Here is a 45,474-nt window from a genome sequence, read left to right as displayed (position 1 = left end):
CCACCACTGCTGCCGCCGCTGCTGGACGACTGTGATGCGGTGTAGGCGCCGATCGACGACGACAACGCCGACTCGAAGCTGTCGAAGCTCGCGCCGCCGGAGCCACCGACGAAGCCCACCCCGCTGGTCGACGACGAGTTGTACCAATCCGGTTGCGGTGCAGGTGTACCCGTGGCCGCCTCGTACTTCTTGGCCCACAGCGCCGCGGCGCCCGCGGCGACCGCGAACGGGACGTAGGCCGAGTACAGATCCTTGCGCGCCCCGAAATCGAACCGCGCCTCAGCCGAGTCCGTGGTCAGCAACCGGTGGAAACCACCTGCGCGCGACCATAGTTCGCGGCCCTTCTCGGTTCGGCGGGTCCCCACGCCCGCAGTCCACGAGCCGAGCGACATCAGGAAGAACGCTGCGAACGGCAGCGCCCACATCGTCGTCGGGAACACCCACCGGAACACCCCGAACAGCATGAACAGGAACGCAATCGCGTTCGCGGTCCGCACCCAGAGCTCCTTCTTGCGCTTGACGAGCAGCTTGTTGTCGAAGGCCCACTTCTCGACGGCTTTGGCCATGTCGGTCTTGGCCTTGGTGAGTTTCTGCCCCGATTTGACCGTCTTCTTGGCTTCGAACTCGGTGCCCGGGCCCATCACTTTCAACGCCGACCCGACGGCCACGCTGACCGGGTCGACGTCAAGCCACGCGCTGCGCTCGGCGATACCCCGGACACGCCAATGCTGGTCGCTCATCTGACGCAGCTCGATCAGCCCGCGCTCGGCGAGGTGGAACAGCGTGGCGGTGAGGCCGTTCTTGGGAACGGCCTCGGTGCGGATGTATTCGTTCTGGACCGGGCCGAGACCGGGCGGCGGCGCGTACTGCAGCGGAAATCCCGGCGACGGTTCCACCGTGGTGCGATACCACAGCAGGCCAGCCACACCGGCTGCCACGGTCAGCGCCGCGACCCGCAGCACTCCGGTCAGCGACTGACCGAGCACCCGGTCCCACTTGTAGGTCCACGGCAGTTCGGCGCGCGACGGGGTGGGTACGTCGACACCCGCGCGCACCGTCACGGGCGTTCGCGGCGCGAGGTACTGGGCGGAGACCTCGACTTTGTTTCCCGTGACCGTCAGGTCCCGGCATGGCGCGCCGACGCCGTAGCCGACCGAGCACTGGGCTTGGGCGACGTTGCCGGGCAGCCGGATCGAGATGTCGGCCCGCTGGATGCGGTTGTTCCAGGCCGGCGCGATCACGTTCCAGAAGAACACCGAATCCGAGGCTGCGGGTTCGCCGGTCGACGAGGCGAATCTTCGGTCCGCGCCGGCGTTTCCGGGATCGAGAACGCCGTCGATGGAGTAGCGGATCTCGAACACGTGCTCGCCGTAACTGAGGTACTCGTCGGGATCGCCGATCTTGGCCACGCGGAACCGCTCCCCGTCCTCCCACAGCATCTGATACGACACCCACTCACCGTCGAGCAGAATCGATTTGATCTCCGGCGTCTGCCGGACGTGAGGGCTGTTGGGATTGGTCACATCCCAGTACCGGAAGATCCCGTGCCTGCCGCCGGGGAAGTCCGCCGTGATGGTTTCCACCGCGTCGAGTCGTCCGTTGCCGTCGACGACGACGTCGACGTTGTAGTCGGTGATGACGACCGGGTCGTCGACGGGGGCCGCGTCCGAGCCGCCGCCGGTGAAGATGACCGGCCACAGCAGCCCGAAGGCGAGCAGCAGCACCGTGATCGACCACGCGAACAAGCGGCGCATGCGGACCTCCTGTCCTGCCCGTTGTCGGGTGTCCGACTCACCCTATGTGCAGCGGGTCGATCTGGATGCGAACCGGCTGTTGATCGTGACGCGCGCTGAGCACCGCAGCCGCCCGTCGCAGGGCAGAAGACAGCGCCAATCCGGTGTCACGGGGCACCCGGACGAGCATCCGGATCACCGTGCCGTCGGCAGGGATGCCGGGCGGCCGGCGCGCACCGACCGGGAGGTCGCCCGGCCCCAGCCGCTCGGCGCCGTCGGGCAGTGGTGCGGTGTCGAGCAGCGCGTGCACTGCCTCGGGCACACCGTCGATCGCGGCCATGTGCACGGCCGGGGGCAGTCCGACGTCGGTGCGGGAGTTCAGCTCAATGTCCGCGTGGCCGACCGGATCCCAGCGGATCAGCGCCTGCACCGTGGGTATGGCGGACTCGGCGACCACCGCGACCACCCCGCCGTCCGCCCGATTGCGCACCCGAGCGCCTGCTGCCATCCAGCGGCGCAGGGCGTCCTCCGCGGCACGCAAGTCCTGGCGACCGAGAAGCGCCCAGCTGTCCAGCAGCAGCGCGGCGCCGTAGCCGCCCGAAACTGCGGGCTCCGCACCGGGTGTGGCGACCACCACCGCCGGATGCGGCGGCACCTCGGCCACCATCGCGTCCCCGCCGGAGGTGATGACCGTCGTCCCGGGGAAGGCCCGGCCGAGCTCCTCGGCGGTGCGACGCGCCCCAACGACGACCGCGCGCACCGCATCCGAGCCGCATCGGACGCAGCGCAACGCGGCATGGGTTCGACCACACCACCGGCACACCGCGCCTGCGGCATCCCGGTCGGGCAGCGACAGCGGGCCGGTGCAGTGCCTGCACCGGGCGATGGTCCGACACCGCGCACATGCCAGCGCCGGCACATATCCGCGGCGTGGCACCTGAACCAGCACCGGCGCGCCGGACTCCAACGCCTTGCGCGCCGCCTGCAGTGCCATCGACGGTAGCCGGGCGGACCGGGCGGCCGGATCGCGTTCCTGTTCGAAACCACTGTCGTCGAGGGCGATCACGCGCGGGGAGGCCGCCCGCACCACCGGCCGGAGCGCGACCAGATCGTGCGCCCAGCCGCTGCGCACGAGCGCCTGCGCCTCCGCGGTCCTGGCGTAGCCGCCGATCAGCGCGGCGCACCGGAGTTGGTGGGCGCGCAGCATCGCGACCTCCCGCGCATGCGGATACGGCGCCCGCGGCTCGGCGAGCGTGTCGTCGCCGTCGTCCCACACCATCACCAGGCCGAGGTCGATGACGGGCGCGAAAACCGCGCTGCGGGTGCCGATGACGAGCCGGGCGTCGCCGCGCAACACCGACAACCAGCGTCGGTAACGTTGCGCGGGGCCGAGTCCCGCCGACAGCGCCACCACGCGCGCCTCGTCGACGAGGCGGACGGCTGCGGCGTGCAGCGCGTCGATGTCACGCTGATCGGGGACGATCACCAACACACCACGACCGGAGTTCACCGTGACCGCCGCCGCTTCGGCCAGCCGGTCCGGCCACGCTTCCCCGGGCAGCGCCTGCCAGACCGCGCGCGCCGCACGACCGTCGGCCAGCGCAGCCAGGAACTGTTCACCGCGGCCATAGGCGGACCACGCGGCGGTGTTGACGGGGCCGGCGGTGACCGTCACCGACTCCGGCGGGTTCTGCTTCTCGACCCGGGCGTGGCGCGGTGGGATCGCCAGCCGCAGCACGTCCGCGCGGGTGCCCGCATAGCGGGCCGCGACGGCGTCGGCCAGCCTGCGGATCTCCGGCGTCAGCACCGGCTCCGCCGACACCACCCGGTCCAACCAGCCCAGCTTGCCGACATGATCTGTGTCGGAACGTCTTTCGAGGATGAAAGCGTCGACCAGCCGGCCGTGGAACCGTACCCGCACCCGGACGCCGGGCTGCGCGTCGTCGGACTGCTCGGCCGACACCAGATAGTCGAATTCGCGGTCGAGATGAGGCACGGTCAGCATGGGCAGCACGCGCGCGATCGGCTCGTGCTCAGCCTGCTGGCGGGGGCTTTTCACCTACGAAGTGGTAGCAGACCGCGCGGACACCACTGTCCGGCCGAAGAAGAACCCCGCCGTGATCAGCAGCAGTGACGTCGCATACACCGACCAGATCGGAATCGCCAGCGCCTCTGCGTCCGTTGGCGCCAGGACGAACTCGCTGATGCCGATCATCGCGTCGGACACCGCGAAGCACACCGCGCCGATGGCGGTCCACGGTGTCGGCAGGCGCGCCAGCAGTGCGGCGCACACCATCGCGCCGAGCACCGCGATGTACAACGTGACCGGTACCGCCATCCCCTGCTCGATCAGCCGCGGCCAGAACCACACCAGCAAGGCCACGCACGCCGCGACGATGATCGCCGCAGCGGCCAGCCGCGGCGCCGACCGGGCGGCCAGCGGCCACAGCGCCGCCAGAAAGCACAGGTGCGCGACGAGAAAGGCGCCCAGCCCCAGCACGAATGACGGCTCCCACCACGGCAGCGCCAACAGGAAGTCGCCCGCCGCCGAGAAGAGCAGGGCGGCCACCAGCCAGCGTCGTTCGCGGCGGACCGGGTGGGTCAGCGCGGCGGCCGCGAGAAGCACCGCCGCGGCCGCCTTGACCGAGGGCTGCAGCGCGAACTGACCGGTGAGTGCAGCGCCCTCGGGGAGCCGCTGCGCGGTCACGCTCAGAAATACGGTGTAGCAGGCGCCGACTACCGCCGCCGCCACCCACAGAAGCCTGGTCCGCGGGTGAACGTACGGTGTCCCCATGTCAGTCTCTGAAGAGAAGCCGGCTGTCGACGCCATCCTGCTGAAGGTACTAGAGAAGGTCCCGTTCCAATTGACAACCGACGGTGGGGCGCAGGCGGCGCGGCAGCGGTTCAACGCGCTGCCTCGCGTCGAAACGAATCCCGAGATTCGGGCCGAGAACCTCGAGGTCGACGGACCCGGCGGTCCGATCCCGGTGCGGGTGTACCGCCCGGCGACCCGAAGCGACACCACGCCGCCCGTCGTGCTGTTCTTCCACGGCGGCGGCTGGTCGGTCGGCGACCTCGACAGCTACGACAGCATCGCCCGTCGGCATGCGGCCTCCGCGGACGCGGTGGTGGTCTCCGTCGACTACCGGCTCGCGCCTGAGCACCCCTACCCCGCCGCCGTCGACGACGTGTGGGCGGTGACGCAGTGGTTGGGCGCACACGCCGACGAGTTGCAGGTCGAGGCGGATCGGCTCGCGGTGGCCGGTGATTCGGCGGGCGGCAATCTCGCCGCGGTGGTTTCTCAGCTGGCGCGCGACGCGGGCGGACCGCCGATCCGCTTTCAGCTGCTGTGGTATCCGGCGACCACATGGGACGTGTCGCTGCCGTCGTTCAAGGAGAACGCCGACGCGCCGATCCTCAACTTCGCTGCGGTGACCGGCTTTTCGCGGTGGTACGTGGCGGACATGGATCTCTCGGACATGCCCGCGACGCTGGCGCCCGCCCGCGCGACGGACCTCACCGGTCTGCCGTCCACCTACATCGCCGTCGCGGGTCACGATCCGCTGCGCGACGACGGTGCCCGCTACGCCGAGCTGCTGGCCGCCGCGGGCGTTCACGTCGAATTGCACAACGCCGAAACGCTGGTCCACGGTTATCTCGGTTATGCGGGTGTGGTGCCCGCCGCGACCGAGGCCACCGAGCGGGGACTGTCGGCGTTGCGTCGCGCGTTGCACGGGTGATGCTGCCGAGTATGGCCTGATGGCTTCATGACGCAGCGCTGGGCCGGTACCGTGGGCGCAACGTCTTCGCGTCGACGGGAGGCCCTATGACAGCGCCAGATCACGACACCGTCATCGTCGGCGCCGGTTTCTCCGGCATCGGTACTGCGATCAAACTCGACAAGGCGGGGATGGGTGACTACCTGGTCGTCGAGGCCGGAGAGGGACCGGGCGGCACGTGGTACTGGAACACCTATCCCGGTATCGCCGTTGATATTCCGTCGTTCTCCTATCAGTTCTCGTTCGAGAAGAGCACGAACTGGACGCGGAGTTACGCGCCCGGCAAGGAGCTGAAGGCCTACGCCGAGCACTGTGTCGACAAGTACGGTCTGCGGCCGAAGATCCGATTCAACACCAAGGTGACCGGCGCGACGTTCGACGACGAGGACAACCTGTGGCGCGTCGAACTCGACACCGGCCAACAGGTCACGTCCCGGTTCCTGGTCAATGCCAGCGGGGTGCTGATCACTCCCAACCTGCCCGATATCGACGGCGTCGATTCGTTCGCCGGCGTCACCATGCACACCGCGCGCTGGGACCACGGGCAAGACCTGACGGGGAAGCGGGTCGCGATCATCGGGACGGGCGCCTCAGCAGTCCAGGTCATCCCGGAGATCGCGCCAATCGTCAAGCAGCTCACCGTTTTCCAGCGCACTCCCATCTGGTGCTTCCCGAAGCCCGACGTACCGCTCTCGCCGATGATGCGGCGGATGATGCGGCTCCCGGGCGGGCACACGGTGCAGCGGCTGCTCAGCCAGGCATACGTCGAGCTGACGTTCACGCTGCCCGCGCAGTACTTCACCCTCAACCCGATGGCCAAGAACATGTCCAAGGTCGGTGAGGCGTATCTGCGCAAGCAGGTCCAGGACCCGCAGGTGCGCGACAAGCTCACGCCGCGCTACGCCGTCGGCTGCAAGCGACCCGGCTTCCACAACACGTATCTGTCGACGTACAACCGCGACAACGTCGAGTTGGTCACCGAACCGATCGACAAGGTCACCGGATCCGGGGTCGCGACCGTCGACGGCGTGACGCGCGACGTGGACGTGCTGATCCTGGCGACCGGGTTCAAGGTGATGGACGTCGACGAGATGCCGACCTATCCACTGACCGGGTCGGGCGGGCTGACGTGGAGCCGGCTCTGGAACGAGCAACGCCTGCAGGCCTATGAGGGCGTCAGCGTGCCGGGGTTTCCGAACTTTTTCTCGGTGTTCGGTCCATACGGCTACGTCGGGAATTCCTACTTCACGCTCATCGAGACGCAGACGCACCACATCGTGCGTTGCCTGACGGCGGCGCGTCGCAAGCACGCGAAGCGCGTCGAGGTGAAGCAGGAGGCCAACGACCGCTATTTCGCCGAGATGATGCGCAAGCGGCATCGGCAGATCTTCTGGCAGGACAGCTGCCAACTCGCCCGCAGCTACTACTTCGACAAGAACGGCGACGTTCCGTTGCGGCCTGCCAGCACGCTGGAGACGTACTGGCGCAGCCGCCGCTTCCCGCTTTCGGACTACGCGTTCACTTCCTGAGCGATTTGTGGAGTGTTAGCGGCGCTCACCGCCGCTGCGGCTCCACAAATCGCCAGAGGAACTCAGACGGCGGCCTTCAGCTCGTCGACCTTGTTGAGCTTCTCCCACGGCAGCTCGACGTCGGTGCGGCCGAAGTGGCCGTACGCGGCGGTCTGCGCGTAGATCGGGCGCAGCAGGTCCAGATCGCGGACGATCGCGCCGGGCCGCAGGTCGAACACCGACGTGATGGCCTTCTCGATGCGGGCCGGGTCGACGGTCTCGCTGCCGAAGGTCTCCACAAACAGTCCGACCGGGGCCGCTTTGCCGATCGCGTAGGCGACCTGCACCTCGACGCGCTCGGCCAGTCCCGCTGCGACCACGTTCTTGGCCACCCAGCGCATCGCGTACGCCGCCGACCGGTCGACCTTGGACGGATCCTTGCCCGAGAACGCACCACCGCCGTGGCGGGCCCAGCCGCCGTAGGTGTCGACGATGATCTTTCGACCCGTCAAGCCGGCGTCACCCATCGGGCCGCCGAGCACGAACTTGCCGGTCGGGTTGACCAGCAGCCGGAAGTCGGAGGTGTCCATCGTGTCGTGGTTCAGGTCGGCCAGCACCGTGTTGACGACCTTCTCGCGGATGTCCGGCGTCAGCGTCGCCTCCAGGTCGATGCCCGCGGCGTGCTGCGTCGAGAGCACCACGGTGTCCAGGCGCACCGGGGTGGTGCCGTCGTACTGCACGGTGACCTGGGTCTTGCCGTCGGGCCGCAGGTATCCGAGCACGCCGTTCTTGCGCACCTCGGTCAGCCGGCGCGACAGTCGGTGTGCGATTGCGATCGGCAGCGGCATCAGCTCCGGGGTGTCCTTGATGGCATAGCCGAACATCAGGCCCTGATCGCCGGCGCCCTGCAGGTCCAAGGGGTCGCCCGCACCTTCCACCCGGGTCTCGTGGGCGGTGTCGACGCCCATCGCGATGTCGGGCGACTGCTTACCGATGCCGATGTTGACGCCGCAGGTCTCGCCGTCGAAGCCCTTCTCCGAGGAGTCGTAGCCGATCGAGAGGATGCGCGCCCGCACGGTGTTGGTGATGTCGGCGAACGCCTCCTTGGCAGCCGTCGTCACCTCGCCGACGACGTGCACCTGCCCGGTGGTGACCAGCGTCTCCACCGCAACGCGCGACTTGGGATCGCCCGCGAGCAACGCGTCGAGCACCGAATCGCTGATGGCGTCGCAGATCTTGTCGGGGTGCCCCTCGGTTACCGACTCGCTGGTGAACAGCCGAGCTTCACTCACGGTGTGATCCTCCAAAACTTAGTTCATCGAATTATATCTGTGCCCTGTTGCACATAAGCGTGTGCGCCGGTTGCGTGCAAGCCTTACACGCAGCCAGATGCCTGATTCGAGCTACCCGCCGCCCTGCAGGAACGCCACGATCGCGTCCACGATACGGCTGGCCATCAGAGTTTTCGAACCGTGTTCCAGCGCGGACTCCGTGCCGTCGGCCGCCAGGAGCCAGCCGTCGTTGTTGTCCACTTCGAACGCCCGATTCTCGCCCACGGCATTGACGACGAGCAAATCGCACCCCTTACGCCGCAACTTCGCTCGGGCGTGGTGGAGTACGTCGCCGTTGGCATCACCGGTCTCCGCAGCGAACCCCACGACCGCGCGCATGTTGGGTAGCTGGCCCTCGGCGCGCGCCCGCACGGCGCCGGCCAGAACGTCCTCGGTGCGGGTCAACTCGATGACCGGGGCCGCCGCGTTCGAGTCGGCGGATTTCTTGATCTTGCTGGTCTGCATCTGCGTCGGCCGGAAATCGGCGACCGCGGCGGCCATCACCAGCACGTGGGCGTCCGGTGCGTGTTTCGACACGGCGTCCTTGAGCTGGGCCGCCGACCCGATGTGGACGACGTCGACGCCTGCCGGGTCGATCAACCCGGTGGTGTTGCCCGCGATCAGCGTGACCTCGGCGCCGCGTTGGGCCATCACCCGTGCCATGGCGTAGCCCTGCTTGCCCGAACTGCGGTTGCCGATGAACCGCACCGGATCGATCGGCTCGCGGGTACCGCCCGCCGAAACCAGCACCTTGACACCGGCCAGGTCGTACGGCAGCGCGTCCGGCCGGGTCAGCAGGAGCTGGGCCAGCGTGGTGATCTCCTCGGCTTCGGGCAATCGGCCGGCACCGCTGTCGGAACCGGTCAACCGGCCGGACGCCGGTTCGAGCACGATGGCGCCGCGGCGGCGCAGCGTGGCGACGTTCTCGACGGTCGCGGGATGAAACCACATCTCGGTGTGCATCGCCGGCGCGAACAGCACCGGACATCGTGCGGTCAGCAGCGTGGCCGTCAGCAGGTCGTCCGCCCGCCCCGCCACCGCGCGCGCCAGCAGGTCCGCGGTGGCGGGTGCGACGACGACGAGGTCGGCTTCCTGGCCGAAGCGGACGTGCGGCACCTCATGGACGTCATCCCAGACGCCGGTGTGCACCGGGTTACCCGAGAGCGCTTCGAAGGTCGCGGCCCCGATGAACCGCAGGGCCGACTCGGTGGGCACGACGCGGACGCTGTGGCCCGCTTCGGTGAGCTGCCTGACCACGGTCGCTGCCTTGTAGGCGGCGATACCACCGGCGACGCCGACGATGATCCGCTTGGGCTCCATGGCGGCGGCTCCCCTATGACTCGCTGTGCTGCTACTCGCCTTCGGTGTGCTCGAGCAGGTCCGCGTGGATCTCGCGCAGCGCGATCGACAGCGGCTTCTCCTGCAGCCCGGGCTCGACCAGCGGGCCGACGTATTCGAGGATGCCGTCGCCGAGCTGGTTGTAGTAGTCGTTGATCTGGCGCGCGCGCTTGGCGGCATAGATCACCAGCGCATACTTGCTCGACGCGCGGTCCAGCAACTCGTCGATGGGCGGATTGGTGATGCCCAGCGGCGTGTCGTAGGCGCCGGCGCCGGACGTGTCGATGTCGTCCACAGCGGCCAGCTGCGCGTCGGCGTGCGGGGTGCTCACGTAAAAAATCTCCTGAAGTTCAGATGCTCTGGGCCGGTCCGCGCCTGTCGTGCGCCTCAACTAAGTCCGGTTCACCAGCAAGGATACCAATTCGGCGCAGGCAGACTCCAATTGGCTGTTCACGACGACCGTGTCGAAGTCGTTCTGGGCGGCCAGCTCGGCCCGCGCGGTCGCCAGGCGGCGTTCCATCGCCTCAGGGGACTCGGTGCCACGTCCGGTCAGCCGACTCTCGAGTTCCTCCCAGGTGGGCGGGGCGAGGAACACGGTGAGCGCTTCGGGCATGGCCTTCTTGACCGCCCGCGCTCCGGCGAGGTCCACCTCGATCAGAACGGGCCGCCCGGCCGCAATGGCCTCCCGGATGGGCTGGGCGGGAGTGCCGGAGAGGTGCAGGCCGCCGTGGATCTCCGCCCATTCGAGCAGGGCGCCGTCGGCGATCAATTCACGGAATCGGTCAGCTGTCACAAAGGTGTAGTCGACGCCGTCGACCTCACCGGGGCGAGGGGCCCTGGTGGTCACGGACACGCTGAAGTGCAGGTCGGGAATGCGTTCGCGCAGACAGCGGACGACGGTCGACTTCCCGACGGCTGAGGGGCCGGACAGCACAACTACCCGGCCGGCCCCTCGGCCGGCGCTCAACTTCTGCGCCTAGGACTGGTCGAACTTTTCCAGCAGCGCCTTGCGCTGACGATCGCCGAGGCCACGCAACCGGCGGGTCGGCGCGATCTCGAGTTCGGTCATGATTTCCTGCGCCTTGACCTTGCCCACCTTCGGCAACGCCTCCAGCAGCGCGGAAACCTTCATCTTGCCCAAGACCTCATCGGTCTCGGCGTCCTTGAGCACCTGCTTGAGGTTGGTGCCGCCGCGCTTGAGCCGATCCTTCAACTCGGCTCGGGCTCGACGTGCGGCGGCAGCCTTCTCCAACGCGGCCGCGCGCTGTTCGTCGGTCAACTGGGGAAGGGCCACGGGTTCCTCCGTCTCATCGCCATCGATTGTTACTGCCTCGGCTGATAGGAAAAATCCACAACAGCCAGCGACGACGACCGTACCCACGCGGGCTGACGAAAGCGAACGCCACCCCCTGGTTACGGCGTCAAAAGCCCAGCGTGTAGGGCAGTCGCACGCACGAGACGTGAAGCGCGTTACAACACCCCGAGCGCCGAGATCCGGCGTCGGGCCGCCGGAATCTCCTGCATTTCAAGGCAATTCGCGTCCCGGAACCGGCGATTCCGTCCACTCGGCGCGTGACCTGCGCCACACCGGCGGACCGTCGGAGGGTCAAAAAAGAAAATTCTCGCTGGTCATGCGGTTTGGGCGTGTCGCGAAGAGGCGATTCAGCAGCGCGCTGTGACCGGTGTTGCAGATGTTACCGAAGTTGCTTATGTGATGGTCGCGGCCGTGCGACGGCTCAGGCGAGGTAGGCGACCGCGTCGCGCATCGCCTCCGCGGCGGACCGCAGTGCGACAACGCCCGGGCCGGCGCGGAGCACCTCTCGGGAGACGGCGGGAAGCAACTGGCCGGGCTGGGCTCCGCCGAGGCCGCCGAGCGCCTCCGGGCGTCCGCCCTGCGCTCCGACACCGGGGGCGAGAACAGGGCCGCCGAGCGCGCTGACGTCGGGCGGGTCGGCCAGGGTGGCCCCGACGACGACGCCTATCGGGCCCGGTTGCTGGGACACCGCCCGGTTGACCTCCGCGGCGGCGTCCACGATCGACTGCGCGACGGTCCGGCCGCCGGCGTCGGCGCGTTGTACGGCCGCGCCTTCGGGGTTCGAGGTGGCCGCGAGCACGAACAGCCCGCGGTCGTTGGCCAACGCGGTGTCGATCAACGGCTGCAGGCTTCCGAAGCCCAGGTACGGCGATGCGGTCACGGCGTCGGCCGCCAACGGCGAATCGCCGGCCCATGCGGCGGCGTAGGCGGCCATCGTGGACCCGATGTCGCCTCGTTTGGCGTCGGCGAGCACCAGCACTCCGGCGTCGCGGAGCGCGGCGATGGTGTGTTCGAGCACCGCGAAGCCGGCGGCGCCGTACGACTCGAAAAACGCGACCTGCGGTTTGACGATCGCGAAGCCGGCGAAAGCCGCCACGCAGACGTCGCAGAACCGGCGCAAACCCTCGGCATCCGCGGACAAGCCCCACGCCTGCATCAACTCCGGATGCGGGTCGATTCCCAGGCACAGCGGGCCACGGCGGGCGACCGCGTCGGCCAACCGCGGCCCGAAACCGGTCACTGGCCCAGGACGCTGTGCAGTTCCTGTAGCGACATCACGCCGATGTCGCCGCGGATACCTGCCTCGATGCCCTGCACCGCCGCGGAGGCGCCCTGCACGGTCGTCACGCACGGAATGCTGTTGGAAACCGCCGCGGACCGGATCTCGTATCCGTCGACGCGGGGACCGGAGTTGCCGTACGGGGTGTTGATCACCATGTCCACCTCCCCGCTCTTGATGAGGTCGACGGCCGACGCCGCCGGCCTGCCCTCGCTCGGCTCCTGGAAGTGCTTGCGCACCTCTTCACACGGAATCCCGTTGCGCCGCAGCATCTCTGCGGTGCCCTCAGTGGCCAGTACACGGAAGCCGAGGTCGGCGAGCCGCTTGACGGGGAAGACCAGCGAACGTTTGTCGCGGTTGGCCACCGACACGAAAACCGTGCCCTGCGCGGGCAGCGATCCGTAGGCGGCGGTCTGGCTCTTGGCGAACGCGCTACCGAAGTCGTGGTCGATGCCCATCACCTCGCCCGTCGACTTCATCTCCGGTCCCAGCAGCGAGTCGATCTGCGAGCCATCGTGTTTGCGGAACCGGTTGAACGGCAACACCGCCTCCTTGACGGCCACGGGCGCGTTGCGGGCGGTCGTCGCACCGTCGCCGGTCGGGGCCAGCACACCCTCTTCGCGCAGCTGGGCGATGGTCGCCCCCAGCATGATTCGTGCGCACGCCTTGGCCAGGGGCACCGCGGTGGCCTTCGAGACGAACGGCACGGTCCGACTGGCGCGCGGATTGGCCTCCAGCACATAGAGCACGTCGTCCTTGAGCGCATACTGCACATTGAGCAGTCCGACGACGCCGATACCATGGGCGATCGCCTCGGTGGCGCGCCGCACCGCGTCGATGTCGCTGCGCCCCAACGTCACCGGCGGCAGGGCGCACGCCGAGTCGCCGGAGTGGATACCGGCCTCCTCGATGTGTTCCATCACGCCGCCGATGTAGACCTCGGTGCCGTCGCACAGCGCGTCGACGTCGATCTCGATGGCATCCTCGAGAAAGCGGTCGACCAGTACCGGGTGCTCGGGCGACAACTCCGTGGCGCGGGTGATGTAGCCGTCCAGCGTCTCGTCGTCGTAGACGATCTCCATTCCACGGCCGCCCAATACGTATGACGGCCGAACCAGTACGGGATAGCCGATGTCGGCGGCGATGCGTCGCGCCTGGTCGATGCTGGTGGCCATGCCGAACTTCGGCGCCGGGAGTCCCGCGTCGGTCAGCACCTCGCCGAACGCGCCGCGGTCCTCCGCCAGGTCGATCGCCTTGGGGCTGGTGCCGACGATCGGCACTCCGGCCTTCTCCAGCCGGTCGGCCAGTCCGAGCGGCGTCTGGCCACCGAGTTGGACGATGACCCCGACGACGCCGGGTCCGCCTGCGCCAGAGGCTTGTTCGGCGTAATACACCTCGAGGACGTCCTCAAAGGTGAGCGGCTCGAAATACAGCCGGTCCGCGGTGTCGTAGTCGGTGGACACCGTCTCGGGATTGCAGTTGACCATCACGGTCTCGAACCCCGCCTGGCTCAGCGTCGTCGCGGCGTGCACGCAGCTGTAGTCGAATTCGATGCCCTGCCCGATGCGGTTGGGGCCCGAACCGAGGATGAGCACCTTGGGCTTCTCGGTCTGCGGCGCCACCTCGGTTTCGGCGGCCGGATCCAACTCGTAGCTGCTGTAGTGATAGGGCGTCTTGGCCTCGAACTCGGCAGCGCAGGTGTCGACGGTCTTGTACACCGGATGGATGCCGAGGCGCTGGCGCAGCGCCCGCACGCCGACCTCGCCGGCGAGTTCGGGTCGCAGCGCGGCGATCTGGCGGTCCGACAGCCCGTGGTACTTGGCGCGTCGCAGCAGATCGGCGTCCATCACCGGCGCGTCGACGATCTCGGCGCGCAGCGTCACCAGTCCGGCGATCTGCTCGACGAACCAGGGATCGACCCCGGACGCCCGCGCCACTTCTTCGACCGTAGCGCCCTTGCGCAGCACGAGTTCCAGGTCGTAAAGGCGGCCGTCGGACGGTGTTGCGAGCCTGGTCAACAACTCGTCGGCAGTGACGGTGTCTTCATCGGGATCGGGTTTGGTCCAGAATCCGGCGCGGCCGGTCTCCAACGAGCGCATCACCTTGCCCAGCGCTTCGATGAAGTTGCGGCCCAACGACATCGCCTCGCCGACCGACTTCATCGTGGTGGTCAGTGTGCCGTCGGCGCCGGGGAACTTCTCGAACGCGAAGCGGGGCGCCTTGACGACGACGTAGTCCAGCGTCGGCTCGAAACAGGCCGGCGTCTCCTTGGTGATGTCGTTGACGATCTCGTCGAGCGTGTAGCCGATGGCCAGCTTGGCCGCGATCTTGGCGATCGGGAAGCCGGTTGCCTTGGACGCCAACGCGCTCGAGCGCGACACCCGCGGGTTCATCTCGATCACGATCAGGCGCCCGTCGACCGGGTTGACGGCGAACTGGATGTTGCAGCCACCGGTGTCGACGCCGACCTCGCGCAGGATCGCGATGCCCAGGTCGCGCATCGTCTGGTACTCGCGGTCGGTGAGCGTCATCGCCGGTGCCACGGTGACGGAGTCGCCGGTGTGCACACCCATCGGGTCGAAGTTCTCGATCGAGCACACCACGACCACGTTGTCGCGGCCGTCGCGCATCAGCTCGAGTTCGTATTCCTTCCAGCCGAAGATCGATTCTTCGATGAGCACGTTCGCGCTCGGCGAGGCCGCGAGCCCGTCGCCGGCCATCCGATCGACGTCCTCGGCGGAGTACGCCATGCCCGAACCCAGCCCGCCCATGGTGAAGGAGGGGCGCACCACCACCGGCAGGCCGAGGTCCTCGACGGTTTCGCGGACCTCGTCCATCGTGAAACAGACACGGGAGCGCGCCGATTCGCCACCGACCTTGGCGACGATGTCCTTGAACCGCTGCCGATCCTCACCGCGCTGGATGGCCTCGAAGTCCGCGCCGATCAGCTCGACGTCGTAGCGCTCCAGCACACCGTTCTCCGACAGCGCGACCGCGGTGTTCAGCGCGGTCTGGCCGCCCAGCGTCGCCAGCAGACCGTCGATCTTGTTGCCGCGCTCGGCCTGCTGGGCGATGACCCGTTCGACGAACGCCGGTGTGATCGGCTCGACGTAGGTGTGGTCGGCGTATTCCGGGTCGGTCATGATGGTCGCCGGATTGGAGTTGATCAGGCTGACCTGAAGCCCCTCGGCGCGCAGCACACGGCACGCTTGCGTGCCGGAGTAGTCGAACTCGGCGGCCTGGCCGATCACGATGGGCCCCGAGCCGATCACCAGGACATGGTTGAGATCAGTGCGCCGCGGCATCAGCCCTCCCCTCTCCCGCGAGCGACCGTGTCTGCACACGACACGCCGCGACTTTGCGTACAAAAGTGGTCGCTCACCGAGGAGAACCTCACTTCTCCCCTGCCATGAGGTCGACGAACTGGTCGAAGAGGTAGTTCGCGTCGTGCGGGCCGGCCGCCGCCTCGGGGTGGTACTGCACCGAAAATGCCCGTTCGTTCACGAGTTTGATGCCCTCGACCACACCGTCGTTGGCGCAGGTATGGCTGACGACGGCCTCACCGAACGGCGTGTCGAAGCGCTCCCCCGCCTCGCCTTCCAACGCGAACCCGTGGTTCTGTGCGGTGATCGCGACACTGCCGGTCTGGTGATCGATGACCGGCACGTTGATTCCCCGGTGGCCGAACACCATCTTGTACGTCGAGCGCCCGAGCGCGCGCCCGAGTATCTGGTTGCCGAAACAGATGCCGAACAGCGGGATCCCCGCGCCGAGCACTTCCTGGGTGACGGCCACGATGTGGTCCGCGGTCGCGGGGTCGCCTGGCCCGTTGGACAGGAACACCCCGTCGGGTTTCAGGTCGGCGATCTGCTCGTACGTCGCCGACGCCGGCAGCACATGGCTGCGGATGCCGCGCAGCGCGAAATTGCGCGGCGTGTTCGTCTTGATTCCGAGATCGATCGCGGCCACGGTGAGCCGTTGCGGCCCTTCGGGTTCCACCACATACGTGGCGTCGGTGCTGACCTCGCCGGCCAGGTTCGCGCCGAGCATCGCCGGCTGTTGGCGCACCCGGTCCAGCAGTTCGTCCGGATCGGCCAGCGCCGCACCGGAGAACACCCCCGCCTTCATCGACCCCCGACTGCGCAAGTGGCGCACCACCGCCCGGGTGTCGATACCGGCGATCCCGACGATGCCCTGGCGTTCGAGTTCTTCTTCCAACGTGCCGCTGGCCCGCCAGTTCGACGCGCGGGGCGACGGATCGCGCACCGCGTAGCCGGCCACCCAGATCTTGTCGCCGCGACTCTCGGCGTCCTCGTGATTCCAGCCGGTGTTGCCGATCTGTGGTGCGGTCGCGATCACGATCTGCCCGTGGTAGCTCGGGTCGGTGAGCGTCTCCTGGTAACCGGACATTCCGGTGGAGAACACCGCCTCGCCGAGCGTCTGCCCGACCGCGCCGAATGTCGCGCCGGTGAACACCCGGCCGTCTTCCAACACCAGCAGCGCCCTGTCGGTTCCGGTCACGCTGCCTCCTTCTCCACCCAGTTCGAGTACTCCCGACGGTCATTGGCGCGGAATCCGGTGTCGATCTCGGTGCCCGACGGCAACCGCCACCGGATCGCGAGAATGCCCTCGTGCGTCATCGCCTTCCCGGCGAGTCCGCGCTCGGTGCGGATCGCGGTGATCGACGCGTCGGGGATCCAGATCGGCACTGCGCCGCTGCGCTGCAACATGATTCCTTCGGGGTAGCGGGTCAGCACGGCCTTGGCGCGATAGCCCAGATCGCCGACTGCAATACGGTCGTTCCAGTGCGGAGCCAGCGTGCTGCCGACATACAGGCCCTTCGTCGGGGGCACGATCGCGGGGCCGACGGTGTCCGGCAGGGCGGGCAACGTGCCGACGAGCTCGGCCTGGCGTTCGGCGCGGCGGCGCCATCCGCGCATCATCGCCTGGATCAGCACGGCGATGAGAACCACCAGAATCGCCGCCATGATCAGCGACCCGACCAGGGTGCCCGTGTTCATGCCGGGCACTTCCCGTCGCGCGCAGTCACCTTGCCGCGCAGCATCGTCAAGGTCACCGCCGCGGGCAGCTCGAGCGCCTCGAACGGCGTGTTGTCCGAACGACTGGCCAGCGCAGAACCCTCGACCGTCCAGGTCGCATCCGGATCGACGACGGTCAGGTTGGCCGGCTCGCCGATCTCCAGCGGCCTGCCCTGATCGGGCAGACCGACGATCTCGGCGGGCTTCTCGCTCATCACCCGCGCGACGTCCCGCCAGCTCAGCAGCCCCGGCTGCACCATCGTCTCGACCACCACCGACAGGGCGGTCTGCAGTCCGAGCATGCCGGGGCGCGCGACGGAGAACTCGCAGCACTTCTCGTGTTCGGCGTGCGGGGCGTGATCGGTGGCCACACAGTCGATGATCCCGTCTGCCAGCGCTTGCCGCAGCGCCCGGGCGTCGGAGGTTTCGCGCAGCGGCGGATTCACCCGGTAGCGGCCGTCGTAGGTGGCCAGGCGTTCGTCGTCGAGCAGCAGGTGGTGCGGGGTCACCTCCGCGGAGATCGAGATGCCCTGCGCCTTGGCCCATCGCACGATCTCGACGGTGCCCGCCGTGGAGGCGTGGCAGATGTGCACCCGCGCGCCGGCGTCGCGTGCCAGCAGGGCGTCCCGCGCGACGATCGACTCCTCGGCGGCGCGCGGCCACCCGGCCAGGCCGAGCCGGGCCGCGTTGGGGCCTTCGTGGGCGACCGCGCCGACCGTGAGCCGCGGCTCCTCGGCGTGCTGGGCGATCAGCACCCCGAGTCCGGTGGCGTATTCCAGCGCCCGGCGCATGATCAACGGGTCATGCACGCAGATGCCGTCGTCGGAGAACATCCGCACCTGCGCGGCTCCCGCGGACATCAGGCCCATCTCGGTGAGTTGGGTGCCCGCCAGGCCGACGGTGACGGCGCCGACGGGATGCACGTCGACCAGGCCGACCTGCTGTCCGCGCTGCCAGACGTGGTCGGTGACGACCGGGCTGTCGGCGACCGGGTTGGTGTTGGCCATCGCGAACACCGCCGTATATCCGCCCAAAGCCGCTGCGGCCGAGCCTGTTTCGATGTCCTCGGCGTACTCCCGGCCGGGCTCGCGCAGGTGGGTGTGCAGGTCGACGAAGCCCGGGAGCATGATCTGCCCGGTCGCGTCGACGACATCTGCATCGTCGGGGATCGGGAGCTCCGCGCCTACGTCGGCGATCTGCCCGTCGGACACCAGCACGTCGACGCGGTCCCCGTCGCCGTAGAGCCGCACTCCCCTTATCAGCATGCTGCTCATGCGCTGATCGCTTCCTCTTCGGCGCCGACGAGCAAGTGGAACAGCACCGCCATCCGGATGTGCACGCCGTTGGAAACCTGTTGCAGCACCGCCGATTGCGAGGAGTCGGCGACGGAGAACGCGATCTCCATACCGCGGACCATCGGGCCCGGGTGCAGCACCACCGCGCTGGCGGGCAGCAACGCCTGCCGCTTCTCGGACAACCCGTAGAGCACCGAGTACTCCCTGGCCGACGGGAAGAAGCCGCCGTTCATCCGCTCGGCCTGCACCCGCAGCATCAGTACCGCATCGGCGATCGGCAGTTCGGCGTCGAGGTTGTGCGACACCGTGACCGGCCAGCCGTCAACCCCGATCGGCAGCAGCGTGGGCGGCGCGACCAGGACCACTTCGGCGCCGAGGGTGTGCAGCAGCAGCACGTTGGAGCGTGCCACCCGGCTGTGCAGGACATCGCCGACGATCACCACCCGCTTGCCGTCAATGTCGCCGAGTCGCTGGCGGATGGTGAGCGCGTCGAGCAGCGCCTGGGTGGGGTGCTCGTGGGTGCCGTCGCCGGCGTTGATGACCGCCGGGCCGTGCCCGTCGTCAGTGGCCGTCCACTCGGCGAGTTGCTGCGGCGCTCCCGAGGCGGGGTGCCGCAGGATCAGTGCGTCGGCGCCGGCGGCGCGCAGGGTCAGCGCGGTGTCTCGCAGCGACTCCCCTTTGGACACCGACGATCCCGACGCGCTGACGTTGATCACGTCCGCGCTCATCCACTTGCCCGCGACCTCGAACGAGACCCGGGTGCGGGTGGAGTTCTCGTAGAACATCGTGATGATGGTGCGCCCGCGAAGGGTCGGCAGTTTCTTGACTTCGCGGCCGAGCAGCGCCTGGCTGAAGCGGTCGGCGTTGTCGAGGATCGCCAACGCGTCATCGCGCGACAGATCAGCGGCCGAGAGCAGATGTTTCACCGGATCGGACCTCCGTGAGGCGCGAGAGAGATGCCGTCAGCTCCATCTATTTCAGCGAGCCGGACCTTGACGTTCTCGGTGCGGGACGTGGGCACGTTCTTGCCCACGTAGTCGGCGCGCAGCGGCAGCTCCCGGTGGCCGCGGTCGACCAGCACCGCCAGCTGCACGGCCCTCGGCCTGCCGATGTCGCGCAGCGCATCCAGCGCCGAACGAACCGAGCGGCCGGTGTAGAGCACGTCGTCGACGAGGACCACCAGGGCCTGGTCGATGCCGCCCTCGGGAATCGAGGTCTCCTCCAGCGCGCGGGGTGGCTTGAAGTCGAGATCGTCGCGGTAGAGCGTGTTGTCCAGGGCGCCGTGCGGCACCGCCACCCCGGAGAACTCCTTGATCTTCTCGGCGAGCCGAGTGGCCAGGGTGACGCCCCGGGTCGGAATGCCGAGCAGGATCACGCGGGGTGCATCGGGGCCGTCGAGTGCGGTCTTCTCGATGATCTGATGGGCGATGCGGGAGATGGTCCGACCGACGTCCGCTGCGGACATCAACTCCCGGTCGGTGCCTGAGGACTCTGACTGCGCGCCCAAGCGACTCTGACCTCCTTCTCCGCCTCTCTGGACGGCTCTTTAAAGGACGTCGAAACTGCGGCGAGCTTAGCACCCGGTGCGCGGGAGTCTGAACGACGCCACGGCCGCGCTGAATCCGCCCGCCACCTCAGTAGGCTTGGCCGCGATGAAACTCGACGGCAACCAAGCGTCCATCCGCGAGGCGATCGACGCCGGGCTCCTCGCCGGCGCCGTGACCCTGGTGTGGCACGCAGGTGAGATACGTCAGGTCAACGAGTTGGGCCATCGCGACGTCGACGCCGGGCTGCCGATGCAGCGCGACACCATCTTCCGCATCGCCTCGATGACCAAACCGGTCACCGTCGCGGCCGCGATGAGCCTCGTCGACGAGGGCAGGCTCGCGCTCACCGATCCCGTCGCGCGGTGGCTGCCCGAACTCGGCGACATGCGGGTGCTGCTCGACCCGCGGGGTGAGCTCGACAAGACGATGCCGGCCCGCCGGCCCATCACGATCGACGATCTCATGACGCACCGCAGCGGCCTGGCATATCCGTTCTCGGTGCTCGGCCCGCTGAGCCGGGCGTACGGCAGGTTGTCGTTTCGCCAGGATCAGGACCGCTGGCTGGCCGAGCTGGCACAGCTTCCGCTGGTGCACCAGCCCGGCGAACGGCTCACCTACAGCCACGCCACCGACGTGTTGGGTATCGCGTTGTCGCGGATCGAGGGCAGACCGCTGGGCGACGTGCTGCGCGAGCGGATCTTCGAGCCGCTGCAGATGACGGACACCGGATTTTCGGTGGGCACGCAGGGACGGCGCCGCGCCGCGACGATGTACAGGCTCGACCACGACAACGCGCTTCGGCACGACGTGATGGGCCCCGCACCGATCACCGATCCCGCGTTCTGCGCCGGCGGCGCAGGCCTGTGGTCGACGGTCGACGACTACCTGCGCTTCGCGCGCATGCTGTTGGCCGGCGGCGCGCTGGACGGCGTCCGCGTGCTGTCGGAGGAGTCGGTGCGGTTGATGCGCACCGACCGGCTCACCGACGAGCAGAAGCACCAGAACTTCCTCGGGGCGCCGTTCTGGGTGGGCCGCGGCTTCGGGTTGAACCTGTCGGTGGTCACCGACCCCGCGAAGTCACGCCAGCTGTTCGGGCCGGGCGGGCTGGGCACCTTCAGTTGGCCCGGCGCCTACGGCACCTGGTGGCAGGCCGACCCGTCGGCGGACCTGATCCTGATCTATCTGATTCAGAACCTTCCCGATCGAAACGTCGACGCCGCCGCGATCGCCGGCAACACGTCGCTGGCCAAACTCCAGAGCGCGCAGCCGAAGTTCGTCCGACGGACCTACCAAGCACTCGACATCTAGCCCGCGCCCCCGTCGCCGGCTCCGCGCACCGCCTGCGCGGCGGCCCGGATCTGCGGCGTCACGAGCATCACCTGACCCAGTACGCCGTTGACGAAACCCGGTGAGTCGTCGGTCGACAACTGCTTGGCCAGTTCGACCGCCTCGTCGACGGCGACCGGCTCGGGCACATCGTCGGCGTGCAGCAGCTCCCACACCGCCACCCGCAGTATCGCGCGATCGACGGCAGGCAACCGCTCCAGCGTCCACCCTTGAAGGTGTGCGGCGATCAGATCGTCGATGTGCGCGGAATGCTCGGTGACGCCCCGAGCCACTGTCACGGTGTACGGGTTCAGCGGCGCCACGTCGGACTCGTTCTCCGCCAAGGCATTGCGTGCCTCTGCCACCTCCGCCGAGGTGAGCCCGCGCGCCTCGGCCTCGAAGAGCAGGTCGACGGCGCGTTTGCGGGCCTGATGGCGGCCCCGGTCTCCTCGCCGGTCAGGCATTCACCCGACCCAGATAGCTGCCGTCACGCGAGTCGACCTTGAGCCGGTCGCCGGTGTTGATGAACAGCGGCACCTGGATCTCGGCGCCGGTCTGCACCGTGGCGGGTTTGGTGCCGGCACTGGAACGATCGCCTTGCAGCCCCGGCTCCGTGTGCGTCACTTCGAGTTCGACGGTGACCGGCAACTCGAGGTACAGCGGCGAACCGTCGTGAAAGGCGATCTGCACCGGCATGCTCTCGAGCAGGAAATCGGCGGCGCGGCCGACCAGCGACTCGGGCAGCGGATGCTGCTCGTAGTCCTGGGAGTCCATGAACACGAAGTCGGAGCCGTCGCGGTAGAGATAGGTCGCGTCGCGCCGGTCGACCGTCGCGGTTTCGACCTTCACCCCGGCGTTGTAGGTCTTGTCGACGGTCTTGCCGGAGACCACGTTCTTGAGCTTGGTGCGCACGAAGGCCGGCCCCTTGCCCGGTTTGACGTGCTGGAACTCGATGATCTGCCAGAGTTGGCCGTCGATCACCAGGACGAGCCCATTCTTGAAGTCGGCGGTCGTTGCCACGGTCGGTTGTTCTCCTGTCAGAGGATGGCCAGTTCCTTCGGGAACCGGGTAAGCAAGTCGGAGGTGTCGTCTTGGGAGCCCGCCACTACGAGCGTGTCCTCGATGCGGACACCGCCACGGTCGGGCAGATAGACACCGGGTTCCACGGTCACCGCGGAGCCAGCAAGCAGTGTACCGGCGGCCGCCGCGTTGATCCCCGGCGCTTCGTGGATCTGCAGACCCACCCCGTGCCCGAGCCCATGTCCGAAGTTGTCGGCATAGCCGGCATCGGCGATGACGCGACGCGACGCTGCGTCGACCTCCTTGAGCGACACCCCGGGCGCGAGCGCCTCCCGGCCGGCGCGTTGTGCGGTGGCGACCAGTTCGTAGAGGTCGCGCTGCCACTGCGCGGCCGGTGCGAGCACGAAGGTCCGGGTCATATCCGAGTGGTAGCCGCTGACCAGCGCGCCGAAGTCGATCTTGACGAAGTCACCTGCGCCCAGCACCGCGTCGGTGGGCCGGTGATGCGGGATCGCCGAGTTCGGCCCGGCCGCCACGATCGTCTCGAACGATGCGCCGTCGGCGCCGTGCTCGAGCATCAGCGACTCGAGCTCACGACTGACCTCCTTCTCCGTCCGGCCCACCCGCAGTCCGCCGCCGTCGACGAGATCCCGCAATGCCGCGTCGGCGGCCTCGCACGCCAGCCGCAGCAGCGCGACCTCCCCCGCGTCCTTGACTTCGCGAAGCGCCTCGACCGTGCCGGCGGCGCGCACCAGCTCGGTCTGCTCTCCGGCGGCAGCGGTCAGCGCGGAGAACGCGTCGACGGTCACCACGTGACTCTCGAAGCCGAGCCGACGCACCCCGTCGGCGGCGGCACGCCGCACGAGGTGCGGTCCGCAGGCCCGCTCGATGACGATCTCGGCGTCCGGTGCCTGCTGCGCCGCCTGCGTGCGGTAGCGGCCGTCGGTGGCCAGCACCGGCGTTTCCGCGTCCTTCCCGTCCACCCGGATGAGCAGGGCGGCGTTGGAGCCGGTGAACCCGCACAGATACCGCACGTTGACCAGATCCGAAACCAGCATCGCGTCGACCCCGGCGCTGGCGAGGCGCTCGCGCAACCGGTCTCGGCGCTGTGAAATAGTCACGGTCGATGACGCTACTCGCTAAGGTGAGGCCCCATGAGTAAGTGGTTGCTGCGCGGACTGGTGTTCGCGACCCTGATGGTGATCGTGCGATTGCTGCAGGGAACGCTGATCAACGCGTGGGAAACCAAGGCAGGGCTGATCAGCGTCGTGCTGGTGGTGCTGTTCGCGATCGCCGCGTTTGTCTGGGGGGTGATCGACGGCCGGGCCGACGCCCGCGCCAACCCGGACCCGGACCGCCGCGGCGACCTGGCGATGGTCTGGCTGCTGTCGGGCCTGTTCGCCGGGATCGTCAGCGGCGCGGTGGCGTGGTTCATCGGACTCTTCTACAAGAGTCTCTATGTCGAGGCGCTCCTCAACGAGGTCACCACGTTCGCGGCGTTCACCGCGCTGGTGGTGTTCCTGATGGCGATCGCAGGTGTGGCGCTCGGCCGCTACCTCATCGACCGCAAGGCCGACCAGACACCGCATCTGCACCACGCCCACGATGACGAGCGCGCCGACACCGACGTGTTCGCCGCCGTCGGCCGTCAGGACGCCGACGGGTCCACCGAAGCCGCGCCCCGCGACGACCGCGTGTAGCCGACATCGGCCAAATACCGCAGAGCCAGCACATAGCCCTGCACGCCGAGGCCGACGATCACGCCGGTGGCCACCGCGCTCAGGTACGAGTGGTGCCGAAATTCCTCGCGGGCGTGCACGTTCGAGATGTGCACCTCGATCAGCGGCGCACGCAGTTCCGTGCACGCGTCGCGCAGCGCCACCGATGTGTGGGTCAGCGCACCGGCATTGAGGATCACCGGATCTCCCGCGTCGGCGGCGGCGTGAATCCAGCCGAGCAGGTCGGCCTCGCTGTCGCTCTGGCGCACAACGGCTTTCAGGCCCAACTCCTCGGCCTCACGCTCGACGAGCGCGACCAGTTCGTCGTGCGTGGTGCTGCCGTACACGTCGGGTTCGCGGCGGCCCAGCCGACCGAGGTTGGGGCCGTTGAGGATCAGCACCGTTGCGGTCATGACGCCACCGCTCCTATTTCTGCGTATGCCGCCGCAAGAAGTGACGGATCTGGACCCTCCAGACGTCCCGGCTTGCCGAGGCCGTCGAGTACGACGAACCGCAGCACGCCCGCGCGGGTCTTCTTGTCTCCCGCCATGGTCTCCAGCAACTCGGGGAACGCGTCGGCGTCGTAACTGACCGGCAGGCCGAGCGCGGTGAGCACCGTCCGGTGCCGGTCGGCGGTTTCGTCGTCGAGTCGGCCCGCGAGCCGGCCGAGTTCGGCGGCGAACACCAGCCCCACCGACACGGCCGCGCCGTGTCGCCACTGGTAGCGCTCGCGGCGTTCGATCGCATGCGCCAGGGTGTGGCCGTAGTTGAGGATCTCGCGCAGTTGCGATTCCTTCTCGTCGGCGGCGACCACCTCGGCCTTGACCGCGATCGCGCGCCGAATCAGCTCGGGCAGCACGGTTCCGGTGGGATCCAGCGCGGCTTCGGGATCGTTTTCGATCAGGTCCAGGATGGCCGGGTCGGCGATGAAACCGGCCTTGACGATCTCGGCCATGCCTGCGACGAGTTCGTTGCGTGGCAGCGTCTCCAACGTGGCGAGGTCGACGAGCACGGCGGCGGGCTGGTGGAAGGCGCCGACCAGGTTCTTGCCCGCGTCGGTGTTGATTCCGGTCTTCCCGCCGACGGCGGCGTCCACCATGGCGAGCAGCGTGGTCGGCACGTGCACGATGTCGATTCCGCGCAGCCAGGTGGCGGCCGCGAACCCTGCGACGTCGGTGGCCGCTCCGCCGCCGAGGCTGACGATCGCATCCCTGCGGCCGATGCCGATGCGGCCCAGCACTTCCCAGATGAACCCGACGACCGGCAGGTCCTTGCCTTTCTCGGCGTCGGGAATTTCGATGCGGTGTGCGTCGATGCCGGTGTCGGCCAACGTATTCCGGATGAGCTCCGCCGTCTGCGCGAGTACGGGCTGGTGCAGGATCGCGACCTTGTGCCTACCCTCGAGGGCACGTTGCAATTCGCCGAGCAGGCCGGTGCCGATGATGACGGGGTAGGGCGGATCGACGAGTACGTCCATGGTGACCGGGTCGGTGTGTTCAGTCACGGTTTGCCTTCATGTTTCGGGCGGCGACCGCCGCCGGTGACGGCGGCGCCTCGGTGCTGGGTTCGGCGGTGAGCGCCGACGGTCCGCGGCGCCAGGGTGGGCGACGCTTGCGCCGCTGCGGGTTGGGTGCGCCGGGGTTCTCCAGCCGGGTGACGATGTAGCGCACCACCGCCCCTGGGTTGCGCCGGTTGGTGTTGACCCGGATCGTCGCCACCTTCCGGTACAGCGGAACCCGTTGCGACATCAGCCTTTTGAACTTCTCGTCGCGGTCGGCGCCCGCCAGCAGCGGACGTACCGTGCTGCCGCCGGTCCGGCGCACTCCCTCGGCGGCGCTGATCTCCAGGTAGATCACCGTGTGGCCGGCCAGCGCCTCGCGCACACCCGCCGTGGTGACCGCGCCCCCGCCCAACGACAGCACCCCGTCATGGGTCTGCAGCGCCGACCGGACGACCTCCTCCTCGATCCGGCGGAACTCCTGCTCACCGTCGGTGGCGAAGATGTCGGCGATCGTGCGGCCCGTGGTCTCCTCGATCGCGGCGTCGGTGTCGAGCAGCGAGAGTCCGAGCGCCTTGGCCAGCCGCCGCCCGATCGTCGACTTGCCCGACCCGGGCAAGCCGACCAGTACCGCGCGGGGCGCCATCAGCCCGAGGCCTGCACCGGTCGCGCCGCCGGCTCACGGTCGCGCACCGCTCGCAAGTAGTTGTCGATGTTGGCCCGCGTCTCGGTCAGCGAATCGCCGCCGAACTTCTGCAGCGCCGCCCGTGCCAGCACCAGCGCCACCATGGTCTCGACGACCACGCCGGCGGCGGGCACCGCGCACACGTCGGAGCGTTGATGGATCGCGACGGCCTCGTCGCCGGTGTCCATGTCTACCGTCGCCAGGGCCCGCGGCACGGTGGAGATCGGCTTCATCGCCGCGCGCACCCGCAGCGGCTGGCCGTTGGTCATTCCGCCTTCCAAGCCGCCCGCCCGGTTCGTCGAGCGCATCACTCCGTCGGGGCCGGGGTACATCTCGTCGTGGGCGACGCTGCCGCGTCGGCGCGCGGTCTGGAAGCCGTCGCCGATCTCGACACCCTTGATCGCCTGGATGCCCATCACCGCGGCGGCGAGTTGGCTGTCGAGCCGGTTGTCGCCGCTGGTGAACGACCCCAGCCCCACCGGAAGGCCGTTGGCGACGACCTCGACGACCCCGCCGAGCGTGTCGCCGTCCTTCTTAGCGGCCTCGATCTCGTCGATCATGGACTTTTCCGCCTTCTCGGCATACGCGCGGACGGGGCTCGCGTCGATCGCGGCGAGGTCGGCGGCCTGTGGCGGCGGCCCGTCGTACGGGTCTGAGGCCCCGATTGAGATGACATGGGACAGCACCTCGACGCCGAGCGCCTCTTTGAGGAACGCGCGGGCGATCGTGCCGGCGGCCACGCGGGCCGCGGTCTCGCGCGCGCTGGCGCGTTCGAGCACCGGACGGGCATCGTCGAAGCCGTATTTGAGCATCCCCGCGTAGTCGGCGTGTCCGGGTCGCGGCCGGGTCAGCGGCGCGTTGCGCGCGACGTCGAGCGCGGCGGGATCGACGGGGTCCGGTGCCATCACGGTTTCCCACTTCGGCCACTCGGTGTTGCCGATCTCGATCGCGATCGGGCCGCCCAGCGTGACGCCGTGCCGGACCCCGCCCAGCATCGTGACCTGGTCCTGCTCGAACTTCATCCGGGCGCCGCGGCCGTACCCGAGACGACGGCGGGCCAGTTGCCCGGCGATGTCGTCCGAGGTGACGTGCACTCCCGCGACCATGCCTTCGACCACGGCCACCAAGGCGCGGCCGTGGGATTCACCAGCAGTGGTCCATCGCAACACGCGTCCCATCTTCCCACGTCGACCGCCCGGCCCCGAATCAGCCGATCACCAGCCCGTCGAGGATGCGGCCGAGTTCGGCGGCCGCGTGCCGATGCGCGGTCTTCTGGTCTTTCGCGCGGGCGACGATCATCGCCATCTCGCACAGCGCGCCAAACAAGAAATGTGCCAGCGGCCCTGGTGGCCGCCTGGCGATCCGACCGGCGTCGACCGCGCGCGTGATGGCCGCTTCCATCATCTCGAGCAGCGGCGCCTCGAGGCGGCGCATCTGCTCCCAGCCCAGCGCGCCGAACGCGTCGCGCAACACGATCCGCTGCAGTCCTGGCTCAAGGCACTCGTCGAGGAACGCCCGACACGCGGCCGCGAACCCTTCCCACGGATCCTTCCTCCGCGAATAGGCCTCCACCAGCGGCGCCGCCAGGCGTTCGATCTCCCGGCTGAACACCGCCTCGAACAGCCGGCGCTTGCCTTCGAAGTGGTGGTAGACGGCGCCCTTGGTCACCCGGGCGCGAGCCGCGACCGCGTCCAGCGAGGTCGCCTCGTATCCGTCCTCGGCGAACAATGCGCGTGCCGCGTCGACCAGCGCGGCGGTGGTCGCCTCGGTGCGCTCCGCCTGTGTACGCCTTGCGCCCTTCGTCGCCACCGCCGAACGATAACCGGTCACAGGTCCGCAGGCTCGAGCACGATCAGCGGTGGCTCCCGATGCATCCGAACCATCGCGCGCTGGGTGAGTGGCCAGCGGTTGACAGCCCGATTCGACTGCTGGGCAAGCCTTTTGTCGTTCACAACACTCCGTATACGCGATAGTCGACGTGGTTGGGCGAGAGAACGTTGTAACCCAGCGCGACAACCTCGCTGAGCCATGCATAGCGCTCATCGGCGGTGGCGAACCTGGGCGTCGTTCGCACGTAGGTCTCGTCGAACGGAAGGGCCTCACCGCGTGCCAGCCGCTCGAGTCCGTCCGCGGGAACCTTGATGATGCCGGCGCTCTCGAAGTGGATGAGCACACCGTCATGGGTGCGCAGTGTGACACGGACATCGACCCGGCCGGACCCGTCGTCGCCGACGAGGAGCCAGTCCCCGCCGCCGGGCAGCACTTCTCCCTGCAGCCGTGGCCCGTCGATGGTTCCACCGTCAGCGATGAATGTCATCCGGACGCCGGTGGGTGTCGGGATGGGTTGGGCTGGTTGAAGATCGACATGCATGTCGAAGAGGTGCTCGACGGGCAAGGCGTCGACGAGCGGTAGCTGGTCGACCGCGGCCGCCGTCACGCGCCGGTCCCGTTCATCGAGGTCCTCATCTGAGCCGAGTCGACGAACGAGTCCTTGCGTGCGACGAGCCCCTCGCGCGAGACAACCACCACATCGAGGCAGTCAAAGCGCACACCACCGGAGATCAACGCCCAATCGAGTATCCAGTGGGCATCGCCGTAGAGCACCCGATAGATCTCGAAGGTGAAGTCCGGGAACTGCTCGAAGAACGCCGCGAATGCCGCGCGCGCATTGTCACGCCCGACGACCGGCTCCGCGCCCACATGTGTCCAGAACAGGGTGTCCTCGGTATGCAACCCAGCGATCGCGTCCGGATCGCGTTTCGCCCACGCGGCGAAATACCGCTCCGATAGGGCCTTCAGGTCCCCAGTTTGCATACTCACAGTATGCATTAACCTACTTCAAGTATGCAACTGCAAACATGCTCGCCTTGCCTGACATCAGAGCGTCACCAGCGCCATCGCGGTTGCCGCTGCCAGGCACATCGAAAGCCCGTGTGGGACAGTGGCTTCCGGATGCCGAGCCACGACGAGGGCCCACGCGGTCGTGATCAGTGACGCTCCCATCGCCGCCAGCATCCACACGTCGATACCGAACGCACCCGTCAGCGCGCCGACTCCGATTGCGAGTTTGACGTCGCCCGCACCCATCGCCTCCGGTGCGAGCAGATGCACCGTCACGTAGACGGCGAACAGCGCGGCGGCACCGGCGAGCGCCGGAAGCCCGCGATCTGCCATGGCCGCAGTGGTGAGAACGGCGAGCGCACCCGGCATGGTCAGCCAGTTCGGTAATCGCCGCTCTCGGAGGTCACAGACGCACAGCGCCGCGAACCACGCCAGCGCCGCGGCGCACGCCACTCCCCCCATTTACGAAGGCTAACCCTCGCGCAGTACGCCCGCAGTCACCGAATTGGGCCACCGACTTGCACCGAAAGGCTCAGCGCACGTCGAGCGCCGCCGCCATCGCTTCGCGAGGTGCCGGGCGACCGGTGAACTGCTCGACCTGAGCGAAGGCCTGGTGAAGCAGCATCTGCAGACCACTGATGACGCGCCCGCCGGCGTCCAGCACCGCCGCGGCCAACGCCGTCGGCCACGGATCGTAGATCGCGTCGAGCACAAGCGGGACTGCCGCGAACGCGGATGCGTAGCGTGCGGCCGCATCGGCGGGAATGGTGTTGATCATCAGGTCCGCGTCGACGACCGCGCTGCGCAGGTCGGGGCCGTCGACGTCACACCACCGGGCGTCGGCACCCAACCGCGTCGCCAGATCCACCAGCGGCGCGGCCTTGTCGGGGTTCCTGGCCGCCACAGTCACCCGCTGCACCCCGAGCTCTGCCAGCCCGACGACCGCCGCCGGTGCCGTGCCCCCGGAACCCACCACGATCCCGTGCCCGGCCGTCACGTCGCCCAAGGCTCCTGTCACACCGTCGATGTCGGTGTTGTCAGCTCTCCAGCCCGCCGGTGTCCGGACCAACGTATTCGCCGAGCCGACGAGTTCGGCGCGGGTGGTGCGCTCGTCGGCGACCTGCAGCGCCGCGAACTTGCCGGGTTTGGTCACCGATACGCCGACCCAGTCGGGACCGAAACCGGTGACCAGGCCCGGCAATTGCTCGGCCGTGCACTCGATTCGCTCGTAGGTCCAGTTGTCCAGGCCCAGCGCACGGTAGGCCGCGAGGTGCAGCTGCGGCGAGCGGGAGTGTGCGATGGGCGAACCGAGCACCGCCGCCCTACGGCGTGCGCTCATCGCGCGGAATCGAGCACACCGTTGCGCTGGGCCAGTTCGATGTTCGCGAGGTGCTCCTGGTAGTCCCTGGTGAACAACGTCGTGCCCTGCATGTCGATGGTGACGAAATACAGCCAGTCCCCCGGCGCAGGCTGCTCGGCGGCCGCCAGCGCCGCTTGGCTCGGCGAGCAGATCGGGGTCGCCGGAAGCCCGGGCCGGACATAGGTGTTCCACTGGTTGTGTTGCGCGCGGTCGACGTCGGTGGTGGCCACCTCGATGCGGTCCAGCGGGTAGTTGACCGTGGAGTCGAACTCGAGCGTGCGGTTCTCGGCCAGCCGGTTGTAGATGACGCGCGCCACCTTGGCGAAGTCCTCGGGTGTCGACTCCCGCTGCACCAGCGAGCCCACGGTCAAGATCTGATACGGCGACATCTTCATGGCCGCGGCCGTCTCGAGCAGCCCACCGTTCGCGTATTGCATTGCGCTGGCGGAAATCAGGTTCGACAGGATCTCCTGCGGCTGCGCCGACGGGTCGATGTTCCACGTGCCCGCGGCGATCAATCCCTCGAGGCGGCGATGGTCGGCTCCCATCGCGGTGACGGGCTCGATGGCCCAGTCGGGCACCGCCAGCGCCGCCGGCGCGACGGTTCCGGCCACCCGCTTCAGCGCGTCCGACGACACACAGTGGCGCTCGCCGTCAAGGTCGACACACGTCGCGCGGGAGATCAGGCTGAGAATGCCGTCGGTGACGGCGTCGGTCTTCACGTCACGGACATCGTCGAGCTGACGTCCCTCAGGGATGGTGAGCTTGCCGACCCGGTTCTGCGGATCCGCCAGCCGCTCAACGGCGTTGGCCGCCGGAATCTCGGTGCGCAGCTTGTAGAAGCCGGGCTGGATCGCCGAGATCGCGTCGTTGCCCTCGGCGGCGTCGACGAATGCGCTGGCCGTCGCGACGATGTTGTGCTCCTGCAACGTCTTGCCGATCGCGGTGGTGGAGTCGCCGTCGTGTACCTGGATCACCACATCGGCGACACCGCCGCCGGTGAAGTCATTGCCGCCGAACAACGAGTGCCACAGTTTCGAGCCGAGGAACACCGCGCCGACGACGACCACGATCAGCAGGCCGACCGCCAAGCTGCCCGCCAGGCGACGCCTGCGCCGGTTCCGCGCCTGCCGTATCCGGTCCGCGCGGGTCGTCCGGCGCCGCGGTGGGCCGACCGCAACCGGTTCGGCCCGTTCGCGGCCCCAATGGTCAGTCATCCACGACCTCTCCGTGCGCGGCGCGGTCCACTTCCGCCCCTCGTGTCCCCGGCGCCGCTCGCCGCTGGTCCAGCCAGTTCTGCAGAATCCCCACCGCTGCCGCTTGATCGATGACCGAACGCTGGCCCCTGCCCCGAACGCCGGCCTCCCGCAACGAGCGTTGAGCCACCACGGTAGTGAGTCGTTCGTCCGCGAGTCGCACGGGTGTCGGCGCGATCCGCGCGGCGAGCGCATCGGCAACCGCGACGGCGTCTTGAGCGGAGGACCCGGAACGGTCGGCGAGCGTGCGGGGCAACCCCACGACGACCTCCACTGCGCCTAGGTCTTGGACCAACCCGGCGAGTCTTCGGATGTGCCGGTCGGAGTCCTTGCGCCGGTCCCGCGCGACGGTCTCGACCGGCGTGGCGAGGATGGCGTCCGGATCGCTTGCGGCCACCCCGATGCGCACGCTGCCGACATCGATGCCGATCCGTCGACCGCGTCCCGGGTCCGGCGGGTTCAGGGCACCTCCTGGCCGATCCGGCCGACGGTCGCCCGCTGCTCGTCGCGCAAGCGGCTCATCGCCGGCATGTGTGGCGTTCACGCGGCTAGCTCCGGTGAATCTCTGCGCGCAGCGCGGCCAATGCCGCGTCGATTCCTGCCGCCCCTCTACCGGAACCCTGTGCCAGATCGGCCTTGCCGCCGCCACGGCCGTTGACCGGCGCGCCCAAGTGCTTGACCAGGTCGTCGGCCCGCAGACCGAGGTCTTGCGCCGCCGGGTTGACCGCCACCACGAACGGGACGGTGTCGTTGTCGCCCTCGCCGATCAGCGCGACGACGGCGGGGTCGACGCCGAGCTTGCCGCGGATGTCGCCGACCAGCGTGCGCAGATCACCGGCCGACATCCCACCGGCCATCCGCTGCGCCACGAGACGGACCTTACCGACAAGTTCCGCGCCCGCGGCGGCATTTGCTGCGGCGGCGCGCGCGTTCGCCAGGCGCAGCCGGTCCAACTCCTTCTCGGCCGCTCGCAGCCGTTCGACCAGATTCGCCACCCGCTCAGGCACCTCGTCGGACGGCACCTTCAGCGACGACGCGAGGCCGGCCATCAAGGCCCGCTCCTTGGCCAGGTGACGGAACGAGTCCAGGCCGACGTAGGCCTCGACGCGACGCACCCCGGAGCCGACCGACGACTCGCCGAGGATCGTCACCGGACCGATCTGCGCCGAGTTGTGCACGTGAGTGCCGCCGCACAGCTCCAGCGAGAACGGGCCGCCGATCTCCACCACGCGAACCTGATCGGGGTACTGCTCGCCGAACAGCGCCATCGCGCCCATCGCCTTGGCCTTCTCCAACTCCGTGGTGAACGAGTGCACCTCGTAGTCGGCCTCGACGGCTTCGTTGGTGACTTCCTCGATCTGGCTGCGTTGCTCCTCGGTGAGCGGACCCTGCCAGTTGAAGTCGAACCGCAGGTACCCGGGCCGGTTCAGTGAGCCGGCCTGAACCGCGTTCGGCCCCAACACCTGTCGCAGCGCGGCGTGCACCATATGAGTTCCGGAATGGCCCTGGGTCGCGCCGTGCCGCCATCGCGGATCCACTGCGGCGATCACCGTGTCACCCTCGACGAACTCGCCGGACTCGACGTTGACCCGATGTGCCCACAGGGTTTTCGCGATCTTCTGCACGTCGGTGACGGCGGCCTTCGCCGCGGTGGACGCGCCCGAACCGCTGATGGTCCCCTCGTCGGCGATCTGACCGCCGGACTCGGCGTAGAAGGGGGTGCGGTCCAGAATCAACTCGACCCGGTCCGGCTGCGGGCCACCGCCGTCGTGGGATACGACGGGCACCCGCTTGCCGTCGACGAAAATCCCCAGAATCCTTGCTTCCGAAGACAACTCGTCGAACCCGGTGAACTCGGTCGGTCCCGCGTCGACGAGGTCGCGGTACGCCGACAGATCCGAGTGCGCCTGCTTGCGTGCCGCGGCGTCGGCTTTGGCGCGGCGCCGCTGCTCGGCCATCAGGCCGCGGAAGCCCTGCTCGTCGACGGAGAGCCCGTGTTCGGCAGCCATCTCCAGCGTGAGCTCGATCGGGAAGCCGTAGGTGTCGTGCAGGGTGAACGCATCCGAGCCGGACAACACGGTGGCGCCCTTGGCTTTCGTCGCACTCGCCGCCTCGTCGAACAACCGCGAACCCGAGGCGAGCGTGCGGTTGAACGCGGTCTCCTCGGCCACGGCGATCCGCTCGATGCGGTCGAAGTCGGCCACCAGTTCCGGGTACGACGGACCCATCTCGTCGCGCACGGTGGCCATCAGATCGGCCATGATCGGCTGCTCGACGCCGAGAAGTTTGGCCGCGCGGATGATCCTGCGCAGCAGGCGGCGCAGCACATAGCCACGCCCCTCGTTGCCGGGGCTCACACCGTCGCCGATGACGATCGCCGCGGTCCGACTGTGGTCGGCGATGATTCGGTACCGCACGTCGTCGGAGTGGCTGCCTTGCCCGTATCCGCGGGGCGCGCGCTCCGCCATGAGGTCGATGACCGGGCGCACCAGGTCCGTCTCGTAGACGTTGTCCACGCCCTGCAGCAGACAGGCCACCCGCTCGATGCCCATGCCCGTGTCGATGTTCTTGCGCGGTAACGGGCCGAGGATCTCGAAGTCCTCCTTCGAGGTGCCCTGGCCGCGCTCGTTCTGCATGAAAACCAGGTTCCAGATCTCGATGTAGCGGTCCTCGTTGACGATCGGCCCACCCTCGGCGCCGTAGTCGGGGCCACGGTCGTAATAGATCTCCGACGACGGCCCACACGGCCCGGGGATGCCCATCGACCAGTAGTTGTCTGCCATTCCGCGGCGTTGGATGCGCTCCGGCGGCAGCCCGGCGACCTCCTGCCAGAGCGCTGCCGCCTCGTCGTCGTCCAGATAGACCGTGGCCCACAGGCGCGCCGGGTCGAGCCCGTAACCCCCTTCATCGACCGGGTTGGTCAACAGCGTCCAGGCGAATTCGATGGCGCCCTTCTTGAAGTAGTCGCCGAACGAGAAGTTGCCCGCCATCTGGAAGAAGGTGTTGTGCCGGGTGGTGATGCCCACCTCATCGATATCGGGGGTGCGGATGCACTTCTGAACGCTGGTGGCCCGACTCCACGGCGGCGCCTGCTGGCCGAGGAAGTAGGGCACGAACTGCACCATGCCGGCGTTGACGAACAGCAGATTGGGGTCGTCGAGGATCACCGAAGCGCTCGGCACCTCGGTGTGGCCCGCTTTCACGAAGTGATCGAGGAAACGCTTCCTGATCTCGTGTGTCTGCACGTCTGATACATCCTTGTAGTTTCGCTGGTACCTGCGACTATTCGACCGCACTACAGTACCGGTCGCCGTTGTCGCGCCGAAAAGTCAACGAACGGGCGTCGCTCCCGGTGCCCGGTCAGGTTCGATCGGCTGTCACCGCGCAGTGCCTCCTTCAGGCTGCGGCGATGAAGCTCAGGCGCACCTTACGGTGCGGGTTGTCCCGGTTGAGGTCGACGAGCACGATGCTCTGCCAGGTGCCGAGCAGCGGTTCGCCATCCTGCACGGGCAGGGTGACCGACGGCGACACCAGCGCCGGCAGGACATGGTCGGCGCCGTGGCCCGGTGAGCCGTGCGAGTGGCGGTAGCGGTCGTCACGCGGAAGTAGGCGTTCGAGCGTGTCGACGAGATCGTCATCGGATCCGGCGCCCGTCTCGATGATCGCGACCCCCGCGGTCGCGTGCGGTACGAACACGCTGCACAACCCGTCGCGGTGGCGGCCGCAGAAGGAGCGCACCGCATCGGTCAGGTCGACGATGCGGCGCTGGCCGGTCTCGATGTCGAGCACGTCGGAGTCCACGCATTCAAGGGTACGAGGCGCGTCGTCGATCGACCCGGACCGTTTATTGACGTCGGTGTCGGGGTATCTCACTGGCACCCCGAGACCCTGGAGGAACAATGACCATCACCGGCGTAATCACCGCCATCTTGATCGGCGCAGTCGTCGGCGTGCTCGCTCGCCTGCTCCTGCCCGGCAGGCAGCCCATCGGCATGCTGGTGACCGTTCTCGTCGGCATCGTGTCGGCGTTGATCGGCACGGCGATCGCCCGTGCGCTCGGCCTGCCCACGGCCACCAGCGGAGTCGACTGGATCGAGCTTCTCGTCCAGCTTGTCGTCGCCGTGATCGGTGTGGCCCTGGTGTCCGCGCTCATGGGCCGCAGGCGCACCGGCGTGATGGGCACGCGTCGTCGCGGCGGCGTCATCCGCTAGCCAATCTGCCCGTGCGATCCCGGCTGCTTCCCCCAGCAGCCGGGATCGCTTCTGTCACAGCGTTTTCAGCAGGTTGTCGAGCTTCTCGTAGCCTTCTTGCATGCCGCCCTCCATGCCGGACGACAGCAGCGCGTCGCGGGCCTCGACGTTCGGGCAGATGGACCGGCCGCGCAGCCTGCTGCGGCCGCCGCCGAGGTCCTCGAACCACATGTACTCGATGTTGACCAGATCGGGTGCGCCGTCGAATTCGAAGGTCTGCAGGATGAACTCGTTCTCGCGCACGGTGTGGAAGGTGCCGTTGAAGCGGTACTCCCCGCCCTCGTCCTTGTGCGAATAGCGGTAGCCGCCGTGGCTCTTGAAATCCCACTCCTCGATCGTCATCTCCAGCCCGTGCGGGCCCAGCCATTTCTTCATCAGGTCCGCCTCGGCGTGCGCGCGGAACAGGGCCTCGACCGGGGCGTCGAAATCACGGGTGAACTCCATCGCGAGGGTGTCGACGGGCGCGGTCAGGTTCAGGGCATTGGTCATTTCTCGGTTCCTTTCTCTTCGGTCATGTCCGCCAGCAGGGCATCGAGCCGGCGGTAGTTGCGTTCGGTGTCAAGCCGATACCGGTCGATCCATGCAGTCAGCCGCTCCAGCGCAGCCGCGTCCAGGTGGACCGGCCGTCGCTGCGCATCGCGGGTTCTGGTGACCAGGCCCGCCTGCTCGAGCACCTGAATGTGCTTGGACACCGCCTGTTTCGTGATGTCGAACGGTGCCGCCAGCTCGTTGACCGTGGCCGGCCCCCGCGACAGCTTCGCCACGATGGCGCGCCGGACAGGGTCGGCCAGTGCCAGGAAGGCGCGGTCCAGCCGGGCGTCTGCATCCCCATCACTCCTCAATTGTCAACCTTCTATTTGATCAACTGACTTATTGATTACCAATGTAGAAGCCCCTGCGCCAGGTGTCAAGGGGTTCTCTTTCTCGCGTTGAAGCCAGGGTTGTGACATGCGGGCGGACCGCAGCACGGGCACCCGTTGAATTGTTCGCGCTCCGGGAGGAAGCTAGGTAGATCCGGTGGCGCCACCGGGGCGCCGCCCCGACGCAGAGGGGTTGGATCCGTGTACGCACGCTCTACGACTATCGAGGCGCAACCGGGGTCCATCGATGCCGGAACAGCCTATGTCCGTGATGAAGTCATGCCGGCTCTTGAAGAAATGGATGGCTACGTCGGCCTGTCGATGTTGGTCGACCGGGAGTCCGGCCGCTGCATCGTCACCAGCGCCTGGGAAACCGAGGAGGCGATGCGCTCCAGCACGGAGAAAGCGGCTTCGCTTCGGGAACGGGCCGCGGAGATTCTCGGCGGCAGCGCCACGGTCGATCCATGGGAACTCGCGGTGCTGCACCGTGACCACCGCTCGACTGAGGGCGCCTGTGTGCGGGCCACGTGGCTGAAGCTGCCACCAAATCATGCCGACCGGGCCGTTGAGTTCTATCGGACGTCGGTGTTGTCGGCACTGGAAGACCTCGAAGGTTTCTGCAGCGCCAGCTTGATGATCAACCGCTCGTCGGGGCGCGGGGTGTCGTCGACGACGTTCGACAGCCGCGACGCCATGGAGCGTAACCGGGAGCAAGCGAGTGAACTGAGGAACGCGCGGACGCGAGAGTTGGGCGCCGACGTGATCGACGTCGGTGAATTCGAGCTCGCGATCGCGCACCTGCGGGTGCCTGAGCTGGTCTGACGCCATCAGCGCTTGCGGCGGATGATGGCGCGCAACTTGTCCAGGCGACCGGCGATGTCGCGTTCGTTGCCGTGGGTGGTCGGCTGGTAGTAGTCGACGCCGACGAGTTCATCGGGCGGATACTGTTGTGGCACAACGCCATCCGGGTCGTCGTGGGCGTACTTGTAGCCGATCGCGTTGCCCAGTTTGGCTGCGCCCGAGTAGTGGCCGTCGCGCAGATGTGGCGGTACCAGGCCCGCCTTGCCGGCTTTGATGTCGCTCATCGCCGCGCCCAGCGCCGTCGTCACCGCATTCGACTTCGGGGCCGTCGCCAGGTGGACGGTGGCGTGCGCCAACGTCAGTTGCGCCTCCGGCATGCCGATGAGTTGGACGGTCTGCGCGGCGGCGACCGCGGTCTGCAGCGCGGTCGGGTCGGCCATGCCGATGTCCTCACTGGCCAGGATCATCAGCCGCCGGGCCACGAAGCGCGGATCCTCCCCCGCCACCAGCATCCGGGCCAGGTAGTGCAGGGCGGCGTCGACGTCGGAGCCGCGGACCGACTTGATGAACGCACTGATCACGTCGTAGTGCTGATCGCCGTCTCGGTCGTAACGGACCGCCGCCTTGTCCAGTGACTGTTCGATGGTTTCGACGGTCACCTCGTCCCCGGCTTCAGCGGCCACCTCGAGCGCGGTCAGCGCTCGGCGGGCGTCACCTGCGGACAGTTGTACGAGGAGTTCGACGGCCTCGTCGGTGACCGTGACTGTGCCGCCGAGGCCGCGCGGGTCCTCGATGGCGCGACGGACCAGCGTGCGTACGGCATCGGCGCTGAGCGGCTGCAACTGCAGGATCAGCGACCGGGACAGCAGCGGTGCGACGACCGAGAACGACGGGTTCTCGGTCGTCGCGGCGACCAGTGCCACGACGCGGTTTTCGACGGCCGACAGCAGCGCGTCCTGCTGCGTCTTGGAGAAGCGGTGCACCTCGTCGATGAACAGCACGGTCTGCTCGCCGTAGGCCGCCGCGCGCCGAGCCACGTCGATGACCGCGCGGACCTCCTTCACGCCCGCCGACAGCGCGGACAGCGCTTCGAACCTGCGGCCGGTGGCCTGCGAGATCAGTGCCGCCAGCGTCGTCTTACCGGTGCCGGGCGGTCCGTAGAGGATGACCGAAGCCGCGCCGGAACCCTCGACCATCCGGCGCAGTGGTGAACCCGGTTGCAGCAGGTGATCCTGTCCGACGACCTCGTCGAGCGTCGCCGGACGCATCCGCACCGCCAGCGGTGCAGACGCCCCGACCGGCCCGACCGCGCTGGGGCCGGTATCGCCGGGGACATCGAACAGACCGTCGGACACGCCTTCTGCTTACCACCGTTTGCGCCGAACGTGGGTTACCCGCACGCGGCGTGCGCTCCGGACGTGTGTCGACCACAAACTCGAGCGCCTATGGGGGCGCGGTCACGAAGTCGATCAACTCCTCGACCCGGCCGATCAGTGCGGGCTCGAGGTCGGTCCAGTCGCGGACGCGGCCGCGGATGCGCTGCCAGGCCCTGGCGGTGTCGGCCTGCTGGACGGCGGGCCAGCCGAGCGCACGGCACACACCCTTCTTCCAGTCGACGCCCTTCGGCACGACGGGCCAGGCCTCGATGCCCAGCCGTTCGGGCTTGACCGCCTGCCAGATGTCGATGAACGGGTGGCCGACGACGAGCGTGTGCTCACCGCCGGGTCCTTGACGGACGGCGTGCGCGATGCGGGCTTCCTTCGAACCCGGCACCAGATGGTCGACGAGCACCCCGAGCCGGCGGCCCGGCCCCGGCCGGAAATCTTCGACGACGGCCACGAGATCGTCGACGCCGCCGAGATGCTCGACGACAACTCCCTCGATTCGCAGATCGTCGCCCCAGACCTGCTCGACGAGTTCGGCATCGTGTCGGCCCTCGACGTAAATGCGGCTCGCCAGCGCGACCTTCGCCCGTGCGCCGGGCACGGCGACCGAGCCTGACGCGGTGCGCGTCTGCTTCGGCGCCGTGCGTTTGGGCGCGGTGAGGATCACCGGTTTGCCGTCGATCAGGTAGCCCGGCCCGATGGGAAAGGGCTTGCGACGTCCGCGCCGGTCCTCCAACTCCATCCGGCCGTATTCGATGCGCACGACCGCGCCGACGTATCCGGTCTGGGCGTCTTCGACGACGAGCCCCATCTCCACCGGTTGCTCGCTGGAGCGGATCTTGCGATGGGGGTTGTGGGACAGGACATCGGAGCCATAGCGATCAGCCACCGGGTGATCGTAGGGTCACCTCCCCGAGCGAGCAGACGCAAAATGCGCTCGACACGCCGTAATCTCCGACACTTCGCGTCCGCTCACCCCGATGCAATGGCGCCGGAGTCCACCGACTGCCTCGTGCGCGAGACATTGCACCGGCGAACACTTCCCGGTGAAGGCGTGCTCGAATTGGCTGGGGTGGCGTCGTCAGCATCGAGATCCTCAGCGCTGAGCTGCGGGCGCGCCCGTTCGAGTCCGTGCTGCGCCGCGTGTACGAGGCGGGCGCATCGTTTTAACACTGAGTGGACGCTCAAACCCGCGCGACCGACCGCATACTTTCTGCATTGCGCGGAGTGTCGTGCGCAGACGCGGTCGCTCGCGGGGTGGAGTTATGCCCGAGCGCCCCTACATGCGACGGTCGGCCAGCCGGCGCGTCCACAACACCAGGACGCCCGCCAGCACTATCGCGACGAGGTTCAATGCCAGTTGGGCAGCGGATTTGGCCGCGACGTCCCAGTCGCCGACCGTCGCGGCGACGACGGCGAATCCGGCCGCGGGCACCGTCGTCACCGAGATGAAAACACCAACCAGGGCAGCGGATTTCGACGAAATCAAGGACAGCATTCCCGCGGCACCAGCCAGGAACGCGACGACGAACGACAGCGGACCGACCCGGAAGATGAAGTCGACCTGGTCCAGCTCGCTCGTGCTGCGCAGAGTGATCCAGCCGATCGCCTCGCCCGCCAGCACCGCGACCGCGGTGATGATCATCGCCACGGGAAACCCGACCAGCAGCGCGATCGCGGCCCGCCGCGCGAGATACAGCCGCCGGCGCACCAGCGATACCGCCAGCGCGGCCAGCGGACCGAATTCCGGTCCCAGCACCATCGCGCCGACCACCGTCACCGGCGAGTCGGTCACCACGCCGATCGACGCGATCAGACACGCCACGCACAGGAAGGCCAGGAATGTCACGTTGAGCGTCGACTCCTCGCGGGTTCGCACGGCAAGCTCGTCCCACACCACCGCGTCCGCGGGGTCGCCCACCGCCTCGTCCTCGGCGCGGTAGGCCCTCGTGGACAGCACGGTGTCGACGAAGTCGAGCGTGATGGCCCCGCGATCCTTGACCCGTAACGCCTTCAACGCGCCCACGACGTCGTTGGCCGACTCCCTGGCGATGTCGGCGGTGATCTCGTCGCCGCGTGGTTCGAGCGCGGCATCGCGGTGGATGACGATGTGGGTGACGCCCGGGTTGTCGCGGAGAACCGCCATGACCGCGTCGCGCTTGTCGGTCGGCGAGATCACGCGCAGATGCAGCACACCGGCACACTAGCGACTGCAACAATGCCCTCGTGGCGACATGGATGGACGTGGGCCGCATCGCCGCGGACCTCCCCGAGACAGTCGAGACCTCGCCGCGCACATGGCGAGTCCGCAAAAAGCTCATCGTCTGGGAACGGCCGCTGCGCAAAGCCGACTACGACGCGCTCGGACCGGATGCTCCCCAAGGCGACATTCTGGGTGCGCGCGTCGCAGACGAGGGTGTCAAGTTAGCGCTGATCGCCGACGATCCGGCCGTCTACTTCACCACGCCGCATTTCGACGGGTATCCGGCCGTGCTGGTGCGCCTGGACGCGATCGGGGTCGAGGAACTCACCGAACTGATCACCGAGGCCTGGTTGGCGCAGGCACCCAAAACGTTGGTGAAGGCGTTCCTGGCCGACTAATTCGTAGGCGAAGATGGCGCCATGGCAACGAAGATTCCACCGGCGGGGGTCGTCAAGGCGGTGGATCGCATCCGCCACCACCTGGCGCAGCTGCATCGCAAGCTGACGCCCGCGCCGATCGCACTCATAGAGATGATCTTGGCGACCTGGTTCTCGCAGGCCATCACCGCGGCGGCGCAACTCGGTATCGCCGACGCGCTGGCTGAGCGCCCGCTGACCCGCGACGAGCTGGCGCGCGAAATCGGTGCGGACCCCGACGCCGTCGGTCGCCTGATGCGGGCGCTGATCAGCCGTGGTGTGTTCAAGCAGAAACGCGACGGGAGATTCGCGCTCAACCCTCTCGGCGAGGCACTACGCGCCGACGCGGAGGTGTCGATGAAGGGCGCTGCGCTGTTCTTCGGCTCACGCCAGCATCGTGAGCATTGGACGTATCTGTCCGAATCGGTCCGCAGCGGCAAACCGTGGGCGCCCGTGCTGCGCGGCAAAGAGTTCTTTCAATACCTCGAGGACGAACCGGAGTTCGCGGCGTTGTTCAACGGCGCCATGACCAGTACGTCGGATATGACCGAGGCGGCGCTGTCCGCCGCATACGACTTCAGCCGGTTCGGCGTCATCGCCGATGTCGGCGGCGGGCACGGCGGGCTACTCGCCGGCGTCCTCGCCAAGACGCCGCAGGCGCGGGGTGTGCTGTTCGACTTGCCGAAGGTGGTCGAGGGGGCACCGGCGCTGCTCACCCGACGTGGTGTCGCCGATCGCGTGGTGGTCGAACCCGGCTCGTTCTTCGAGAGTGCGCCTACGGGGGTCGACGCGTACCTGATGAAAAACGTCATCCACGACTGGCCCGACGAGGACGCCGTCAAGATCCTGCGCAACATTCGCGCCGCCGCCAGCCCGCACGCCAAGCTGCTGCTGTTCGAGTTGGTGATCCCCGATCACAATCGCGAATTCATCGGCAAGCTCATCGACATGGAGATGCTGTTGTTGGCCGGCGCCAAGGAACGCACCGCCGACCAATGGCGTGATGTGTTGTCGAGAGCTGGATTTCGGCTGACACGCATTGTCCCCAGCGCGGCGCCGCTGAGCATCATCGAGGCCGAGATCGCGCCAGCCTGACACCCAGTTCCTCAGGCGGCACGTCGTGTCCGTCGGCGCAGCGGATCGCGACCGTCGCCGACGCGCCGCAGTCCTTGTGCGCCAGTTGCAGCGGCGTCGGCTTGCCGAGATGGCGCTGCCCCCACTCGAACATCGCCCAGACAACGGGCATGAAGTCACGGCCGGCGTCGGTCAGCACGTATTCGTCGCGGCGGCGCTGACCCGGTTCGCGGTACGGCCGGCGGCTCAACAGCCCGGCGTTCACCAGGTCCGACAGCCGTGCCGACGCCGCGGCCTTCGTGATGCCGACGCGGCGGCAGAAGTCCTCGAAACGGGTTGTGCCGTAATACGCCTCACGCATGATGAGGATCGCCGATTTGGTGCCGACCAATTCCATCGTCTTCTCGATCCTGCACACGCCGACGGCCGACCAGGCGTCGCGGTCGGCGAGTGTGCCCTGCAACACATTCACGAATTCCCCCATCCCTGAGTTGTTACCACTATACCCAGGTGGTATAGCTGGGTATAGAACGCTTTACTCAGAGTTGAGTCATAGGAGGCAGCAATGTCGGCATTCACAGGTCGCGACGCGGTCATCGTGGGAGCGGTTCGCACCCCCATCGGAAAGGGCAAGCCCAGCGGTGCGCTGCACGACGTGCTGCCCGTCGATCTGCTCGCACACAGCCTCACGGAACTGGTGGGCAGGACCGGTGTCGAACCCGCGCGGATAGACGACGTCATCGCCGGCGCGGTCACCCAGGTCGGCGATCAGGCGGTCAACATCGCGCGCAACGCGGTGCTCGCCGCGAACTTTCCCGAAACGGTTCCCGGCACGACCATCGACCGCCAGTGCGGCAGCAGCCAGCAGGCCATCCACTTCGCCGCCCAGGGCGTGATCTCCGGCGCCTACGACATCGTGGTCGCCGCCGGCGTCGAGTCGATGTCGCGGGCGCCCATGGGTTCCAGCGTGCTGCCCGGCAGTGACCCGTTCGGGGCGATGGCGCAGCGCTATCCCGAAGGTCTTGTGCCGCAAGGCATCAGCGCCGAGCTGATCGCCGCCAGGTGGGGATTCTCCCGTCGGCAGCTCGACGAGTTCTCTGCCGCGAGCCATGAGAAGGCCGCGTCCGCGACCAAGGAGGGCCGGTTCGACGACGAGCTGAGCCCGATCGCCGGGCTCACCACCGACGAGATCATCCGGCCCGGTACCACCGTTGACACGCTGGCCGCGTTGAAGCCGGCGTTCTACAGCCCGGCCTACGAGCAGCGTTTCCCGCAGATCGGCTGGGAGATCACCCCGGGCAACTCGTCACCGCTGTCGGACGGCAGCGCCGCGGTGCTCATCACCACCAGCGAGGTGGCCGGCCATCTCGGCTTGCGTCCACTTGCCCGCATCCACTCGATGACGGTTGTCGGGTCCGACCCGCTCTACATGCTGACCGGTGTCATCCCCGCGACGGAGAAGGTGCTGCAGCGCGCCGGGCTGACACTCGCCGACATCGACCTGTTCGAGGTCAACGAGGCGTTCGCCCCCGTCGTCCTCGCGTGGGCCAAGGACACGGGCGCCGATCTGACCAAGACCAACGTCAACGGCGGTGCCATCGCGATCGGCCATCCGCTGGGCGCCAGTGGTGCGCGAATCATGACGACTCTTGTCAACGCCCTCGAACAGCGCGGCGGACGCTACGGCCTGCAGACGATGTGCGAGGGGGGCGGTATGGCCAACGCCACCATCATCGAACGGCTTTGATCGAGCGATTTCGGCCTGCCTGAATAATCGGGAACCATGCGGGCAATCGTCACCGGCGGTAACAGCGGCGTCGGCAAGGCCACCGCGGCGGCGTTGGCGGCCTCGGGCCACAACGTGCTGATCGCCTGCCGCGATGTCGACAAGGCGGTCCGAGCAGCCGACGCAATGACCGGCGCCGTCGAGGTGGCCGCCCTGGATCTCGGCGACCTCGCCAGCGTGCGCGCGTTCGCCGGATCGGTGAAAACCGTTGACGTGCTGGTGAACAACGCCGGTGTGATGGGCATGCCGTTGACTCGCACCACCGACGGTTTCGAGTCGCACATCGGCATCAACCACCTCGGCCACTTCGCGTTGACCTGTCTGCTGGCTGACCGGATCACCGACCGGGTGATCTCGGTGGCCAGTGCGACGTATCTGTTCAGCAGGATCCACCTCGACGACCTCAACTGGGAGCGCCGCAAGTACTCGAAGTGGGCCGCCTATGGCGAGTCCAAGCTCGCCAACCTTCTGTTCGTCGCGGAGTTGGCGCGTCGCGGTGTGCGCGCCTACGCGACGGATCCGGGCGCCACCGACACCGACATCACCCGTTCCCTCGGCATGGGCGAGCACCGGCGGATCCGGCGCCTGATGCACACCCCGGCCCAGGGTGCTCGCGCCACTCTGCAAGCTGTCACAACCGACCTGCCCAGCGGCACCTACCTCGCGCCACGGTTCAACCAGTTCGGACCACCGAGGGTGACGCGCTTGCGACCCAAGGCGGTCGATCCGGTGATGGCCCGACGGCTGTGGAAGCTGTCGGCCGAGCTCACCGGGTGCGACTGGGCTTAGCCGTTCTTGTCGTCGGCCTTCGGCTTGGCGTCGATGCCGGAT

General features: G+C 68.1%; 47 protein-coding genes and 1 pseudogene (1 of these 48 running past the window's edge). 10 read left to right on the top strand and 38 right to left on the bottom strand.

Annotation, left to right across the window (positions count from 1 at the left end):
• The 3 genes from AU188_RS16550 to AU188_RS16540 form a co-directional block, all read right to left on the bottom strand.
• The coding region (locus AU188_RS16550) for a DUF2207 domain-containing protein (protein ID WP_059164734.1) at positions 1-1,754 on the bottom strand (1,754 nt) is incomplete at its 3' end.
• Between the two features lie 37 nt (positions 1,755-1,791).
• A complete protein-coding gene (locus AU188_RS16545) occupies positions 1,792-3,738 on the bottom strand; it encodes a primosomal protein N' (RefSeq protein ID WP_082686668.1) in 1,947 nt (648 codons plus the stop codon).
• A 54-nt stretch (positions 3,739-3,792) separates the two neighbouring features.
• Positions 3,793-4,563 carry a lysoplasmalogenase gene (locus tag AU188_RS16540; protein WP_059164798.1) on the bottom strand — a complete coding sequence of 257 codons (771 nt, stop codon included), beginning with the start codon at positions 4,561-4,563 and terminating at the stop codon, positions 3,793-3,795.
• On the opposite strand from AU188_RS16540, the gene AU188_RS16535 reads away from it, so the two are divergent.
• Positions 4,526-5,473 (top strand): alpha/beta hydrolase, encoded by a 948-nt coding sequence (locus tag AU188_RS16535; RefSeq protein WP_059164732.1) that lies wholly within the window; start codon positions 4,526-4,528, stop codon positions 5,471-5,473. The two genes, AU188_RS16540 and AU188_RS16535, sit on opposite strands and share 38 nt — an antisense overlap.
• An 86-nt stretch (positions 5,474-5,559) precedes the next feature.
• Positions 5,560-7,041, top strand: a complete 1,482-nt coding sequence (locus tag AU188_RS16530; RefSeq protein WP_059164731.1) for a flavin-containing monooxygenase — start codon at positions 5,560-5,562, stop codon at positions 7,039-7,041.
• Between the two features lie 62 nt (positions 7,042-7,103).
• On the opposite strand, the gene metK is transcribed toward AU188_RS16530, so the two are convergent.
• From metK to pyrR, 12 genes are all read right to left on the bottom strand, one after another.
• Entirely contained in the window at positions 7,104-8,312 is a 1,209-nt protein-coding gene (gene metK / locus AU188_RS16525) for a methionine adenosyltransferase (RefSeq protein WP_059164797.1), read from the bottom strand.
• Positions 8,313-8,423: 111 nt separating this feature from the next.
• Positions 8,424-9,671: a bifunctional phosphopantothenoylcysteine decarboxylase/phosphopantothenate--cysteine ligase CoaBC gene (gene coaBC, locus AU188_RS16520; protein ID WP_059164730.1), complete on the bottom strand. Its 1,248-nt coding sequence runs from the start codon at positions 9,669-9,671 to the stop codon at positions 8,424-8,426.
• Positions 9,672-9,702: 31 nt separating this feature from the next.
• Positions 9,703-10,020 carry a DNA-directed RNA polymerase subunit omega gene (gene rpoZ, locus AU188_RS16515; RefSeq protein WP_059099957.1) on the bottom strand — a complete coding sequence of 106 codons (318 nt, stop codon included), beginning with the start codon at positions 10,018-10,020 and terminating at the stop codon, positions 9,703-9,705.
• A 60-nt stretch (positions 10,021-10,080) separates the two neighbouring features.
• Positions 10,081-10,656, bottom strand: a complete 576-nt coding sequence (gmk, locus tag AU188_RS16510) for a guanylate kinase (protein ID WP_059164729.1) — start codon at positions 10,654-10,656, stop codon at positions 10,081-10,083.
• A 9-nt stretch (positions 10,657-10,665) separates the two neighbouring features.
• Complete coding sequence (gene mihF, locus AU188_RS16505; RefSeq protein WP_003889986.1) at positions 10,666-10,983, bottom strand: integration host factor, actinobacterial type; 318 nt, start codon at positions 10,981-10,983, stop codon at positions 10,666-10,668.
• A 442-nt stretch (positions 10,984-11,425) separates the two neighbouring features.
• The gene (gene pyrF, locus AU188_RS16500; protein WP_059164728.1) at positions 11,426-12,244 is read right to left on the bottom strand and encodes an orotidine-5'-phosphate decarboxylase; all 819 of its coding nucleotides are present in this window, start codon (positions 12,242-12,244) and stop codon (positions 11,426-11,428) included.
• Positions 12,241-15,588: a carbamoyl-phosphate synthase large subunit gene (carB, locus tag AU188_RS16495; protein ID WP_059164727.1), complete on the bottom strand. Its 3,348-nt coding sequence runs from the start codon at positions 15,586-15,588 to the stop codon at positions 12,241-12,243. Before carB ends, pyrF begins: the two co-directional genes overlap by 4 nt.
• A gap of 88 nt (positions 15,589-15,676) precedes the next feature.
• Positions 15,677-16,804 carry a glutamine-hydrolyzing carbamoyl-phosphate synthase small subunit gene (gene carA, locus AU188_RS16490; protein WP_059164726.1) on the bottom strand — a complete coding sequence of 376 codons (1,128 nt, stop codon included), beginning with the start codon at positions 16,802-16,804 and terminating at the stop codon, positions 15,677-15,679.
• Positions 16,801-17,304 (bottom strand): PH-like domain-containing protein, encoded by a 504-nt coding sequence (locus AU188_RS16485; protein WP_059164796.1) that lies wholly within the window; start codon positions 17,302-17,304, stop codon positions 16,801-16,803. Before AU188_RS16485 ends, carA begins: the two co-directional genes overlap by 4 nt.
• A complete protein-coding gene (locus tag AU188_RS16480) occupies positions 17,301-18,596 on the bottom strand; it encodes a dihydroorotase (protein WP_059164725.1) in 1,296 nt (431 codons plus the stop codon). The genes AU188_RS16485 and AU188_RS16480 overlap by 4 nt, the downstream gene beginning before the upstream one ends.
• Positions 18,593-19,543 carry an aspartate carbamoyltransferase catalytic subunit gene (locus AU188_RS16475; protein ID WP_059164724.1) on the bottom strand — a complete coding sequence of 317 codons (951 nt, stop codon included), beginning with the start codon at positions 19,541-19,543 and terminating at the stop codon, positions 18,593-18,595. Before AU188_RS16475 ends, AU188_RS16480 begins: the two co-directional genes overlap by 4 nt.
• Complete coding sequence (gene pyrR, locus AU188_RS16470; RefSeq protein WP_082686661.1) at positions 19,540-20,124, bottom strand: bifunctional pyr operon transcriptional regulator/uracil phosphoribosyltransferase PyrR; 585 nt, start codon at positions 20,122-20,124, stop codon at positions 19,540-19,542. Before pyrR ends, AU188_RS16475 begins: the two co-directional genes overlap by 4 nt.
• Positions 20,125-20,269: 145 nt before the next feature.
• Between pyrR and AU188_RS16465 the strand changes: the two genes are divergently transcribed.
• Complete coding sequence (locus tag AU188_RS16465) at positions 20,270-21,472, top strand: serine hydrolase domain-containing protein (protein ID WP_059164795.1); 1,203 nt, start codon at positions 20,270-20,272, stop codon at positions 21,470-21,472.
• Here the strand turns inward: AU188_RS16465 and nusB are convergent.
• Genes nusB through AU188_RS16450 form a run of 3 tightly spaced genes read right to left on the bottom strand, consistent with a single transcriptional unit; the run spans position 21,469 to position 23,631 of the window.
• On the bottom strand, positions 21,469-21,954 hold the full coding sequence (gene nusB / locus AU188_RS16460; RefSeq protein WP_059164722.1) for a transcription antitermination factor NusB: 486 nt from the start codon (positions 21,952-21,954) through the stop codon (positions 21,469-21,471). The two genes, AU188_RS16465 and nusB, sit on opposite strands and share 4 nt — an antisense overlap.
• Positions 21,947-22,510: an elongation factor P gene (gene efp / locus AU188_RS16455; RefSeq protein WP_059164721.1), complete on the bottom strand. Its 564-nt coding sequence runs from the start codon at positions 22,508-22,510 to the stop codon at positions 21,947-21,949. The genes nusB and efp overlap by 8 nt, the downstream gene beginning before the upstream one ends.
• 17 nt (positions 22,511-22,527) lie before the next feature.
• Positions 22,528-23,631, bottom strand: coding sequence for a M24 family metallopeptidase (locus AU188_RS16450; protein ID WP_059164720.1), 1,104 nt, complete (start codon positions 23,629-23,631; stop codon positions 22,528-22,530).
• 33 nt (positions 23,632-23,664) lie between these two features.
• Between AU188_RS16450 and AU188_RS16445 the strand changes: the two genes are divergently transcribed.
• The gene (locus AU188_RS16445) at positions 23,665-24,210 is read left to right on the top strand and encodes a B-4DMT family transporter (RefSeq protein ID WP_059164719.1); all 546 of its coding nucleotides are present in this window, start codon (positions 23,665-23,667) and stop codon (positions 24,208-24,210) included.
• Here the strand turns inward: AU188_RS16445 and aroQ are convergent.
• From aroQ to AU188_RS16380, 13 genes and pseudogenes are all read right to left on the bottom strand, one after another.
• On the bottom strand, positions 24,159-24,641 hold the full coding sequence (gene aroQ, locus AU188_RS16440) for a type II 3-dehydroquinate dehydratase (protein WP_059164718.1): 483 nt from the start codon (positions 24,639-24,641) through the stop codon (positions 24,159-24,161). The genes AU188_RS16445 and aroQ overlap by 52 nt on opposite strands.
• The gene (gene aroB / locus AU188_RS16435; protein WP_059164794.1) at positions 24,638-25,705 is read right to left on the bottom strand and encodes a 3-dehydroquinate synthase; all 1,068 of its coding nucleotides are present in this window, start codon (positions 25,703-25,705) and stop codon (positions 24,638-24,640) included. Before aroB ends, aroQ begins: the two co-directional genes overlap by 4 nt.
• Positions 25,706-25,865: 160 nt before the next feature.
• Positions 25,866-26,372, bottom strand: a pseudogene (locus tag AU188_RS16430) (shikimate kinase); the annotation flags it as partial.
• On the bottom strand, positions 26,372-27,580 hold the full coding sequence (gene aroC, locus AU188_RS16425; protein WP_059164716.1) for a chorismate synthase: 1,209 nt from the start codon (positions 27,578-27,580) through the stop codon (positions 26,372-26,374). The gene aroC and the pseudogene AU188_RS16430, both read right to left, overlap by 1 nt.
• A gap of 37 nt (positions 27,581-27,617) precedes the next feature.
• Complete coding sequence (locus AU188_RS16420) at positions 27,618-28,220, bottom strand: TetR/AcrR family transcriptional regulator (RefSeq protein WP_059164793.1); 603 nt, start codon at positions 28,218-28,220, stop codon at positions 27,618-27,620.
• 139 nt (positions 28,221-28,359) lie between these two features.
• Positions 28,360-28,848: a DUF3237 domain-containing protein gene (locus AU188_RS16415; protein WP_059164715.1), complete on the bottom strand. Its 489-nt coding sequence runs from the start codon at positions 28,846-28,848 to the stop codon at positions 28,360-28,362.
• The gene (locus tag AU188_RS16410) at positions 28,845-29,225 is read right to left on the bottom strand and encodes a nuclear transport factor 2 family protein (RefSeq protein WP_059164714.1); all 381 of its coding nucleotides are present in this window, start codon (positions 29,223-29,225) and stop codon (positions 28,845-28,847) included. The genes AU188_RS16415 and AU188_RS16410 overlap by 4 nt, the downstream gene beginning before the upstream one ends.
• A 63-nt stretch (positions 29,226-29,288) precedes the next feature.
• Complete coding sequence (locus tag AU188_RS16405; protein ID WP_286137520.1) at positions 29,289-29,705, bottom strand: prepilin peptidase; 417 nt, start codon at positions 29,703-29,705, stop codon at positions 29,289-29,291.
• 79 nt (positions 29,706-29,784) lie between these two features.
• On the bottom strand, positions 29,785-30,591 hold the full coding sequence (locus AU188_RS16400) for a shikimate dehydrogenase (protein WP_059164712.1): 807 nt from the start codon (positions 30,589-30,591) through the stop codon (positions 29,785-29,787).
• Entirely contained in the window at positions 30,588-31,829 is a 1,242-nt protein-coding gene (locus AU188_RS16395) for an endolytic transglycosylase MltG (RefSeq protein ID WP_059164711.1), read from the bottom strand. The genes AU188_RS16400 and AU188_RS16395 overlap by 4 nt, the downstream gene beginning before the upstream one ends.
• Positions 31,822-32,412 (bottom strand): Holliday junction resolvase RuvX, encoded by a 591-nt coding sequence (gene ruvX / locus AU188_RS16390; RefSeq protein ID WP_059164710.1) that lies wholly within the window; start codon positions 32,410-32,412, stop codon positions 31,822-31,824. Before ruvX ends, AU188_RS16395 begins: the two co-directional genes overlap by 8 nt.
• 4 nt (positions 32,413-32,416) lie before the next feature.
• Entirely contained in the window at positions 32,417-35,113 is a 2,697-nt protein-coding gene (alaS, locus tag AU188_RS16385; RefSeq protein ID WP_059164709.1) for an alanine--tRNA ligase, read from the bottom strand.
• Between the two features lie 151 nt (positions 35,114-35,264).
• Entirely contained in the window at positions 35,265-35,657 is a 393-nt protein-coding gene (locus tag AU188_RS16380) for a secondary thiamine-phosphate synthase enzyme YjbQ (RefSeq protein ID WP_156426718.1), read from the bottom strand.
• Positions 35,658-35,767: 110 nt separating this feature from the next.
• On the opposite strand from AU188_RS16380, the gene AU188_RS16375 reads away from it, so the two are divergent.
• Entirely contained in the window at positions 35,768-36,079 is a 312-nt protein-coding gene (locus AU188_RS16375; protein ID WP_059164707.1) for a GlsB/YeaQ/YmgE family stress response membrane protein, read from the top strand.
• 54 nt (positions 36,080-36,133) lie between these two features.
• Here the strand turns inward: AU188_RS16375 and AU188_RS16370 are convergent, their stop codons facing one another.
• Together AU188_RS16370 and AU188_RS16365 are read right to left on the bottom strand one after the other, a co-directional pair.
• Positions 36,134-36,607, bottom strand: coding sequence for an SRPBCC family protein (locus AU188_RS16370; RefSeq protein ID WP_059164706.1), 474 nt, complete (start codon positions 36,605-36,607; stop codon positions 36,134-36,136).
• The gene (locus tag AU188_RS16365) at positions 36,604-36,960 is read right to left on the bottom strand and encodes an ArsR/SmtB family transcription factor (RefSeq protein ID WP_059164705.1); all 357 of its coding nucleotides are present in this window, start codon (positions 36,958-36,960) and stop codon (positions 36,604-36,606) included. Before AU188_RS16365 ends, AU188_RS16370 begins: the two co-directional genes overlap by 4 nt.
• 219 nt (positions 36,961-37,179) lie before the next feature.
• On the opposite strand from AU188_RS16365, the gene AU188_RS16360 reads away from it, so the two are divergent.
• Positions 37,180-37,800, top strand: coding sequence for an antibiotic biosynthesis monooxygenase family protein (locus tag AU188_RS16360; protein WP_059164704.1), 621 nt, complete (start codon positions 37,180-37,182; stop codon positions 37,798-37,800).
• A 5-nt stretch (positions 37,801-37,805) separates the two neighbouring features.
• Here the strand turns inward: AU188_RS16360 and AU188_RS16355 are convergent, their stop codons facing one another.
• From AU188_RS16355 to AU188_RS16345, 3 genes are all read right to left on the bottom strand, one after another.
• The gene (locus AU188_RS16355) at positions 37,806-39,134 is read right to left on the bottom strand and encodes a replication-associated recombination protein A (protein ID WP_059164703.1); all 1,329 of its coding nucleotides are present in this window, start codon (positions 39,132-39,134) and stop codon (positions 37,806-37,808) included.
• Between the two features lie 88 nt (positions 39,135-39,222).
• The gene (locus AU188_RS16350; RefSeq protein WP_059164702.1) at positions 39,223-40,053 is read right to left on the bottom strand and encodes a DUF3097 domain-containing protein; all 831 of its coding nucleotides are present in this window, start codon (positions 40,051-40,053) and stop codon (positions 39,223-39,225) included.
• Positions 40,054-40,443: 390 nt separating this feature from the next.
• The gene (locus tag AU188_RS16345) at positions 40,444-41,358 is read right to left on the bottom strand and encodes a DUF389 domain-containing protein (RefSeq protein ID WP_059164701.1); all 915 of its coding nucleotides are present in this window, start codon (positions 41,356-41,358) and stop codon (positions 40,444-40,446) included.
• Between the two features lie 32 nt (positions 41,359-41,390).
• Here AU188_RS16345 and AU188_RS16340 point away from each other — a divergent pair, with 32 nt between their 5' ends.
• Together AU188_RS16340 and AU188_RS16335 are read left to right on the top strand one after the other, a co-directional pair.
• Entirely contained in the window at positions 41,391-41,765 is a 375-nt protein-coding gene (locus AU188_RS16340; RefSeq protein WP_059164700.1) for an MmcQ/YjbR family DNA-binding protein, read from the top strand.
• A 21-nt stretch (positions 41,766-41,786) separates the two neighbouring features.
• Complete coding sequence (locus AU188_RS16335; RefSeq protein ID WP_156426711.1) at positions 41,787-42,878, top strand: methyltransferase; 1,092 nt, start codon at positions 41,787-41,789, stop codon at positions 42,876-42,878.
• Here the strand turns inward: AU188_RS16335 and AU188_RS16330 are convergent.
• Complete coding sequence (locus AU188_RS16330; RefSeq protein ID WP_059164791.1) at positions 42,850-43,329, bottom strand: winged helix-turn-helix transcriptional regulator; 480 nt, start codon at positions 43,327-43,329, stop codon at positions 42,850-42,852. The two genes, AU188_RS16335 and AU188_RS16330, sit on opposite strands and share 29 nt — an antisense overlap.
• Positions 43,330-43,422: 93 nt before the next feature.
• Here AU188_RS16330 and AU188_RS16325 point away from each other — a divergent pair, with 93 nt between their 5' ends.
• Positions 43,423-44,604 (top strand): thiolase family protein, encoded by a 1,182-nt coding sequence (locus AU188_RS16325; protein WP_059164699.1) that lies wholly within the window; start codon positions 43,423-43,425, stop codon positions 44,602-44,604.
• A gap of 36 nt (positions 44,605-44,640) precedes the next feature.
• Positions 44,641-45,432, top strand: coding sequence for an SDR family NAD(P)-dependent oxidoreductase (locus tag AU188_RS16320; protein WP_059164698.1), 792 nt, complete (start codon positions 44,641-44,643; stop codon positions 45,430-45,432).
• Here AU188_RS16320 and aspS read toward each other — a convergent pair.
• On the bottom strand, positions 45,429-45,474 hold the final stretch of the coding sequence (gene aspS, locus AU188_RS16315) for an aspartate--tRNA ligase (RefSeq protein ID WP_059164697.1). It continues 1,733 nt past the right edge of the window; only the last 46 of its 1,779 coding nucleotides appear in the window; the start codon falls outside the window, past its right edge — the gene reads right to left on this strand; the stop codon is at positions 45,429-45,431. The two genes, AU188_RS16320 and aspS, sit on opposite strands and share 4 nt — an antisense overlap.

This window comes from Mycobacterium sp. IS-3022, from assembly GCF_001500065.1.
Classification (GTDB): Bacteria; Actinomycetota; Actinomycetes; order Mycobacteriales; family Mycobacteriaceae; genus Mycobacterium.
This window is presented reverse-complemented; position numbering and strand designations above follow the sequence as displayed.

Coding starts and splice junctions, on each gene's coding strand:
- carB (WP_059164727.1), bottom strand. CDS start 15,588: ATGCCGCGGCGCACTGATCTCAACCATGTCCTGGTGATCGGCTCGGGG.
- AU188_RS16445 (WP_059164719.1), top strand. CDS start 23,665: ATGAGTAAGTGGTTGCTGCGCGGACTGGTGTTCGCGACCCTGATGGTG.
- AU188_RS16335 (WP_156426711.1), top strand. CDS start 41,787: ATGGCAACGAAGATTCCACCGGCGGGGGTCGTCAAGGCGGTGGATCGC.
- AU188_RS16320 (WP_059164698.1), top strand. CDS start 44,641: ATGCGGGCAATCGTCACCGGCGGTAACAGCGGCGTCGGCAAGGCCACC.
- AU188_RS16370 (WP_059164706.1), bottom strand. CDS start 36,607: ATGACCAATGCCCTGAACCTGACCGCGCCCGTCGACACCCTCGCGATG.
- AU188_RS16325 (WP_059164699.1), top strand. CDS start 43,423: ATGTCGGCATTCACAGGTCGCGACGCGGTCATCGTGGGAGCGGTTCGC.
- aroQ (WP_059164718.1), bottom strand. CDS start 24,641: ATGACCGCAACGGTGCTGATCCTCAACGGCCCCAACCTCGGTCGGCTG.
- AU188_RS16400 (WP_059164712.1), bottom strand. CDS start 30,591: ATGAGCGCACGCCGTAGGGCGGCGGTGCTCGGTTCGCCCATCGCACAC.
- AU188_RS16465 (WP_059164795.1), top strand. CDS start 20,270: ATGAAACTCGACGGCAACCAAGCGTCCATCCGCGAGGCGATCGACGCC.
- AU188_RS16410 (WP_059164714.1), bottom strand. CDS start 29,225: ATGCAAACTGGGGACCTGAAGGCCCTATCGGAGCGGTATTTCGCCGCG.
- AU188_RS16375 (WP_059164707.1), top strand. CDS start 35,768: ATGACCATCACCGGCGTAATCACCGCCATCTTGATCGGCGCAGTCGTC.
- AU188_RS16480 (WP_059164725.1), bottom strand. CDS start 18,596: ATGAGCAGCATGCTGATAAGGGGAGTGCGGCTCTACGGCGACGGGGAC.
- AU188_RS16485 (WP_059164796.1), bottom strand. CDS start 17,304: ATGAACACGGGCACCCTGGTCGGGTCGCTGATCATGGCGGCGATTCTG.
- coaBC (WP_059164730.1), bottom strand. CDS start 9,671: ATGGAGCCCAAGCGGATCATCGTCGGCGTCGCCGGTGGTATCGCCGCC.
- nusB (WP_059164722.1), bottom strand. CDS start 21,954: ATGCCTGACCGGCGAGGAGACCGGGGCCGCCATCAGGCCCGCAAACGC.
- AU188_RS16545 (WP_082686668.1), bottom strand. CDS start 3,738: ATGCTGACCGTGCCTCATCTCGACCGCGAATTCGACTATCTGGTGTCG.
- AU188_RS16535 (WP_059164732.1), top strand. CDS start 4,526: ATGTCAGTCTCTGAAGAGAAGCCGGCTGTCGACGCCATCCTGCTGAAG.
- aroB (WP_059164794.1), bottom strand. CDS start 25,705: ATGGACGTACTCGTCGATCCGCCCTACCCCGTCATCATCGGCACCGGC.
- AU188_RS16530 (WP_059164731.1), top strand. CDS start 5,560: ATGACAGCGCCAGATCACGACACCGTCATCGTCGGCGCCGGTTTCTCC.
- AU188_RS16395 (WP_059164711.1), bottom strand. CDS start 31,829: ATGACTGACCATTGGGGCCGCGAACGGGCCGAACCGGTTGCGGTCGGC.
- AU188_RS16540 (WP_059164798.1), bottom strand. CDS start 4,563: ATGGCGTCGACAGCCGGCTTCTCTTCAGAGACTGACATGGGGACACCG.